This window comes from Mycoplasma corogypsi (assembly GCF_045276875.1).
GTDB classification, from domain to species: Bacteria; Bacillota_I; Bacilli_A; order Mycoplasmatales; family Metamycoplasmataceae; genus Mycoplasmopsis; species Mycoplasmopsis corogypsi.
This window is the reverse complement of sequence record NZ_CP174163.1, coordinates 1-57671: the sequence shown is the minus strand read 5'-3', so window position 1 is coordinate 57671 and position 57671 is coordinate 1. Positions and strand designations below refer to the sequence as shown.

At 28.8% G+C, this 57671-nt stretch carries 47 protein-coding genes and 1 rRNA gene (1 of these 48 running past the window's edge); 20 read left to right on the top strand and 28 right to left on the bottom strand.

All coding sequences use genetic code 4. The features are described 5' to 3' along the window. Positions 1-349, bottom strand: the 5' end (the start) of a protein-coding gene (locus ACJA23_RS00240; RefSeq protein WP_406614192.1) for a type III pantothenate kinase. The gene continues 377 nt to the left of window position 1, outside the view; 349 of the gene's 726 nt are visible here — the first part of the coding sequence; it begins with the start codon at positions 347-349; the stop codon falls past the left edge of the window. A gap of 87 nt (positions 350-436) precedes the next feature. On the opposite strand from ACJA23_RS00240, the gene ACJA23_RS00235 reads away from it, so the two are divergent. After that, positions 437-1180 carry a phosphotransferase gene (locus ACJA23_RS00235; RefSeq protein ID WP_406614190.1) on the top strand — a complete coding sequence of 248 codons (744 nt, stop codon included), beginning with the start codon at positions 437-439 and terminating at the stop codon, positions 1178-1180. A 144-nt stretch (positions 1181-1324) separates the two neighbouring features. Here ACJA23_RS00235 and rrf read toward each other — a convergent pair. After that, positions 1325-1430: ribosomal RNA gene (gene rrf / locus ACJA23_RS00230) — 5S ribosomal RNA — on the bottom strand. A 164-nt stretch (positions 1431-1594) separates the two neighbouring features. Here rrf and ACJA23_RS00225 point away from each other — a divergent pair. The 5 genes from ACJA23_RS00225 to rsmG all read left to right on the top strand — a co-directional run bounded on the left by ACJA23_RS00225 (position 1595) and on the right by rsmG (position 5999). Continuing rightward, a complete protein-coding gene (locus ACJA23_RS00225) occupies positions 1595-2002 on the top strand; it encodes a hypothetical protein (RefSeq protein ID WP_406614188.1) in 408 nt (135 codons plus the stop codon). A 42-nt stretch (positions 2003-2044) separates the two neighbouring features. Beyond that, positions 2045-2725, top strand: a complete 681-nt coding sequence (gene cmk / locus ACJA23_RS00220) for a (d)CMP kinase (protein WP_406614186.1) — start codon at positions 2045-2047, stop codon at positions 2723-2725. Then, on the top strand, positions 2718-4025 hold the full coding sequence (gene der, locus ACJA23_RS00215; RefSeq protein WP_406614184.1) for a ribosome biogenesis GTPase Der: 1308 nt from the start codon (positions 2718-2720) through the stop codon (positions 4023-4025). The genes cmk and der overlap by 8 nt, the downstream gene beginning before the upstream one ends. Before the next feature lie 264 nt (positions 4026-4289). Further along, positions 4290-5264 (top strand): ribose-phosphate pyrophosphokinase, encoded by a 975-nt coding sequence (locus ACJA23_RS00210; RefSeq protein ID WP_406614182.1) that lies wholly within the window; start codon positions 4290-4292, stop codon positions 5262-5264. A gap of 48 nt (positions 5265-5312) precedes the next feature. After that, positions 5313-5999: a 16S rRNA (guanine(527)-N(7))-methyltransferase RsmG gene (gene rsmG, locus ACJA23_RS00205; protein ID WP_406614180.1), complete on the top strand. Its 687-nt coding sequence runs from the start codon at positions 5313-5315 to the stop codon at positions 5997-5999. 24 nt (positions 6000-6023) lie between these two features. Here rsmG and lysS read toward each other — a convergent pair whose 3' ends face one another. Continuing rightward, the gene (lysS, locus tag ACJA23_RS00200; RefSeq protein ID WP_406614178.1) at positions 6024-7487 is read right to left on the bottom strand and encodes a lysine--tRNA ligase; all 1464 of its coding nucleotides are present in this window, start codon (positions 7485-7487) and stop codon (positions 6024-6026) included. A gap of 254 nt (positions 7488-7741) precedes the next feature. Between lysS and ACJA23_RS00195 the strand changes: the two genes are divergently transcribed. Then, entirely contained in the window at positions 7742-8161 is a 420-nt protein-coding gene (locus tag ACJA23_RS00195) for a hypothetical protein (RefSeq protein ID WP_406614176.1), read from the top strand. Positions 8162-8216: 55 nt separating this feature from the next. On the opposite strand, the gene eno is transcribed toward ACJA23_RS00195, so the two are convergent. Beyond that, entirely contained in the window at positions 8217-9578 is a 1362-nt protein-coding gene (eno, locus tag ACJA23_RS00190; protein WP_406614174.1) for a phosphopyruvate hydratase, read from the bottom strand. Between the two features lie 198 nt (positions 9579-9776). Between eno and ACJA23_RS00185 the strand changes: the two genes are divergently transcribed. Further along, positions 9777-14672 carry a DUF4011 domain-containing protein gene (locus ACJA23_RS00185; RefSeq protein WP_406614172.1) on the top strand — a complete coding sequence of 1632 codons (4896 nt, stop codon included), beginning with the start codon at positions 9777-9779 and terminating at the stop codon, positions 14670-14672. Between the two features lie 121 nt (positions 14673-14793). Here the strand turns inward: ACJA23_RS00185 and nrdE are convergent, their stop codons facing one another. From nrdE to nrdF, 3 genes are read right to left on the bottom strand one after another with little or no spacing between them, the layout of a single operon-like run. Beyond that, the gene (gene nrdE, locus ACJA23_RS00180) at positions 14794-16971 is read right to left on the bottom strand and encodes a class 1b ribonucleoside-diphosphate reductase subunit alpha (protein ID WP_406614170.1); all 2178 of its coding nucleotides are present in this window, start codon (positions 16969-16971) and stop codon (positions 14794-14796) included. A gap of 3 nt (positions 16972-16974) precedes the next feature. Next, positions 16975-17430: a class Ib ribonucleoside-diphosphate reductase assembly flavoprotein NrdI gene (gene nrdI / locus ACJA23_RS00175; protein ID WP_406614168.1), complete on the bottom strand. Its 456-nt coding sequence runs from the start codon at positions 17428-17430 to the stop codon at positions 16975-16977. Positions 17431-17432: 2 nt separating this feature from the next. Continuing rightward, the gene (nrdF, locus tag ACJA23_RS00170) at positions 17433-18452 is read right to left on the bottom strand and encodes a class 1b ribonucleoside-diphosphate reductase subunit beta (protein WP_406614167.1); all 1020 of its coding nucleotides are present in this window, start codon (positions 18450-18452) and stop codon (positions 17433-17435) included. A 612-nt stretch (positions 18453-19064) separates the two neighbouring features. Here nrdF and ACJA23_RS00165 point away from each other — a divergent pair. Together ACJA23_RS00165 and ACJA23_RS00160 are read left to right on the top strand one after the other, a co-directional pair. Then, entirely contained in the window at positions 19065-19934 is an 870-nt protein-coding gene (locus ACJA23_RS00165) for a thymidylate synthase (RefSeq protein WP_406614165.1), read from the top strand. Then, a complete protein-coding gene (locus ACJA23_RS00160) occupies positions 19934-20899 on the top strand; it encodes a dihydrofolate reductase (protein WP_406614163.1) in 966 nt (321 codons plus the stop codon). The genes ACJA23_RS00165 and ACJA23_RS00160 overlap by 1 nt, the downstream gene beginning before the upstream one ends. Before the next feature lie 150 nt (positions 20900-21049). On the opposite strand, the gene ACJA23_RS00155 is transcribed toward ACJA23_RS00160, so the two are convergent. The 7 genes from ACJA23_RS00155 to tapR form a co-directional block, all read right to left on the bottom strand. After that, complete coding sequence (locus ACJA23_RS00155) at positions 21050-21976, bottom strand: NAD(P)/FAD-dependent oxidoreductase (RefSeq protein ID WP_406614161.1); 927 nt, start codon at positions 21974-21976, stop codon at positions 21050-21052. Positions 21977-21984: 8 nt separating this feature from the next. Next, a complete protein-coding gene (gene lgt, locus ACJA23_RS00150; RefSeq protein ID WP_406614159.1) occupies positions 21985-22965 on the bottom strand; it encodes a prolipoprotein diacylglyceryl transferase in 981 nt (326 codons plus the stop codon). Between the two features lies 1 nt (position 22966). Then, positions 22967-23896, bottom strand: a complete 930-nt coding sequence (gene hprK, locus ACJA23_RS00145) for an HPr(Ser) kinase/phosphatase (RefSeq protein ID WP_406614157.1) — start codon at positions 23894-23896, stop codon at positions 22967-22969. Between the two features lie 86 nt (positions 23897-23982). Then, positions 23983-26832 carry an excinuclease ABC subunit UvrA gene (gene uvrA, locus ACJA23_RS00140; protein ID WP_406614155.1) on the bottom strand — a complete coding sequence of 950 codons (2850 nt, stop codon included), beginning with the start codon at positions 26830-26832 and terminating at the stop codon, positions 23983-23985. Positions 26833-26838: 6 nt separating this feature from the next. After that, a complete protein-coding gene (locus tag ACJA23_RS00135; RefSeq protein ID WP_406614153.1) occupies positions 26839-27348 on the bottom strand; it encodes a hypothetical protein in 510 nt (169 codons plus the stop codon). A 112-nt stretch (positions 27349-27460) separates the two neighbouring features. Continuing rightward, positions 27461-28696, bottom strand: coding sequence for a tyrosine--tRNA ligase (gene tyrS / locus ACJA23_RS00130; protein WP_406614151.1), 1236 nt, complete (start codon positions 28694-28696; stop codon positions 27461-27463). Positions 28697-28703: 7 nt separating this feature from the next. Then, complete coding sequence (tapR, locus tag ACJA23_RS00125; RefSeq protein WP_406614149.1) at positions 28704-29282, bottom strand: TyrS-associated PheT N-terminal domain-related protein TapR; 579 nt, start codon at positions 29280-29282, stop codon at positions 28704-28706. A 44-nt stretch (positions 29283-29326) separates the two neighbouring features. Here tapR and ACJA23_RS00120 point away from each other — a divergent pair, with 44 nt between their 5' ends. Genes ACJA23_RS00120 through tsaD form a run of 4 tightly spaced genes read left to right on the top strand, consistent with a single transcriptional unit; the run spans position 29327 to position 32117 of the window. Continuing rightward, complete coding sequence (locus tag ACJA23_RS00120) at positions 29327-30181, top strand: DegV family protein (protein ID WP_406614147.1); 855 nt, start codon at positions 29327-29329, stop codon at positions 30179-30181. A 24-nt stretch (positions 30182-30205) separates the two neighbouring features. After that, positions 30206-30601, top strand: a complete 396-nt coding sequence (gene tsaE, locus ACJA23_RS00115; RefSeq protein WP_406614145.1) for a tRNA (adenosine(37)-N6)-threonylcarbamoyltransferase complex ATPase subunit type 1 TsaE — start codon at positions 30206-30208, stop codon at positions 30599-30601. Then, positions 30601-31173, top strand: coding sequence for a tRNA (adenosine(37)-N6)-threonylcarbamoyltransferase complex dimerization subunit type 1 TsaB (locus ACJA23_RS00110; RefSeq protein WP_406614143.1), 573 nt, complete (start codon positions 30601-30603; stop codon positions 31171-31173). Before tsaE ends, ACJA23_RS00110 begins: the two co-directional genes overlap by 1 nt. Beyond that, positions 31173-32117 (top strand): tRNA (adenosine(37)-N6)-threonylcarbamoyltransferase complex transferase subunit TsaD, encoded by a 945-nt coding sequence (gene tsaD / locus ACJA23_RS00105; RefSeq protein ID WP_406614141.1) that lies wholly within the window; start codon positions 31173-31175, stop codon positions 32115-32117. The genes ACJA23_RS00110 and tsaD overlap by 1 nt, the downstream gene beginning before the upstream one ends. Positions 32118-32215: 98 nt before the next feature. Here tsaD and fusA read toward each other — a convergent pair whose 3' ends face one another. The 9 genes from fusA to ACJA23_RS00060 form a co-directional block, all read right to left on the bottom strand. Beyond that, positions 32216-34306 (bottom strand): elongation factor G, encoded by a 2091-nt coding sequence (gene fusA, locus ACJA23_RS00100; protein WP_406614139.1) that lies wholly within the window; start codon positions 34304-34306, stop codon positions 32216-32218. A gap of 31 nt (positions 34307-34337) precedes the next feature. After that, the gene (gene rpsG, locus ACJA23_RS00095) at positions 34338-34808 is read right to left on the bottom strand and encodes a 30S ribosomal protein S7 (protein ID WP_406614137.1); all 471 of its coding nucleotides are present in this window, start codon (positions 34806-34808) and stop codon (positions 34338-34340) included. A gap of 49 nt (positions 34809-34857) precedes the next feature. After that, positions 34858-35268 (bottom strand): 30S ribosomal protein S12, encoded by a 411-nt coding sequence (gene rpsL / locus ACJA23_RS00090; RefSeq protein WP_406614135.1) that lies wholly within the window; start codon positions 35266-35268, stop codon positions 34858-34860. Positions 35269-35432: 164 nt separating this feature from the next. Next, positions 35433-37958, bottom strand: coding sequence for a UU173 family protein (locus ACJA23_RS00085; protein WP_406614133.1), 2526 nt, complete (start codon positions 37956-37958; stop codon positions 35433-35435). A gap of 5 nt (positions 37959-37963) precedes the next feature. Continuing rightward, positions 37964-39490 carry a DUF2130 domain-containing protein gene (locus ACJA23_RS00080; protein WP_406614131.1) on the bottom strand — a complete coding sequence of 509 codons (1527 nt, stop codon included), beginning with the start codon at positions 39488-39490 and terminating at the stop codon, positions 37964-37966. 283 nt (positions 39491-39773) lie between these two features. Beyond that, positions 39774-40544 (bottom strand): 16S rRNA (adenine(1518)-N(6)/adenine(1519)-N(6))-dimethyltransferase RsmA, encoded by a 771-nt coding sequence (rsmA, locus tag ACJA23_RS00075; RefSeq protein ID WP_406614129.1) that lies wholly within the window; start codon positions 40542-40544, stop codon positions 39774-39776. Next, entirely contained in the window at positions 40544-41347 is an 804-nt protein-coding gene (locus tag ACJA23_RS00070; RefSeq protein WP_406614127.1) for a TatD family hydrolase, read from the bottom strand. The genes rsmA and ACJA23_RS00070 overlap by 1 nt, the downstream gene beginning before the upstream one ends. 4 nt (positions 41348-41351) lie before the next feature. Then, the gene (gene mnmE / locus ACJA23_RS00065; RefSeq protein ID WP_406614125.1) at positions 41352-42704 is read right to left on the bottom strand and encodes a tRNA uridine-5-carboxymethylaminomethyl(34) synthesis GTPase MnmE; all 1353 of its coding nucleotides are present in this window, start codon (positions 42702-42704) and stop codon (positions 41352-41354) included. A gap of 92 nt (positions 42705-42796) precedes the next feature. After that, positions 42797-43297, bottom strand: coding sequence for a redoxin family protein (locus ACJA23_RS00060; protein WP_406614123.1), 501 nt, complete (start codon positions 43295-43297; stop codon positions 42797-42799). 296 nt (positions 43298-43593) lie between these two features. Between ACJA23_RS00060 and ACJA23_RS00055 the strand changes: the two genes are divergently transcribed. Next, positions 43594-49692, top strand: coding sequence for an MGA_1079 family surface serine endopeptidase (locus ACJA23_RS00055; RefSeq protein WP_406614121.1), 6099 nt, complete (start codon positions 43594-43596; stop codon positions 49690-49692). A 51-nt stretch (positions 49693-49743) separates the two neighbouring features. Here the strand turns inward: ACJA23_RS00055 and frr are convergent, their stop codons facing one another. Both frr and pyrH read right to left on the bottom strand, forming a co-directional pair. Further along, on the bottom strand, positions 49744-50295 hold the full coding sequence (gene frr, locus ACJA23_RS00050) for a ribosome recycling factor (RefSeq protein WP_406614119.1): 552 nt from the start codon (positions 50293-50295) through the stop codon (positions 49744-49746). Then, entirely contained in the window at positions 50295-51011 is a 717-nt protein-coding gene (gene pyrH, locus ACJA23_RS00045) for a UMP kinase (protein ID WP_406614117.1), read from the bottom strand. Before pyrH ends, frr begins: the two co-directional genes overlap by 1 nt. 372 nt (positions 51012-51383) lie before the next feature. Between pyrH and ACJA23_RS00040 the strand changes: the two genes are divergently transcribed. The 5 genes from ACJA23_RS00040 to ACJA23_RS00020 all read left to right on the top strand — a co-directional run bounded on the left by ACJA23_RS00040 (position 51384) and on the right by ACJA23_RS00020 (position 54607). Continuing rightward, on the top strand, positions 51384-52301 hold the full coding sequence (locus tag ACJA23_RS00040; protein ID WP_406614115.1) for a Cof-type HAD-IIB family hydrolase: 918 nt from the start codon (positions 51384-51386) through the stop codon (positions 52299-52301). Positions 52302-52419: 118 nt separating this feature from the next. Then, positions 52420-53256, top strand: coding sequence for a ribonuclease HIII (locus ACJA23_RS00035; RefSeq protein WP_406614113.1), 837 nt, complete (start codon positions 52420-52422; stop codon positions 53254-53256). Positions 53257-53263: 7 nt separating this feature from the next. Next, the gene (locus tag ACJA23_RS00030) at positions 53264-53875 is read left to right on the top strand and encodes a ribonuclease HII (RefSeq protein ID WP_406614111.1); all 612 of its coding nucleotides are present in this window, start codon (positions 53264-53266) and stop codon (positions 53873-53875) included. 257 nt (positions 53876-54132) lie between these two features. Beyond that, positions 54133-54468 (top strand): hypothetical protein, encoded by a 336-nt coding sequence (locus tag ACJA23_RS00025; protein WP_406614109.1) that lies wholly within the window; start codon positions 54133-54135, stop codon positions 54466-54468. Positions 54469-54484: 16 nt separating this feature from the next. Beyond that, positions 54485-54607, top strand: a complete 123-nt coding sequence (locus tag ACJA23_RS00020) for a hypothetical protein (RefSeq protein ID WP_406614107.1) — start codon at positions 54485-54487, stop codon at positions 54605-54607. Between the two features lie 44 nt (positions 54608-54651). Here the strand turns inward: ACJA23_RS00020 and ACJA23_RS00015 are convergent, their stop codons facing one another. The 3 genes from ACJA23_RS00015 to ACJA23_RS00005 all read right to left on the bottom strand — a co-directional run bounded on the left by ACJA23_RS00015 (position 54652) and on the right by ACJA23_RS00005 (position 57604). Continuing rightward, complete coding sequence (locus ACJA23_RS00015; protein ID WP_406614105.1) at positions 54652-54873, bottom strand: RNA-binding S4 domain-containing protein; 222 nt, start codon at positions 54871-54873, stop codon at positions 54652-54654. Further along, complete coding sequence (locus ACJA23_RS00010) at positions 54873-55991, bottom strand: DNA polymerase III subunit beta (protein ID WP_406614103.1); 1119 nt, start codon at positions 55989-55991, stop codon at positions 54873-54875. Before ACJA23_RS00010 ends, ACJA23_RS00015 begins: the two co-directional genes overlap by 1 nt. A gap of 143 nt (positions 55992-56134) precedes the next feature. Continuing rightward, complete coding sequence (locus ACJA23_RS00005; RefSeq protein WP_406614101.1) at positions 56135-57604, bottom strand: helix-turn-helix domain-containing protein; 1470 nt, start codon at positions 57602-57604, stop codon at positions 56135-56137. Between the last annotated feature and the right edge of the window lie 67 nt (positions 57605-57671).

Genomic DNA, 57671 nt, shown 5'->3' with positions numbered 1-57671 from the left:
CAAATTTAAGTACTAAAGTTGCTCCTAAAATATCAAGTCCTACAATGTTAAAATCTATGTCGCTAACCACAAGTGATTTTGGGAAATTATTATGATTTAAGACAGTTATTTTGTTACTTAATTTACTTAAAAAATAACTTACTTTTTTATAATTTCTTTTGCTCACTGAACCTATAATTATTTCGGTGTTATCTGAAACCTTCATTTTTTTAATTATTGACTTAAAGTATAGTAAATTCAGGCTTTTGATACTTACTTTGATTGACTTTAAAAACTTATAATTTTCATTAAACACTACTAAATCTAAATTTGTATTACCTATATCTAAAACTAAATATTTTGCACTCATAATAAACCTAAAAAGAGCCTTTTTGTTTAAAATAAACTCGTAATTTTGTAAAATTATTATATTAAATATTTGCATCGAGGAGTGAAAATGGAGAGAATAAAAATTGGATTTACTAATTTATCGTACAAAAAAGAAAATTCTTTTTTTCAAACTAAAGTAATAAACAAATTCAATCACAAAATTGACTATAAAATTCTTTCAAAACTAGAATTTGTACCTAAACTATTAAACGATAATCAAGAAAATATCGAATGAGAGTGAATTGAAACTAAAGATTTAGTTTTAGATGAACAAACACTAAAAACTATAGCTGATAATTTCAAAAAACTTCATGATTCAAAACTAGAATTTCCTAAAACAAATATTGCAGCTAGAGTTAAAGAATATAGAAGAATTTTAGCTGAAAGAAATATTAAAATTCCAGTTGTTGATAAATATTTCAAGCGTATTAATAGTATTTTAAAAAATAGCGAAAATAATCGTCCATGTCACAACGACCTATATATAGCTAATGTTTTACAAGCTAAAGATGGTAAAGTATTTTTTATTGACTGAGAATACGCGACAATGGGTGATAAACACTTTGATTTAGCTTACTTTATTTGTGGTGCATATTTAAATGAAGAGCAAGAAAAAATATTTTTAGATCAATACGATAGCTATTGAGAAGAATACTTAATTCAACAAAAAATTTTAGTTTATTACATCACCATTTTATGATGCAACTCACAAGATGTAAAACCTTTTGACGATTCTCCTTTATATGTAGCACTTGAAAAAACTGTTGAATTGTATCAATACAAAAAAGAAAACAAGTTATTTAGAAACTAGTGATACAACCCAATTTATGGATTATTTTTAGAGTTAAATAAACCATAAAATAATATTTATGAAATCTAAAGTTCAAATTTAGGGAGCATATATGTCTTGTTATCAAGACATTTTTTTTATTGCTTTTTTTAAAATTTAAAATAAAAAAAGCAGCTCCCTATTTTCACCTTTCGGCTATCGTCGGCACTAAAAAGCTTAACTACTGAGTTCGGAATGGGATCAGGTGTACCTCTTTGCTATAACCACTTGTAATTAGTATATACAAAAAATTTTTTAAACAAAATATTTTTTTAATTTTTTTTAGTTATTTTTAACATCCGATATAAATTGTGGGTTTTATATCCAAATTACTACCTAACTATAAAATGAGATTTTTGCGTTTAAAAATAAATGGTTTTATATTAAAATTAATATATGAATAAAAAAGAGGGTTCTGAAGTTAAAAGATCTTATCTAGAAAAGTTGAGTTTATTAGCCAAAATGGAAAATAAACAACTTCTAGAAGACATGAAATGACTAGAGAATTTAACCAATGACACTCACGATATTTCTTTTAGGACTGAAATACCAACCATTCCTGTTAGATTAACATTATCAAAAAATACACAACCGGATTTAGACCTAAAAACACTTGTTAGTGAGTACAATAGTTATTGCAACTTTCTTCTTACTAAAGAGGGAACTTTTGCTAACCAATTACATTTTGACTTTTCAGACGCTAATACTCTTATTTCACTCATCGAACAAGATACTAGAAGTGATGAGGACATTTTTGTCCCAAATAAAGCAACTAAGATTGTGGTTAAAAAAGTGGAGCTATAATCTTTTGCTTTTTTATTTATAAAATTTTTTAGAAAGGGAAATATGAAAAAGAAGGTTAATATCGCCATCGATGGTCCATGTGGTGCAGGTAAATCAACTGTTGCTAAAAAAATAGCTGAAAAATTAGGCTACACATTTATTAACAGTGGTAGCGTTTATCGTGCAATCGCTTACAATGTCATTGAAAATAAAATTGATAGCACTAGTATTGATGAAATTATCGCTTCATTAGCAACTGCAAATATCGAACTTCATGCTGATGATATCGTATGCTTAAATGGAACTGATATTTCTAAAAACATTCGTGAAGATTATATTTCACAAATTACACCAAATATAGCGAAAATTCAGCAAGTTCGTGATTTTGTTGTCGAATTAATTCAACATATGACAAATAAATCAAAAGGATTTATCGTTGACGGAAGAGACACAACTTTTAAATTAATGCCACATGCTGAAGTTAAAATTTTCTTATGAGCCGAACCAGAAGAAAGAGCAAGAAGAAGATGAATGCAAAATAAAGAATTAGGTTTTGAATCTAATTATGATGAAGTTTTATATGACGTTAAAAAGCGTGATGCACAAGATATGAACCGTGAAATTGACCCACTTCATAAAACTGAAGATTCAGAATTAATTGACTGTACACATATGACACAATATGAAGTTATAGATGCAATTATAGATTTAGTTAATAAAAAATTGGAGGGATTAAATGCGTAATACAATTGCCATTATTGGTAAACCTAATGTTGGTAAAAGTACTTTTTTTAATAGATTAATAGGTAAAAAAGTTTCTATTGTACACGATGAACCAGGAGTTACTCGTGATCGTTTATACGAAAAAATCCAGTGAGCTGGACATGAAATGAAAATTATTGATACTGGTGGAATCGAAATTGAAAATAGACCTTTTCAAGAACAAATCCAAATCCAAACTAAAATAGCTATCGATGAAGCAGATGTAATTATCTTTTTATTCGATGGACATAATGAAATCACTAATGACGATTTATACATTATGAGTATTCTTCGTAAAAGTAACAAGCCAATTATTGCAGTAGCAAACAAACTTGAAAATAATCAGCAATTTGACTATGGTTGATATGCTTTGGGTGTTGAAAATATTTATCCAGTTAGTGCACTTCATGGAGAAGGAATTGGTGAAGTTTTAGACAAATGTGAAGGATACTTAGATTTTGAGGATGCTCAAGAACAAGATTTATTCAACCTTGCTATTATTGGTAAACCAAACGCTGGAAAAAGTTCACTTTTAAATAATTTAGCTAAAGAAGAGCGTTCTATAGTTTCAGAAATAGCTGGAACAACTCGTGATAGTGTTAAATCAGTCATTACTCTTGATGGCCGTGAGTACAATGTTATTGATACTGCAGGTATTACTAAAAAATCTAAACTAATTGAAAGTGTTGATCATTATGCTTTGATGCGTGCGATGAATTCACTTGAAGAAGCAGATTTATCTTTGATTGTGATTGATGCAACACAAGATGAATTTAGTCACTTTGATTCTCGTATCATTGGATATGCACTTGAAAAAGAAAAACCTATTATTATAGTAGTTAACAAATGAGATTTGGTTGAAAAAGAAACTAATACTATGGCGCAATTTGAAAAAAGAATGCGTAATAAATTTCACTTTGTACCTTGAGTACCATTTGTTTTTATTTCAGTTAAATTTAATCAAAGATTAAATAAACTTTTTGAAACAATTAATATGGTCAGAACTAATTTAGAAAGAGACATTAAACCTTCACTACTTTCTAATTTACTTCTTGAAACTCAAATCATTCAACCAGCACAACCTTATAATGGTGGAAGATTAAATATTTACTATGTTCGTCAAGAACAACACAAAATTCCTACTTTTACATTTTTTGTTAACAATAAAAAATACCTTCACTTCTCTTACGAAAGATTTTTAGAAAACCAATTAAGACAAAACTTTGATTTTAGAGGTTGTCCACTTAAACTTCAATTCAAAAATAAAAATGGTCTAGATTAATTCTCCTATTGGAGAATTTTTTTTCTTAAACTATTAGTTTTTATAGCTAAAAAGTTGAATAACTAGTGCTATTATTTATCATAAAAACAACTAAAAACAGCTTTTCATAAAGTTAATTATTCATAAAACAACTTTTTTGTTTAAACCTTGATTTTTAAGCCTTTTTGGGTCAAGAAATCTACCTTAATAAGATGAATTAGGTAAAAAATAAAACAAAAAATGTAAAATATACTTGTAAGAATAATTAAGTAGGAAGTTACAAATATGAATAAAAAAGATACAGTGCTATTTGGTCTTTATAATACAGAAAAATTAGCCTCAAAAATTTCAGAAATTACTGGAATTCCTTTATCAAAAGTAGAAAGAACTGTTTATGCCGATGGTGAAGTAATGCTAGTATCTGAACCAACAGTTAGAGATAAAGATGTTTATATTATTGCATCAACCTCTCGACCTGTTAACAACAACATTATGGAGTTATTGTTATTTATTGACTCCTTAAAAAGAGCTAGTGCTCGTTCAATCAACATTTGTTTAAGTTACTACGGATATGCTCGTCAAGACCGTAAAGCAAGCGGAAGACAACCAATTGGAGCAAAATTGGTTGCTGATTTACTTCAAACAGCTGGTGCTTCAAGAGTAATTTGCGTTGACTTACACAACCCATCAATTCAAGGTTTCTTCGATATTCCAGTTGATGATTTAAGAGGTCAGTTCCCATTAGCTAAAGAACTTAAAAAACTAGGTGAAAAATTCACAGTAGTTTCTCCAGATCACGGTGGAACTGTTAGAGCTAGAAAATTAGCTGAATTAATTGCTGATACAATTAAAATTTGTATCATTGACAAAAGAAGAACAGGTGTAAACCAAGCTGAAGTTTATGGTATTTTAGGAGAAATTGAAGGATATAATGCCGTAATTATTGATGATATTATCGATACTGGTGGAACAATTCTTAAAGCTGTGGATGCTTTAAAAGTACACGGAGCTAAAAAAGTTATTGTTTTAGCAACTCACGGAATTTTCACTAAAGGCTTTGAAATGTTCCAAGATAATCCAAATGTTGAAAAAGTTATTATTACAAACAGTATTGATAATAGTGAATTAGCTGCGAAATTTAGTAAATTACAAGTTGTTGATTTAGGTGAATTTATAGGGCGTGTAATCAACGCATCATTAAATGGCGGAAGTATTACAAACGTATATCAAGATTATAAAGACGAAATTAGAAGTATGTAATCTTTATAAGCAAGTGCAATCGCATTTGCTTTTCTTATGGAGTTATTAATGAATAAAGAAATAGTACAAAAAATGTGCCATGAAAATAATTGAGATTTTAACTTATTTGTTGAATATGTAGCTTTAATCGAAAAATACAATAAAGTTATGAACCTAACAGGTTTTAAAGATGACCGATTATGAGGTGAAGGGATTTTAGAATCATTAGTTTTTATGAACCAGATAACCAAAAATGCTGAAAATATAGATATTTTAGACATTGGTGCTGGTGCTGGTTTTCCTTCAATCCCTTATGCTTTGACAAAACCTAAAAACAAAATCACAATTTATGAACCACTACAAAAAAGAGTTAAATTCTTAAACATTGTAATTGAAAAACTTAACCTACAAAATTATGTGTCAGTCTACGCTATGCGTTCAGAAGAACAATTTGAAAAAAACTTATTTGATATAGTTACAGCTCGAGCAGTTGCTGATATAAGAGCTATGTTAATGTCTTCGTTTCATTTAGTAAAACTAAAAGGACATATGTCCTTAATTAAAGGTAAAAATTTTCAAGATGAAATTACAGCAGCTAACGATATAGCTAAACAACTAAAAATTGAGTTTCAAGTTGAAGATTTAGTTGTACCAAATTCAGATAAAAATAATAAAATAGTGCACATTAAAAAACTAAGATCAACACCTAAAGAATTCCCATATCCTTGAAAAGACATAGTAAAAGGTAAAAAATAAACTCAGTTTGCACTGAGTTTGTTTTTATTTTCTTCTTTTCATTGTTGGGAATAATAACACATCTCTAATTGAATCTTTTTCAGTCATTAACATTGTTAAACGGTCAATTCCGATACCGCATCCACCAGCTGGCGGCATTCCATATTCTAAAGCATCAACAAAATCTCAATCGATATCGCTAGCTTCATCATTACCATTGTTTTTTTCTTCTAATTGAGATTTAAATCTTTCTAACTGATCAATAGGGTCACTTAACTCAGTATACATATTTGCATACTCTTTTGTATTAATAAATAACTCTGCTCTTTCAGTAAATCTAGGATCTTCGGCTTTAGCTGTAAGAGGAGAAATTTCAATTGGGTGTCCATAAACAAAAGTAGGTTGAATTAGTGTATGTTCAATTAAAGCTTCAAATAATTCGTTAATTAGGTGACCTAATTGGAAGAATTTTTGAACTTTAATTCCGTGTTTTTGAGCAACTTCAACCGCTTTTTCAAAGCTAATTGTTCTAAAATCACAACCTGTAGCTTTTGAAACAGCATCAACCATGTCTATTCTTGCAAATGGTTTAGTTAAATCAATTTCTACACCTTTATTAAGAACTTTTTCTTTACCTAATTTAGCCGCAATTCTCTTAATTAAGGTTTCAGTTCTATTCATCATACCTTCTAAATCAGTGTATGCTTCATAAAACTCAATTGAAGTAAATTCAGGGTTGTGAGTTGTGTCAATTCCTTCATTTCTGAAAATTCTACCAATTTCATAAACTCTATCAATTCCACCAACTAATAGTTTTTTAAGCGGAATTTCAGTTGCAATTCTTAATACAAATTCTTGATCTAAAGCATTATGATGTGTTTTAAATGGACGAGCTGAAGCACCAGATAGATAATCATGTAAAAATGGTGTTTCAACTTCCATATATTCTAATTCATCAAAATAACTACGAATTTCAGTAATAATTTTTGTTCTATTTTTAAATACTTGCTTAGACTCTTCGTTAACGATTAAATCTACATATCTTCTTCTATAAGTTTCTTCAGTATCTACTAATCCGTGGTATTTATCAGGTAAAGGTTTAAGTGCTTTGGTTAAAAGCTTGATATTTTTAGCTTTAACAGTCACAGCTCCTGTATTAGTTTTCATTGCAACACCTTCAACATAAATAATGTCTCCAATATCAAAAGTATCAACTAATTCAGTTAATTTTTCATCCATTTTTTTGTTAAAGTAAACTTGAATTCTACCATGGTAATCTTGAATCAAAATAAACGGACCACGCATAGTCATAATTCTTCCAGCTACAGCAGTTTTGAATTCTTTTTCTTCTAATTCTTCTTTTGAATATGCTTCATATTTTTTAGCAACTTCATCTGAATAAAAAATTTCGCTTAATCCAGTAGCTTTTGCAAACCCTTCAACACCCATAGATTTATATTGCTCTAATTTTGAACGTCTAACTAGTTCTTGTTCTGTAAATTTTTCCATAATGCTCCAATGATTATTACAATAATCTAAATTTAACTTACTTATTTTAAGTTAAATTTAGCTAAAAACACTTCTTTGTGCATACTTTAAGTCCATTAGTATCTTAAATATAGTTTAAAAAGTACTAATATTTTGTTTTATTTTGTTAAAACAAAATTGCTTAAATTTCATATTTGAAATTATACAATAAATATAAAATTAATCTTATATAATTAAGTACGATAAACCCACCAATATAGTATAGGAGAGCTATAATGACATTCAAAGAATACAACTATCGCAGACTACTTAGAAATGCGAAACAATTAAAGCAAGAAGGTGATTATTTACTACCTCAGCTAAAAAATACTTATGCAATGCATTTTATTTTGTTCTCTAGTTCAAGACCAAAGCACGATTTAAAAAGAGTGCAAGAAAAATATTTAACTTTTTATTCAGACAAAGATTTTGCACGTATCAGAAACAAACTAAATATTGTTGATAAAAAACTTTCTGAAGACATCTGTGCTGACCACTGATTTAAGATTGTAAGTGAATACCGTGAAGAATTAATTAATGAGTACCTAAAACAATTTGGAAAAGATGCAAACTCAGTTATTCAAGAAAATGAATCACAACAAGCTGTAGTTAATTTAATTAACTTTTTAGAAAATAAATTAACTCAATTTAACTAAAAAAGAAAAATCACCACATTTGGTGATTTTTAATTTAACTTATGATGCAAATAATTTATTTTGTAATGTTGCAGAAAGCTTCTGCACCTTTAAAGTCAGCAGTTTCTCCAAGTTCTTCAGAAATTTGTAATAATCTGTTGTATTTTGCGATACGGTCTGTTCTTGACATTGAACCAGTTTTGATTTGTCCTGTATTCATTGCAACAGCAATGTCAGCGATTGTTGTATCTTCTGTTTCACCTGAACGGTGTGATACAACTGCTGTCATGTTAGCTTTTTGTGCCATTTGGATTGAGTCAAAAGTTTCTGTTAATGTACCAATTTGGTTAATTTTAATTAAAATTGAGTTCATTGCTTTTTCTTCAATAGCACGTTTTAAGATAGCTGGGTTTGTAACTGTTAAGTCATCACCAACGATTTGTAGTTCACTTCCCATTTCAGCTTGGAATTTTTTGAACCCTTCTCAGTCACCTTCTGCAAAACCATCTTCGATTGAAATGATTGGGTATTTAGCAACTAATGATTTTAAGTAAGCTCTCATTTCATCTGATGTGAATGATAATTTTACTTTTCCAAGGTTTTCAAATCCTGGACGTTTTTCTTCAATAGCACGTTTTAGTTTACCAAATGTGTAAACTCCATTTTCGTATAATTCTGATGAAGCACAGTCCATAGCGATAGCAACAGCTTTAGCACCTGATTTAGCTGGTACATATCCAGCAGCTTTAATAGCTTCAACTAAAAAGTCTAAAGCTTCTTCATGTGATTTAAAGTTTGGAGCAAATCCACCTTCATCACCAACAGCTGTTGAGTGTCCATGTTTTTTAAGTAATTTAGCTAAGTTATGGAATACAAAGTTAGCCATTTGTAAAGCTTCTCTAAATGATTTAGCTCCAACTGGCATAATCATAAATTCTTGGAAGTCGATAGTATTTGATGCGTGTTCACCACCATTAATAACATTTAACATAGGAACTGGTAATTGGTGAGCGTTAAATCCACCTAAATATTTGTATAATGGTAATTTTAATTCATCTGCAGCAGCTCTAGCAACAGCTAGTGAAACACCTAAAATAGCGTTAGCACCTAATTTTTCTTTGTTAGCTGTACCATCTAAAGCACACATTAACATATCAATTCTTCTTTGTTCTGTTACTTCTAAACCAACTACAGCTGGAGCTAAAACTTGGTTAATGTTATTAACAGCTGTCATAACACCTTTTCCACCAAATCAGTTAGCTTCGTAAACTGTACCTTTGTCTCTTAATTCAAGAGCTTCACGAGATCCTGTAGAAGCTCCTGATGGAACCATAGCTGATCCATATGCATCATATTCTGTTCAAACTTCAACTTGAACTGTTGGGTTACCACGTGAGTCTAAAACTTCACGTGCGTGAATTTTTTTAATTGCTGACATATTGTCTCCTCATTTATTGTTTCTTATAGTTTAAAACTATAAAATTTATTTATTAAAAAAATTATAACACTTTTAGATGCCTAAAACATCAGTTTTTTGGCTTATTTTTATAATTTTTAAATAATTTAAAACCCTAATTTTTCGCCAGCTTTTAGGCTTAATAAACTAAAAATGTTATAATAAATTTATAATTAAAATATGGAGTTTAATATGGAAAAAGAACTAAAAATTATCAATAGTTGAAAAGAAAAGTTACTTGATTTATCACTTAGAAATTTAGCATTAAACTTACGCTCATCAAAATCATCAGCCGTAAGTATTTTGTACCCAAATTTTCAGGACTTTTTATTAAATTGTAGTGAAGGTAACACTTATAAATTTGAACAACTATTTGGAAATTATTCAACTACAAAAAATGGTGAAATCAAGTTGAAGACAGAAATTAAAGTATTAAACCATATTTTACCTGTAAAAGATGTATATAGCATCAGTGAACTTCAGCCAGTTTTAGAAAGTTTTGCTAAAACAAAAGCCAAAAAAGCTTCACTAGTAACTAACTTAGGTGGAAAGCAACAAAAATACGCTTTAAATAATATTTTCAAAAAGTCACTAAAATTCCAGCAAGAAAGAGCAATTGACATCACATATTTATCAGTTGGAAATCTTTTATGACACGATAAAGACAATCCAATGAAAGATTTGTATGCTCCATTAGGTTTTATTGCTGTTCAAATTTTCCAAAAAAATATTGATAGTGATTATGAAATTAAAATTAAGGAAGGTTCATTTTTACCTAACTTAACTTTAATTAAAAAACTTCAAGTAGATTTTGGAATTGATATTTCATATAACTTTAATAAAGCTGGAGATGAAGAAGTTAGCCAGTTTGATAAAACTTTTTATCAACAATTTGTTGAATATCGTAATTTTGTTGAATCACAACTAATTCACAAAATGCATAATGCAAACGAATTAGAATGAAAAATTTTAGATACTTTGGATTTAGGTAATTTCTATTTCCAAAACGTTGAATTAATCAAAGATATCGAACTAAATACTGATCGTATTCTAAATAATTCATTTTTTAATGATGTGATTAAAAACGAAGGTAAAACTAGAACCGAATCTGGTAAAAAAATAGTTCAAGATGACCAAGTTGATGATTATATTAATCCAAATCAATATTTCCATATTTTAGATGCCGATTCATCACAAGAAGCAGCGATTCAATCTGCTATTAATGGTGCAAGTTTTGTTTTAGAAGGTCCACCAGGCACTGGTAAATCTCAAACTATTACCAACATTATCTCTGAATTAGTGGCTAGAGGCAAAAAAGTGTTGTTTGTTGCCGAGAAAAAAGCTGCTCTAGATGTTGTTTTTAGAAACCTTAAAAAGAAACAATTAGATTCATTAGCTTTAGCGATTCACGATGAAAAATTCTCATCAAAATCAATGATTGCAGAGCTATATGCACAATTAAATGCAGCTCAAACTACTAGAAAAATCAAAAAAGAATTTGAACAAGAGACAATCACCAAATTTAATCAATCTAAAAATAACTTAAATAAGTACTATGAAACTTTGACCAAACAAAGAAAACCGTTTAACTCAAGTATTTATGAACTTTATGGTTTACATACACTTTTAGAAAATCAACAAGTTCCAACTTATGCCTTTGAAATTCCTAATTTAATGGAAATGGATTTTGATAAGAAAAACAAAATCATTTTGGCACTTGATACTTTGGAGAAAAAATATCAATTAATTAACAAAGATATTAGTTCTAACGTTTGATATGGTTTAGTGGCTAATTTAGCTTCTGCTGTAGATTTTGAAGCATTTAGCAACAAATTCCATGAAGCTCAAGGTGCTTTATCAGACTTAATGGGATTTATAAATGAAGTTGTTAAAAAAGATTTAGAAATTGGTTTTGTAGATACTAGATCATTTACTGAAGCTTTAACTAATCTTCAAAAAATCATTAACTTATCACTTCAAATTAATACATATGACCCAAGAATAGCACTACACGAAAACCCTGAATATGAGTTAGAAAAACTAGAAGAGTTAAAAATAGCATTAGAAGCCAAAGAAAACGTTAAACTAGAAATTTGCAAGATTTATAATGCAACTATTTTTGATGACACAATCAACAAAGGCTTTAATGAATTAGTTTCAATGCTTGAAAATGGTGTAAATTCAGCTGGTAGTGGGTTTGGTACACTATTTTCTAGAAAATTCAAAAAAGCTAAAAAATATCTTCGTCAATTTAGATTTGACCCAAAAATCACATACGACAGAATGAGAAGTGATTACGCTTTATTTAAAAAGTTATCTAACCTAAATATTGAAATAGAAGATACTTTAAGAAAAGTTAAATTTAGAAACTTTTACAACTCACCAGAAAGCATAGATTCATATATTGAACAATTCACTTGATTAACTCAATTCCAAAATCTAAAAAGTTATGTTTTAACTTATAAATCAGACAGCCGTGAAATAACTCAAAAATGATTCAAAGAAGAAACATTTATTAAAAAAATAGCTACACAAGCAAACGATAAAATCAATCATGTGTTCGCTGTAATGGAAGATATTTACAAATATTTTGAACCAAAAATGGCTGATATCTTAAGTAAGCTAAAAATTGATTTAGCTTATAATCAAATCAAATTATGAGTTTTAAAATTAAATCAAGCTAGAGCTTATAGTGATTTTAACTATACATTTACTAAACTAGATTTTCCAGAATTAGAAGAGTACAAAAAAGTTATTGTTAAACACTCAATTAATACTGATATTGCTAATGTTTTCATGAAAAATGTGTATCTAAAACTTATTGATTTATACACTCGTGAAGACCAATTAAAAGAAAATGGTTTCCAGTATGATCCACATACATTAATGGATACATTCAGTAAAGTTGAGCGTACAATCAATGACTTAAGTGAAACTAAAGTTTTATATGAAATATTTAAAAAACTTCCATCAGTAGGTCCAACTGCACCATTTAGCAAAAGTGTGCAAATTCTTCAAAGAGAAGCAAACAAAAGCAAAAAAGTAATGCCTTTCAGGGAACTATTTAATACAATCCCTGACTTAATTACACAAATCAAACCTTGTTTGATGATGTCTCCTTGAACAATTAGTGCTTTCTTAAAAGATACAGATTTAGAATTTGATACAGTTATTTTTGACGAGGCTTCGCAAGTCTTTCCTGAATCAGCCATTTGTGCTTTATTCAGAGCAAAACAATACATTATAGTTGGTGATGACAAGCAACTTCCTCCAACCAACTTCTTCCATAAAGAGTTTGAAGATGATTTAGATGATGTTGAAGCTTCTACCGACGGTTATGAATCTATTCTAACTTTAGCTAGAATTTATCTACCTACTATAACTCTAAAATGACACTATAGAAGTAAATTTGAACAACTAATTGCTCCTTCAAATAGATTTGTTTACTCAAATAAATTAATCACCTTCCCAGATGTGAGAAAAAATAAAGAATATGAAGGAATTAAACTACAACGTGTAAATGGTGTTTTTAGTGCAAACACAAACCAAAGCGAAGCAATTGAAGTTATTAATCAAATTTTAAATATTTGAGAAAAATTTGGAACTTCAAAATCAGTTGGTGTAGTTACTTTCAACAACAAACAGCAAGACTTTATCGACCGTAAAATAGCTTCATTGCGTAGAAACAAACCAGAAATGGAAGCTTTCTTTAGTAGTGAACTTGCTGATCCATTCTTTATTAAAAACATCGAAAATGTTCAAGGTGATGAAAGAGATATTATAATTGTAAGCTCATGTTATGGTTTAAATGAAGCTGGACAATTTAGACAAAACTTTGGACCAATTAACCGTGAAGGTGGATACAAGAGACTAAATGTTGCCTTCTCACGTGCTAAAGAATGTTTAATTTTGGTTACATCATTTGATTCACAAATGATAACAAATGAAAATCAACTTCACAGTATTGAGTTCATGAAAAAATATTGAGAATTCGCTGAAAGTATTAATAAACTAGGTGCAGAAATCGAAAACAATGAATTTATTAATAGTTTCAAAAACTTTGAAAAAAGTAATTTTGAAGAGGCTGTAGTCCAAGAACTAGAAAAACATAACTATAAAATTAAGAGAAACATAGGTATTTCTTCTTACAAAATTAGCATAGGGGTTTTAAATCCACAAAATGAAGAAGAAATTATAATGGGTATTGACTGTGATGGTAGTTTATATGCAACATCTAAATCAGCTCGTGATCGTGAAAGACTAAGAAAACAAGTATTAAACCAAAGAGGGTGAAATATTTACCGTATTTGAAGTAAACCTTGATACGAAAATAATGAAGTGGAAGTAAAACAACTAATTGAAAAATTAGAACAACTTACATTAGGTGTCAAAAGAGCTACTTTAACTGGCGAAACTTTTGTTGAAGATGATCTAAATGCTTATTTAGATATTGACCAAAACACTGATGAATTCAACGAATCAGAACAAAATACTGATAGCGGTAATAATGAATCAGATATTGAGTATGAATACTACCGTAAAGCTGAAATGAAGGACTGGTTCCCTTATTATCCTGAATATAAAGATTATGATTTAGATAAAACACAGGAAATTATTCGTTATATTTTAACAGCAAGTCCAATACATTGAAAAACCATTAAAAAGCTCTCATTGCATATAGCGACTCAAAGAAATATCACAGATATTATTGCTTTTGCTAATAAATTTAAACTTTTACTACGTAAATTACAGGAAAATGGTCAAATCAAAGCAGATAATAATGATTGATATTATCATCCACAAATGATTCCAACACAAGTTCAATATAGACAACCAACTAGTGAAGAAAATATTCGTACAATTGATGAAATTAACCTTTATGAATATATTAATTTAATCACTACAATTATCAGTAAAGTCGAAGAAATTAGTAAGGAAGCATTATTCTCTGCTATTTCTAAATTCTTAAACACTAGACAAACTCCAAAATTTAAAGAAACTATGGAAAATACCTTAAGTCTACTACTTAACCAAGGTATCTTAAAAATTAGTGATGAAGATGTTTTATCATTCTAATAATCACTCTAGAATCAAAAAAACCTAGCTCATATCATCGGAGCTAGGTTTTTTATAAAGATAATTTAAGGTTGAGTTTGTAGAATAAAAAGGAGAAATAATTAAGTAGAATGAATAAACCTTAAATTACGCAAGTTTCACACTCAACTGTTTGTTTTGTGTCTTTTTCTCAGTCAATGTTTTCTGAATCTTCTAATACATCTTGACGAATTCTTACATAGTAAATTGAAGCACATTTTGCTTTAAATGCACGAATATAAGCTTTATTTAAATCACGTGTAGTAGCTGTATCGTTCATAAATAAAGTTAATGAAATAGCTTGATCAACGTGTTTTTGAGCTTCAGCGACAATATCAATGTAAGGATTTGGACCTAATTCATAAGCTCCATCTTTGTAGTATTTGTAGTTTTCTTCGTCAAGTTTGTAAGCTAATGAATAGATTCTACCTGTTTTAGCTTCTTTTCTAACTTCAACAGGTGAAACAACTGGTTGAAGTGAAGGAGTACATGAAGATAAATATGAAATAGAACCAGTAGGAGCAACAGCTAAAACGTGTGAGTTAGCTAAACCGTATTTTACGATGTTAGCTGTTAAAGTTTCTCAATCTTTTTGAGTTGGTACTTCAACACCAAATTTATTGAATAATTCAACAACTTTAGCATCTTTTGCTACATATGTATCAGGTTGGCATTTTGTATATTTATCAAAGTATGAACCATCTGCATATTTTGAAGTTACAAAGTTATCGTATGTAGCACCATATTCTTTTGCTAGCTCATTAGAAGCTTTGTATGAATGGTATGCTAAAGTATAGAAAAATAGATTTGTAAACTCTAACGCTGTAGGTGAATCGTAGTAAACATGGTTAGTAGCTAAAAATCCATGTAGGTTCATAGCCCCTAAACCTAAAGCGTGGTTTTTCTTGTTTCCGTTGTTAATTGATGGTGCACAAGTTAAATCACAACTTCTAGAAACATGGTCTAGTGATTTAATTGCATAGTAAACTGATTTACCAAAATCCTTACCAGCATGCATTAATTTATCAATGTTCATTGAACCTAAATTACATGCAATATCTTCACCTAATTTAGTTACATTTAAATCAACATTGTATTCTGTTTCACTTGAAGATTGTACAATTTCTGAACATAAGTTTGACATAACAATTCTTCCAGCATTTGGGTTTCTGTCATTAACTGTATCTTCAAATAATAAATATGGATAACCTGATTCAAAGTGTAATTCAGCAACATTTTGGAAAAACTTACGAGCTGATACATATGTCTTTTTAATTTTGTCATTATTTAACATATTGTAGTACTCGTCACTTACTTTAATGTCTGAAAGCGGTTTTCCGTAAACTTTTTCAACATCATAAGGTGAAAATAAAGCCATTTCTTTATTTTCTTTAGCTAGTTCAAAAGTAATGTTTGGAACAACGATTCCTAAAGATAAAGATTTAATACGGATTTTTTCATCAGCATTTTCACGTTTTGAGTCTAAAAAGGTCATAATATCAGGGTGATGAGCATGTAAATAAACAGCTCCAGCACCTTGACGTTGTCCTAATTGGTTAGCATATGAAAATGAGTCTTCTAAAATTTTCATAACTGGAATAACACCAGTTGCTTGGTTTTGAATCCCTTTAATTGGAGCACCAAATTCTCTTAAGTTAGTTAAACAAAGAGCAACCCCACCACCTCTTTTTGATAACTGTAAAGATGTAGTAACAGCACGTGCAATTGATTCCATATTATCTTCAACTCTTAGAAGATAACAAGAAACATATTCACCTCTTTGTTTTTTACCAGCGTTTAAAAATGTTGGAGTAGCTGGTTGGAAACGCCCTGATAAGATTTCAACTAAAATATTTTTAGTATCTTCAAAATTACCAGCACCTAAAAATAGAGCATTCATTAGTGCACGTTCTGAATAAGTTTCTAAATATTGTTTACCATCAAATGTTTTTAAACAATATGAACTATAAAACTTAACAATACCCATAAATGAAAGAAATTTATGGTCAAATTGTTTGATAACTTCGTACAATTCTTCTAATTGCTGTTTGTTAACTCTGCTTACAACTTCTACTTCATAATAGTCGTTATCGACTAGATATTTCATTCTATCGTGAATTGAAGCAAACTTCATTGTACGAGGTTCAATTTCAACTTCTCAGTATTTTTCGACTGCTAAAGCGTCGTTTTTTGCTGAATCTTTACCTAAATTTAGTTTACTTAGGGCGTTTAATGCTAGGTATTCATCGGCGTTTCTGAAGTCTTTGGTATTTTTTGACATCAGCTATCCCTCCATTTCTCAAAGTTTTTTCATTTTATCTTTTACAGCGATTTCATCTGCTTTTGTCCCTAATAATTCATATACATGTAATAATGGGACTTTTAATTTAGCTTGTAAAACATCACCAGCTAATCCATATGTATCACCAAAATTAGTATTTCCACTTGCCACAATTCCTACACAGTGCTTTCTATTTGTTTCATTGTTTAAGAATTTAATAACTTGTTTTGGAACACTTCCTTTTAATTCACCTAAACCACCTGAATAGGTTGGGCAAAATAAAACATAATCGAAATCTACATTAATTTCTTGTTCACTATCCATAGGAATTCTAGTTGCTTTAATTCCTAATTTGTCTACAAATCTACGAGTATTTTCAGTTTCTGAACTGAAAAATACAATGTGTTGGTCACCTTTTGGTTTTCTTACTGTTACTAATACTTTTTCTTCGTTATTCATGATTAAAACTCTCAATCTTCATCTTCTGTTTCTTCTGAAACACCCATAACATATGAGCTTCCGTTTCCTGAGAAGAAATCGTGGTTTTCGTCAGCTCTAGCTGATAACTGTGCAAATACTTCTGGAGAAATAGCTGTTTCTTCAGGAGTAAATGGTGACTCATATCCACAGTTTTGCAAGAATTTTCCTGCATTATATAAACTAAACGCAATAGCTTCGTCAGCTAGACCAAAATCTTGGTATAAATCACGTAAGAAATCTTTTTCTAATTCAATTAATTCGAAAAGAATTTTGAATACAAATTTTTTGTATTCTTCTTGTTTTTCTTTAGGTAATTTTTCAACCTTTTGACGATATTTGTATCCTGAATAGTAGTTATGTAACACTTTGTCTCTTAAAATAAGTCTAATAATGTCACTTGTGTTTGGTAATTCACCACGTGCTGATAAGTAAAATGGTAAATAGAAACCACCATATAGTAAGAAACCAGGCATTAATGCAGCTGCAATTTTTGATTTCAGTGGGTCTGTTGATGTGTAGTATGGAACTAGGAATTTAGCACGAGCTTGCAGTTTTTCATTAGAAATAACTCACTCATGAGCTTCTTCGATTTCGTCACTAGTGTTTAGTGTTGAGAAAATTGTCCCATAACTTCTAGCGTGCACTCCAACCATGAATGCAAAGTTAGCATAAATAACTTGTTCATGATCTGTTAATGAGTTAGGGATTTGTGCAATGTCCCCTAATGTTGCTTGAATTGTATCAAGCAGTGTTAAACCTGTGAAAGTTCTAGTGATTAATGTTTTTCACTTTTGATCTAACCCTTTTCATGATTTTAGGTCATTTGATACTGGAATTTTCTCTGGTAATCAAAAGTTCTGTGTTACTCTGTCTCAAACTTCTAAATCTTTTCTGTCATTTAAGACATTTCAATTCACAGCTCTCATCACACCTTTTAGATTATTTTTCACATAATCTAATGGGTTTAATGATTCATTGTAATATTTATTGTTATTGCTCATGAGTATAAACCAATCCTTTTTATTAATACATTATAAAGTTCTGTCAAAGTCTAATAAATTATCCACTAATTTTATAGCTTAGCATGTGCATAAAATTGTGAATAAAATAGTAAAACTCATTTATTAATATCAAATATTAATTGATAAAATGAATTTTACTTTTCGTATATTTTATAGTAATTTAGATGTGAAATAAAGCAAAAAGATTTAAAAATTTAAATAGGTCTATACAGTAGCTATTTTCGTATTTGTATATAAATTTCCATATTATTTTTACAAATATTTACATAAAATAACTATAATCTAAATAAGATAAAGTGTTAGTATTATCTATGATTTTAAATCTATTTAAATGTATTTAAATAATACTTTTAGTTCTATAAAATAGTGCTAAAAGTATATTTTATATAAAAAAATTATTTATAGAATAAGATATAAAATCCTATTTTTATTTTTTAAATCTCTTTATTTGTGTGAATTCATTAAAATAAATTGGTTAGCTATAAAAAATAGTATTAGTTACAGCTTTTTTTATATTAAATAGGTGAAATTAAGTTGTAACTAATAAAAGGATAATACTCAATGGAACACTACACTGATGAGGTATTTATAATGAGACAATACTTGGATTTATTAGAAAAAGTTAAAAGCTGTGGAAAACACAAAGATGACCGTACAAAAACAGGTACAATTTCATATTTTGGAACACAAACAAGATACGATTTAAGAGAAGGTTTTCCTTTGTTGACAACTAAAAAAATGGCTTGAAAAGCAATTTGTATCGAACTATTATGATTTTTAAAAGGCGATACAAACATTAAATTTTTAGTGGATAATGGTGTAAACATTTGAAATGAATGACCATATGAAATATTTAAAAAATCAAAAGATTATAATGGTGAAACACTTCTAGAATTTGTTGAAAAAATAAAAAATGATGATAAATTTGCTGAAGAGTATGGAAAACTTGGACCAGTTTATGGAAAACAATGAAGAGACTTTAATGGTGTTGATCAAATTTCTTGAGTAATTGAAGAAATTAAAAGAAACCCATTTTCAAGAAGATTGATTGTATCTGCTTGAAATCCAGTAGATGTTGAATTTATGGCTTTACCACCTTGTCATAGCTTCTTCCAATTTTTTGTGAATGAAAATATGGAGCTTTCTTTACAGCTTTATCAAAGAAGCGGTGATATGTTTTTAGGTGTTCCTTTTAACATCGCTTCTTATTCGCTTCTGTTATCAATGGTAGCGCAAGTCACTGGTTTAAAAGTAGGTGAGTTTGTTCACACAATTGGAGATACACATATTTATTCAAACCATGTTGATCAAGTTGATATTCAACTATCTAGAACTCCATATAAACTACCTAAATTAGTGTTAAATCCTAAAATCAAAAACATTTTTGATTTTACTTTTGATGATATTAAACTAGAAGACTACACTTGTCATGAAGCAATTAAAGGAAAGGTTGCGGTCTAATGATTAAATTAATTGTTGCAGTAGATCCTAATAACTTAATCGGCAATGGTAATGTAATGCCATGAAATATCAAACAAGAATTTAAACACTTCAGAGAAACAACCTTAAATCAAGCTCTGTTATTTGGTCGTAATACATTTTTAGGATTACCTAAAAAACTTGATAATAGAATTAATTATGTACTTTCTACTGATGAAGTGGAAAGTGCTGATCAAGTAATCCACAATGAAACTGAATTATTTGAGTTATTTGATAAATATAAACATAACACTGAGAAAACACTATTTATTTCTGGTGGAAAATCAATTTATGAAAAATATTACACCTATGCTGATGAGCTAATAATTTCAAGACTTAAAAAAGCATACGAAGGCAATGTTTACTTAAATTTAGATTTAAGCCAATATCAATTAACAAAAGTTGAAGAATTTGAAGAATTTAATGTTGAGTATTATGTAAAAAAGCAATTAACTAAGCAAAAAACTAATCAAGCTATTTCATGAGATGATTATTTTATGGGACTAGCAAAATTGTCCGCTTGTCGTAGCAAAGATCCTTCTACTCAAGTTGGAGCATGCATTATCGATCAACACAAACATGTAATTGGTTTAGGTTATAACGGTATGCCTAAAGGAAATGACGAATCATATCCATGAGTAGCACAAGCTGAAAGTGGAAGTGTTAAAGACACCAAATATCCATATGTTATGCACGCAGAAGTAAACGCAATTTTAAACACTAACACTTCAATCAGAGATACATATGCAACGCTTTATACTTCTCTATTCCCTTGTTCTAATTGTGCCAAAATCATTGTGCAAAGTGGTATTAAAGAAATAGTATACGAAAACAATAAATACCAACACACTGAAGATGCTGCCATTTCAAGATATATATTGGAAGTTTCAAATATTAAAGTTAGACAACACGATTCACAAATAAGTTTTTCAATCAATAGAAAATAAACTATTAAATAGTTAGCGAATTGCTAACTATTTTTTTAAACAAGTAAGAAACATTGAATAGTGAAACATAGTGTCTTATTTATCAAGTTTTATTAAGCGTAAAATAGTACAAAAAAATACCTAACTAAGTTAGGTATTTTGGGGATTATGTTATTTCATTGAATTAACTAAATCAGTAATTCTTTTCGCAGCAATAGCACCATCATTTGCTGCTGTAATAATTTGACGAATTTCTTTTTTTCTAATATCTCCACAGGCAAAAACACCAGGTATTTTTGTTTGCATAAATTCATCTGTAATGATGAATCCTTTGTCATCAAAAATGTCAAATCCTTGCATAAAGTTGGCATTTGGTTTCATACCGATATATGGGAAAAATGAAGATACTTCAATAATTTCTTCATTTCCGTTTTTATCTACAATAGCCACTCTTTCAAGTGCTGCTGTTCCTTCTAAACGGTCGATTTTTGATTCACGATAAACTTTAACATTAGGTAGTTTTAATAAGTCATCAACCAATCTTCTTTCAGCAGTAAAATCAGCATCTTTAATAACAATGTGTACTTGACTAGCAATACTTGATAAGTATACTGATTCTTCAACAGCAGAATTACCAGCTCCTAAAACAACTGTTGGAGCACCTTTATAAATAGGTCCATCACAAATAGCACAGTAGCTTAAACCTCTATTTTCAAATTGTTCTCAATTTTTTACAAATGTAGGTTTTCTATTTGACATACCTACTGAAATAATTAGCATTTTAGTAAATAAAACATTTCCATCAGCTAATTTAACTTCGAAGTTATATTCACCTAGTTGTTTAACAGCAACAACTTCACCATAAACGTATTTAGCACCATATAGTTGAGCGTGTTTGAAAAAATCAGAAGCTAATTTTCAACCTTCAACCATTTCAGTTCCTAATCAGTTTTCTATTTTAGATGTTGATGATAATTTTCCACCAGGAGCACCTTTTTCAACAAATGCTACTTTTAAGTTAGCTCTTGAAGAATATAAAGTCGCATTTAGTCCAGCTGGACCACCGCCAATAATTACTAAATCGAATTTATTTTCCATGATAATACCTATGCTTTCTTAATTAATAATTTTGAGTATAGTTTTTTGTATAAATATGTAATTGAAGTTACATTAACATGTGAAGCATATGCTTCTGGTTGTGCATATTTGTAAACATAGTAGTATTTTTCTTTGAAACGAATGTATTTAACCGCACCAAAGAATTGATAGTAAACAAACGCAATAAATCCAATAGCCACAAACATTGCTGAAAGCACTGTATAAAAGACATAGCTTTCTTCTCTAAGTGGTTCCATTGCTAACCGTACTGTTCCGTATCAAACTAAATACAATCCAGCTGTTGTTCCTGGTTTGGTTAAACCAAAGAAGTTTAATACTCAAACTATGATTAAATATCCAAGTAAGTTAGCTATTCCTTCGTATAAAAACAGAGGATATCTGTAAGCTCCAACTAATCCATATGCATTAGATGTAGCATCTGAAATGTACATTTGTGAAGCAAATGCTTTACCGAATATTAGTACAGATTGACCACTTCAATCAATTTTTCCATAAACCTCATGGTTAGCGAAGTTTCCTCAACGACCTGCTACTTGTCCAATTAAAACAGTTGGAATAATTAAGCTAGCCGCTAATCTCACATCAATTTCATTTCTTTTTACATATCCATAGATTAAGTCGCAAATGAGAGCTAGAAGCACCCCACCTTGGATACTTAATCCACCTTCTCAAATAGCTCACCACCTCGCAGGTAATGAACCATCAGCAATGATTCTTTCAGCGAGAAATCCAAGTCTAGCTCCCATAATTGAGCTAGGAATTGTGATAATAATTAAAGTTAATAATGTTTCAGTTTTATAACCGGCTCTATATCAAAAATAGAAAATAGTTAATATTGAGCATAAAAAACCAAGCATCATGGTAAATGAATAAACTCTAAATTCAAAATTACCAATTTTAAATAAATCAGTACCAAGACCAGCTGCTATTGCAGTTTCAGGTACTCATGCTGGTTGTGCGTTAATCATTTTAATACCTCCTATTTTCTATTTCTTTTAAAATGTTTTTACCATCTTTTTGAGCCATATAAAAGCTAACTGCAGCTTCAATAAGTGAAGCAGCTGACCCACCTTCTTTAATTGGTACTACCATTTTTCTAACTGTTCTACCTAAAATATTGTGGGTTAATAGTTCAGTTCCTAAACGGTCATAACTATTAGCTCGATTAAATTTAACAAGTTCAATAACTAAATCAATATTCGCGCTTTCAGACATACTTGAAACACCATATGTGTATTTAACATCAATAATTCCAATTCCACGAACTTCTAAAAAGTTTCTTGTAATTGATGGGCAACGACCAATAAAGTGTATACCAGCATCCTTAATTAAGACCGCATCATCAGAAATTAAAATATTTCCTCTTTGAACCAATTCTAAAGCAGCTTCAGATTTTCCAACACCACTTTGTCCAATAATTAAGACACCAATAGCGCCTACTAAAACTAATGTTCCGTGCACTTGTGTTTCTTCAGCAAAAAAATCATTTAGATAAGTTCCTACATTTGTAGTCATAATTGATGAACTTTTTCTAGATAGAGCAACAGGAATGTTATATTTATTAGCTATTTCATAAACCCAAGATAAAGCAGGTTTTTGAAAACCCTTAGATAATAATACAAGCGGTGGTAATTGTGAAAAAATGTGTTCAATAGCTTTTGTAGCCCTTTGTTTTCCAATGCTAAAAAATCACATTGATTCACTTGTTCCTCAAGCAACTACATTTTTGTAAATTCTTTCAGTAACAATTAATTCACTTAATTCCAAACCAACACGTTTAATAGTTGGTTGATAAATATCATTGTATTGAAGATTAGGGTTATCTTGATTGATTATTCTTAAATTAAAATAATCAATCACTTTAGTAACGTTTAGACTTTTTTCTTTCACTTCACTCATCAAACCACCTAATTAATCATTAAATACTGTAATTTTAATGATGTTATTATATTTAATTATATATATTTTGAATCTTTTTGTGTCTGTTATTTATGTTTTAACACTTTGCCTAAAAATTGACTTGTATAACCTTTGTTGCTATCAACTACGGCTTCTGGTGTTCCAGTAACCACAACTTTTCCACCATTAATTCCACCATCTGGACCTAAATCAATGATGTAATCAGCGTTTTTGATTACATCTAGGTTGTGTTCAATAACTACAACAGTGTCTCCACCATCAACAATTCTATTGATAATATCTAAAAGTTTTTTAACATCATGAATATGTAATCCAGTTGTTGGCTCATCTAATACATAAACTGTTCTACCTGTTGGTTTTTTCTGTAAATAAGTTGCTAGTTTAATTCTTTGCGCTTCTCCACCACTTAAAGTTGTAGACATTTGACCTAAATGAATGTAACCTAAACCTACATCGTTTAAAATTTGTAATTTTTCAACGATTTTGCTTTTGTTTTCAAAAAATTCTAGCGCTTCCTCACCAGTCATTTCTAAAACTTCAAATATATTTTTACCTTTAAACTTAATCTCAAGTGTTTCACGATTATATCTTTTTCCATCACACTGATCGCAAGCTACGTAAACATCAGGTAAAAAGTGCATTTCGATCTTAAAGTATCCATCACCATTACATTTTTCACAACGACCACCAGGAACATTAAAACTAAATCTACTTTTTGTATATCCTCTAGCTTTTGATTCAGAAATATTAGCAAAAATATCTCTAATATCATCAAAAACACCAATATAAGTTGCTGGGTTACTTCTTGGGGTTCTACCAATTGGGCTTTGACTAACAGGGACGATTTTATCGATAAAGTTCAAGTTAGCAATCGAGTGAAAATCAGCACGTTTTTTAGCATGATTTTCAACAATTCCAAGCATACTTTGAGTTCCATTTACGAAAATTTCGTTAATTAAAGTACTTTTTCCACTTCCAGAAACTCCAGTCACTGCAACAAACATCCCTAAAGGTATATCAACATTAATGTTTTTAAGATTGTTTTCTTTTGCACCCTTGATTGTAACTTTATTCCCATTACCTTTTCTTCTGTTAATAGGAGTAGGAATTTCCCATTCGCCTGATAAATACTTACCTGTAATAGAATTAGGTGCATTACAAATATCTTCTAAACTACCATTAGCTACAACTTCTCCACCATGAGCTCCTGCTTTTGGGCCAATATCAACAATATGATCAGCAGCATACATTGTGTCTTCATCATGTTCAACTACAATTAATGTATTTCCTAAATCAACCATTTTCCTTAAAGTTGCAATTAGTTTTTCATTATCCTTTTGATGTAAACCGATTGAAGGTTCATCTAAAACATATAAAACACCAGATAGATTTGATCCAATTTGTGTAGCCAATCTAATTCTTTGAGCTTCTCCACCACTTAAAGTTTCTGCAGTACGAGTTAAATTTAAGTACCCTAAACCAACATCTTGTAAAAATGAAAGTCTGTCTGATAGTTCTTTTAAAATCAGTCTTGAAATTTCTAGTTCAGTTTCTGATAGTGTTGAAATTATGGTATTTAAAGTTTCAATTTCATCATCAATTGATAACTTTGTGAAATCATAAATATTTAATCCATTGATTTTAACCGATAAAGCTTCCTTATTTAATCTTGAACCATTACACATTGAACAAGTAACAAAACCGATGTATTTTTTATAATAGTCTCTTCTTCTTTCGCTATCTGTTTCAAAATACATTCTTTCAATTCTAGTTACTATACCTTCAATATATTCGCTTTTTCGAATCATATGTGATGAGTCGTTTGATAGTAAAACATATTCAATAGGTTCATCAGAACCAAATTTAATGTAGTGTAATTCTTGTTCACTTAAATTTTCAATAGGAGTATCTTTATCAATCCCATAGTGAATTAATAATGCATTAAATTTTTGTCATTCAAGCGCATTACTTCCTACCATATTTTCAAAGTAAATAATTCCACCTTCATTAATTGAACGCCATTTTTCTGGTGCTAGTAAATCAAAATCCACCTTTGATTCGACTCCAATACCTTTACATTTTTCACAAACCCCTTGAGGTGAGTTAAATGAAAATAATCTAGTTTCAATTTTACCAAGGCTAAAATCTTTATAAATACAAGCATGTGATTTAGAAAACTTATAAAGTTTATCAGTATCTTTTTCTTCAATATAGACTAAGCCTTCTGCTTCTTTAGCTGCTACATCAACTGATTCAGCTATAGTATTGTAGCTTTCTTCATTTACTGTATATCTACCAATTACCAATCAAATATCGTGTTTGATGTTTTTATCTAATTCGACTATGTCATCAAGGGTGTAGATTTTACCATCAACCTTAACACGAATAAATCCTTCTTTTTGAAGCTTTTCGAATAAGTGTTTAAAAGTACCTTTTTGAGCTTCTACAATTGGTGCATAAACTGTTATTTTAGTTCCTTCACCTAGTTTGTAGATTGTGTTTAGAATGTCAGTGTTAGTTTGAGATGAAATCTCAATATTATGATTTGGACAAAAAGCATAACCAATTCTAGCGAAAAGTAGACGCAAGTAGTCATAAATTTCAGTAATAGTTCCAACTGTTGAACGTGGGTTATTATGAACAGTTTTTTGTTCAATTGAAATAGCAGGACTTAAACCATCAATTTTATCTACATCAGGTTTTTTAGAGTTTCCTAAAAACATTCTTGCGTATGAACTCAAGGAATTTACATATCTTCTGTTTCCTTCTTCATAGATAGTGTTGAAAGCAAGTGAACTTTTACCACTTCCAGAAACCCCTGTAAATACAACGAATTTATTTTTAGGTATAGTTAAAGACACATTTTTTAAGTTATTTTCTCTTGCACCTATAATTACTAATTCTTCTTTTTTCATATATTCCTAACTTGGTAAATCACAACCATCTACAGGTTCAATCTTAAAAGTCATTTTATTTATAGTTTCTAAATCAGTTGGATTATTAAATAAATCAAAATCTAAAACTAGTTTCAAAATATCCAACACAGATCCTTCGAGTCTAGTAAAACTAAAAAGATTTTTAACTAGTTTTACTACTTCTAATTGTTTATCTGTTTTATTAAAACTTAAATCAAAAATTTCAGATTTTAATTTATCAACAGTCAATTTAGCAGTTTCATCTGTTCCTAAATATTGTGTTTGAGACAATATAACACCTAAATAATAGGCATATTGGTTTAAAACTTCTGAATAACCACTATTTGATTTAAAGTGATTTATTGCTAGTTCTTCCAATAATTTTGGGTTATTTATAAGTTTGTTGGTTCTTTTAAAAATTGAAACAAAACTATTGTGAATAGCATAAACATCTATAGTTCAGTTCCATACTCCATCTTGGTTGTTTTTAAGCTCACTAAATGTGTAAAATTGCATAGCGTCCTCGTTTTCTAATTATACAATTTTAATGTTTTGATTGTCCTTAAAATGTTATTAATTTTAATCAAAAACATCATTTATTGTTATTTTTTATAGAAAAACGGCATTTTTACCGTTTTAGTTTAGCTAAAAATAATTTCTTTTTACCAATGTTTAAAAATAGGTATTTACCTTCGTATAATTCTGATTCAACCACTTGAGTTTCTTGAACTGGAATTCCGTTAACTTTAATTGAATTTGTTTCGATAAATTCACGTGCTTCACGTTTTGATTTTAAAATACCAAGTTCAATTAATGATTCAATTAAATTAGAGTTTTTCTTAAGTTCAATACTTTCTATTTCACCATAAATTGAAGCAACTTGAGTTTCATTTAAGTCATCAAAATTAAAATCTTTGTTGAATAAAATATTACTTAAAGTTTGAGCTTTCTCAGCTGCTTCAATTGAGTGAACTTGTGAAATAACTTGATATGCAAGTTTCTTTTGAGCATATCTTAATGAAGGATTTTGGTTGTGAACAGCCATAATTTTTAACACTTGTGGAATTGTTAAAAAAGTTAATCATCTTAATAGTTTCTCGATCTGAGAATCAGGTTGATTGATTAAAAATTGGTACATATTGTATGGTTTAGTTAGTTCAGGATCTAATCATAAACTTCCACCACCAGTTGATTTACCGAATTTAACATCATTTTCGTCAGTTAGTAAATTACTTGTTAAAACCACGGCTTTATGTTGATCACCATGTACTTTAGAAATCATATCAAGTCCAGTTGTTAAGTTTCCTCATTGGTCACTTCCACCTAGTTGCACGAATACATCTTTTGTATTGTATAAGTGTAAAAAGTCTCAACCTTGTATTAAGGTATAACTAAATTCTGTAAATGAAAGTCCTTTATCAATACGATTAGAAATTGAATCTTTGGTTAACATATATGAAACATTTACAAGTTTTCCTGCATCTCTTAAAAACTCTAAAATATTCATATTTTTGTAAAAATCATAATTATCTACAACTTCTAAACCATACTTTTCAAGCTGTTTTTTAATATTGTTCTTATTTTGAACAACTACACTATCGTCTAATAGTTGTCTTTCAGCCGATTTAAATGATGGATCACCTATCATTCCTGTTGCGCCACCAACAAGTGCATAAACTTTATAGCCAAATTCTTTAAATCTTAATAATGTAGTAATTTGAATGTAATTTCCTAGGTGTAATGAAGTAGCTGTAGGATCAAAACCTGCATAAATTGCAGTACCTTTAGGTAGGCTTAAAAATTTTTCTTCGTTACTTACTTGTTTAAGTACACCTCTTGTTCTTAATTCTACTAGTATGTTCATAAAATACCTAAAATTGGTAATCCTTTCCAATTAATTCGTTAGTTCCAAAAATTAAACCTTCTTTTTCAACACCTAAAGTTTTATATCCTGTCAGCATTCCAAAACTATCTACATCCATCACTTTGCCAGTTTTGATTTCTAAACCACTAAAAGTAGTTGAACCAGGTAGTGCCATAACAAGCACCTTACCTTGTTCTGAATCTAAAGTGTTTGTTACTAACTGTATTAGTTTTCCATCACCTTTATCCATTTGTAAAACAAATAACTTATCACTTTTTGGATGTACTTCTCTTGAAATTACTTTCGCATAGATAAATTTTGGTTCATTTTTTAACACTAAACCAAGGCTTTCCGCAAGTTTACTTAAAGTTTGTGTTTGTGTATGACTTAACCCATAAAACTTGTTATTTAAACTAAGTCCAAATGCATCATTATTTAACACATTAATTGAATGAACTTCGTTTTTATCATTAACTAAAAATATAGCATTTTCAGCGTTTACGGTTTTTGTAGGTGCTACTTTACAGTCTACAAATACAATTGAGTTATTTTTAAATTTTTTATCTAAATTGTTGGCTATTAACATATATAAATTTTAACAAAAAAACCATTTTACTATATAATTAAAATATGAATAAAATAGCTATAATCGTCGATTCATCAAGTGGTTGAACACAAAAAGAGGCCAGTGAATTAGGTCTTCATTTTTTACCACTAATTATCAATGTTGGTGACAAAAAATATCAAGATGGAATAGATTTAGATTCAGATAATTTATTCAAGCATTTTACATTAAATTCTGATAACGCTAAAACTGCTGCAACACCATTAGGTGTAGCTGAAGATGTTATAAAGAAAGCCTCAGAAGAAAACGATAAAGTATTGATTTTTCCAATCACTAAGCACTTATCAAGTCAGTGTGAAATGTTAAAAACTATTTCACAAAATTACCCAAATGTGCATGTTGTTGATTCAGTTTACATAGCCGCTTTAATCCCTTTAATGTTGTTTAAGTTTCAAGCAATGTTAAAACAAGGTGCAGCATTTGAAGATGGACTTGAAGTATTAAATCAATGAGATAAAGATTTTAGTGTTACTTTATTACCTAAATATAACGATTACTTAGTTAAAGGTGGACGTCTAAGTCCAGCTGCCGCAACTATTGCTCGTTTATTAAAAATAGTTCCACTTATTAAGTTCGAAGATGGTCAATTATTAAAAGAAGGAAAAGGACGTATTTTTTTAAAGTCCGTTTTTAATGTTATTGATCAAAAAACAGAAAATCATGAACAATATGACTACATTATTCTTCATTCAAATCCAGAAGAATTAAACCAAATCAATGATTATTTAGCATCTAAAATTAATAAACCGCATTTTACTACAAACTTACCTAATGTAATTTCTATTCATACAGGCCCTGAAGCTGTTGTGGTTATTCGTGCGCCAAAATTAACAGAGGAGCAAAAAGCATTGTTTAAATAAACATTGCTTTTCTTTTATATAAAAATGTCTTATAAAACAGTTCAATGTTTAACTTTAAGCGATTTAGATAAGTTTGTAAATGATTATTTCTATTTATTTAATGACAAAAAAATTATCTTATTAAACGGAGAACTAGGTGCAGGCAAAACAGCTTTTGTAAAAGCTTTAGCTAAAAAAATAGGTATTAAAGAAAATATAACATCTCCAACTTTCAATTATATGAAGCTATATGATGGATTAGCTCATGTAGATTTATATAATTATCGCGGATCGCTTGATGAATTTGAAGATTATTGAGACGATTTAATAGTAGCTATTGAATGATCGGACTTAATAGAACACCAATACCAAAGTTATGTGCGTGTAGATGTTAAGATGAATGGTGATTATCACGAATATACAATTACGGAGGTTAAATAATGAATGTGTATTTAGACACTTCAACTACAGATTTTGTTCTTATTTTGTTTGATAATCATTATCATGTAATAGACTATGTGTTATTAACTAATCAAAAGAAAAAAGTTCCGTTAATAACTACTAAATTTGAAGAAATTTTATATAAAAACAATCTTACCGTTCATTCAATAAGTAATTTTTTCACTAACATAGGTCCTGGTTATTTTACTGGAGTTAGATCATCTTTAGTTTATTTTAGAACTATAGCGTTAGCTTTAAATAAAGACCTTTATGTAACTTCTAGTTTCGATATACTAAAGATTCAATATCCTTGAGTTTCTCACTTATACCTTGATGCACAAGGATCAAAAGTTTATAAAGCACATAATCATTCATTTAAAAAACATCACTTATTTGTTAATCACCCAAATTTAATTAAGGTTGAACAACAAAAACAACATACTAATGTTTTAAATATTAATTTTCTGGATATGATCCGTAATTTATCAAAATACAAAAATATTTTTGTACCAAAAAAACCAATGAAAATAGAAGCAATGTATATCAAACCACCACAACTAGGAGGTAAATAATGAGAATATTAGGTATTGAAACCTCTCATGATGATACTTCAATAGCTGTACTTGAAAACGGTAAGGTGTTAGATATGTGATCTATTTCACAAATTGATATCTTTAAGGAATTTGGTGGTACAGTCCCAGAAATAGCTTCTCGTGAACATATTAAAAATATCGCTATTATCCAAAAAATATTAATTTCTAAATACAAAATGGATGAGTTTGATTACATAGCATACACAAAAGAACCTGGATTAATTGGTCCATTACATGTTGGTTATTTATTTGCAAGCGCTTTAGCACACACATTTAACATTCCTTTAATTCCAGTCAACCACTTAACAGGTCATTTTTTATCAACTACTTTGACAGATGAAGTAGAATTTCCTGCTCTATGTTTATTAGTTTCAGGTGGACATACACAACTTTTATACGCTAAAGATATAGATGATGTAGAAATTATCGGTGAAACACTAGATGATGCTGTTGGTGAAGTTTTCGATAAAGTTTCTGCCAAAATCGGTTTAGGCTTTCCTGGTGGTCCTTTAATTGATAAATTATCTCAAACTTACCAAGGACAATTTATTAAATTCACCAAACCACACACTGATAACCCTTTAGATTTTTCTTTTAGTGGTTTAAAAACACAAGTTATAAACTATATTCATACTAAAAAAATGAAAAATGAACCAATTGATACTACGCAAGTTGTTGTTAGTTTTCAAAAAACAGCAGTTGAATATTTAATCGAAAAAACCAAATTAGCATTAAAAACATATGATGTCAAAAGTATTATATTAGGTGGTGGTGTTTCAGCAAACTCACTGTTAAGATCTGAGTTCTTAAAAATACATCCAAACGCAATAGTTCCTTCATTAAAATATGCTACTGATAATGGAGCAATGATTGCACAAGCTGCATATCTACAAGTATTAAAAGAAAAAAACCTTAAAAAGTAAAATAAAGATATTTGCCCTTTGCGATTTGCAAAGGTTTTTTTAAAAAATAAAACTAGCGCCTAAACGCTAGTTTTATATTTGTGAAAATTGTTTAAATATTAATCTTCATCTTTAACTTGAATATTTCTACGTTTAATAATTTCATCAGCAATGCTGTTTGGACATTTTTCGTAGTGATTGAATTGCATTTGGTATGTACCACGTCCACTTGTCATAGATCTTAACTCTGTTGAGTATCCAAACATTTCTGATAATGGAACATGAGCTCTAACGATAACAGCTCCATCATTTCTTTGTTCTTGATCGTTAACTAAACCTCTACGACGTGATAAGTCACCGATTACATCCCCCATGTGGTCTGAAGGTACAACAACAGAAACATCCATAATTGGTTCTAATAATACTGTTCCAATTTGGTCTTTAGCTTTTGTAAGAGCTTTTGAAGCAGCGATTTTGTAAGCCATTTCAGATGAATCGACATCATGGTATGATCCATCAAATAATGTTGCTTTAACATCAATCATTTGGTATCCAGCTAAAATACCAGCAGCCATTTTTTCTTCAAGTCCTTTTTGAATTGACTTAATGTATTCTTTAGGAATTTTACCACCAACAATCTTGTCAACGAATTCAAAACCTTTGTCTTTGTTTGGTTCGAATTTAATTCAAACGTGTCCGTATTGACCTTTACCACCTGATTGTTTAATGTGTTTTCCTTCAACTTCAGCTTCTTTTGTAATTGTTTCACGGTATGAAACTTGTGGTGCACCAACTTTTGCTTGAACACCAAATTCTCTTCTTAAACGGTCAACAATAATATCTAAGTGTAACTCACCCATACCTGCGATAATTGTTTGTCCAGTTTCTTCATCTGTGTATGTTCTAAATGTTGGGTCTTCAGCTGCTAATTTTTGAAGTCCTAATGATAATTTTTCTGTAGCAGCTTTTGATTCTGGTTCTAAAGCTTGTGAAATAACTGGTTCAGGGAACACCATTTTTTCTAAAACAATGTGTTCTGATTTTTCACTAATTAATGTATCACCTGTTGTTGTGTATTTTAAACCAACAGCTGCAGCGATATCACCTGCACGACATTCATCGATTTCAACACGGTTATTTGCGTGCATTTGAAGAATACGACCAATTCTTTCTTTTTGTTCTTTTGTTGAATTGTATACGTAGCTTCCTTTTTCTAAAATTCCACGGTATACACGGAAAAATGTTAATGAACCAACATATGGGTCGTTCATAACTTTGAATGCTAGTGATGCAAAGTTTCCTTCGTCAGAAGCTTCAACAGAAACTTCTTTATCACCAATGTACCCTTTAATAGCTGGAACATCTACTGGTGAAGGTAAATAATCGATAACAGCATCAATCATTTTCTTAACACCTTTGTTTTTGAATGATGTACCACAAACTACTGGGAAGAATTCAGAAGTTAATGTTGCTTTTCTAATAGCAGCTTTAAATGTGTCAACATCAATGTCTCCACCTTCTAAAACTACCATCATTAATTCTTCATCAAAGTTAGCAACAGCTTCTAATAATTCTTGACGTTTAGTTTCAACGATATCTACTAAATGTGCAGGAATTTCAGTTGGAAACTCTTCTTCTTTAGCTTCACCATTGTATGTGAAAGCTTCTCTTGTAACAAGATCAATAATACCTGTAAAGTCTTGTTCGGCACCGATAGGTCATTGAATTGCAACTGCATTTCCACCTAAACGTTGTCTAACTGATGCAACTGAAGCAGCAAAATCAGCTCCAGCTTTATCCATTTTGTTTACGTACACAATACGTGGAACACGGTAGTTTGTAGCTTGTCTTCAAACTGTTTCAGTTTGAGGCTCAACACCTGATTGAGCATCTAGTACAGCTACAGCACCATCTAAAACACGTAATGAACGTTCAACCTCAACTGTAAAGTCAACGTGTCCTGGTGTATCGATGATGTTAATTCTTTTACCTTTTCAAAAAGCTGTTGTAGCAGCTGATGTAATTGTAATACCACGTTCTTGTTCTTGAGCCATTCAGTCCATTTGTGAAGCACCGTCGTGTGTTTCACCGATTTTGTGAATTTTACCTGTGTGGTATAAAATTCTTTCTGTTGTTGTTGTTTTTCCTGCATCAATGTGAGCCATAATACCGATGTTACGGTAATCTTTTAATAAATATTCTCTAGCCATAATAATTACTATCTATATAAATGTGAAAATATTATCATCTGAAATGAGCAAAAGCACGGTTTGATTCTGCCATTTTGTGTGTATCTTCACGTTTTTTGATAGCTCCACCTGTTTTATTTGATGCATCAATGATTTCGTTAGCTAATCTAACATCCATTGTTTTTTCGTTTCTTAAACGAGCATATTGCACTAATCATCTTAATGCTAGTGTTTGTTTTCTACGAGGTTGTACTTCTGTAGGAACTTGGTAGTTTGTTCCACCAATTCTTCTTGTACGAATTTCTAATTGTGGTGTGATGTTTTCAACAGCTGTTAAAAACACTTCCATAGCGTCTTTACCTGTTTTTTCTTTAACAATATCAAATGCTGAATATAAGATGTCTTGAGCAATTGATTTTTTACCATCAAGCATAATAGCGTTAATCAACTTAGTAACAACAACTGAGTTAAAAACTGGATCAGCTAAAACTTGATGAACAGGCGCTTGTTTTTTTCTTGACATATTGTCCTCCTATAATCTTTACTAAATTTTTACTATGTGAATTTAATTGCTATTTTGCTCTTTTAGCACCGTATAAACTACGGCCTTGTTTACGTTTTGAAACACCAGCAGCATCTTGTGTTCCACGAACGATATGGTATCTAACCCCAGGTAAGTCTTTAACACGACCACCACGAATTAAAACAACTGAGTGTTCTTGTAAGTTGTGCCCTTCACCTGGAATGTAAGCTGTAACTTCGATTCCGTTTGATAATTTAATACGAGCATATTTACGAACAGCTGAGTTAGGTTTTTTAGGTGTCATTGTAGCAACACGAGTACATACTCCACGTTTGAATGGAGATGCCATTTTTTTAGCTTTTTTAATTAGTGAGTTGTAGCTTACTGATAATGCAGGTGCATTTTGTTTTTTAACTTTTGAGCTACGACCATGTGTAACTAATTGGTTTGTTGTAGGCATTTTCTACATCCTTTCATTTTTTATTAATTAATATTTAAACTGAATGGCTAATTTTAATAGCTAGACTATTATACAACAACTTGGCCGTGTGTATCGCATTTTTTTTAAAATTTTTTCTAAAAAATTATGTGATACTTTTGTTTTGTGTTTTTTATATAAGAAAATTAACTTACAGTTTTTAATATTTCACTAATAAAATCTCAAACCATTAGCATTGCACGAACATCATTTTCACAATAGGCTTTTAGTCTCGGAACAATAACATTATTTCAAACGCTATCACTGATTGTCCCTAAATGTCTTTGAACAGCTTTTTCCATTGCTTGCATACCATTCTGAATCTGATCTAGCTCATGATATGGGATAATCATATTCTTAAGTTTTAATCCAGATTCGGTGATGAGTTTTTCAATTTTTTTGATTGAGTGAAACCCCATTAATTTAGGTATATTAATTAATTTTGTTGCTCTTAATAAAGGTAAATATTCATCTTGATTGAATTCATTATTTGTTAATAACTTGCCACTTTGAATTTGCTTATCTTTAATACTGAATGTGTAATATTCTGATGAAGCGTCTTGTAATTTATTCTTTAAGTTATCAAGTGTTTTAGAGAAGAAATCAGCCAAATCAATAGTGTGTGAATTTATATATTCAACAATATTGACAAAACCATTGATATTATTGAATTTTCCGTCTATATATTTTTTGAAATCGTTATCTTTTTTATATAAGGTTTGTGCATATCCTGCAATTTCGGAATTTCGTGTATTTTCGTATGTTTTATTGAAAACTACATAATAATCAGCTTTATCTGCATATACTTTTTCAATAAGATCACACATATCTTTTATAGTAATATTTAATGTATCTTTGACATAATTATTACAACTTTCTTCCACACCGTTTTTAGTCACAATAACACTTACTTGATTAACAATTTGACTATATGAGGATGTCCCATCGATAACTGGATATAAATCCATAAAACCTTCATAATCGTACCAACAAATTCTAGCTTCTTTATTTTCTAACGATTTTACATCATCAAAGTCTTTTGTAGATGTACTTATAGTGTTTGCACAATTATAATAAGCATCATATGCAACATCAATTTGTTTAAAAGTTTTATAAAAATTATTGAAAATGTAATGTTGATACGGAATGAATTTTGGCCCAAAAATAAATTTTAAGTATTCTAATTTAAGATTTTTATCTTCTTTTATTTGGGTTGTAAAATAAATTTTATTCTTCTTAGACTTTTCAGAATTTATAATTTTGTCAATATCTGCTGTTCTTTTTAAAAAATCACTATCTTGTCATCATTTGTTAAAAAAACTAGTACCGTTTTGTGATTTTTCAACATCATTTTCGTCATCAATTTCATCATCAATTTCAACATCAAATATAAAAGCCTTTAATGCAGTATGATTTAATTCTTTATCAGGCCCAAACTCATCATATGCACAAACTAGCTGAGAAATATAAAGTTTAAAGTCTACGTATTCAGTAGTATTTTTATCGTTAAAACTGTTGTAATCACGTAACTGAATTCAATGTAGGTGATTTGATTCGATAAAGTTAATCAATTCATCAGCGCTTTTGATATTTAGATTTTCTAGTTCTCTGTCAAACTCTTCATCTGTTATATCAACCATTTTCGGTGTCGTACCAGATGTTTTTTTGTTATTTAAAATTAAATTATAAAAAGTGAAGTCACTGTTGTAATCTAAGGTAGATAAAGTTGAATTGTACAATAATGGTAGACCTAATTTTTTGCATATTGTATTAAACATTGTTTTAGATGTTCTATTCTCTTTTTTTGGATAATCGATCTTAGATTTAAAACAAGTAAATATCTCAACAAAATTAACTTTATTTTTTGTCGTAAATAAATATTTATTAGCTCAACAATCTAACGCAATGGTTGACATACTTTTTACTGTGACAGGTTGATCTAATGATCGTAAAACATTGTAATCGTAGAAAAATTTGTCAAAATTTTTGTGTTTTACACTTGCTGAATAATCCAAATTAATAATCTTTTTAAGTTGCTTATCATAAATAAATAATGTTGAATATAAATTAACATCTGTTATATCAATATTTTTATTATTTATATTTAAATCTTTAGTTGTATAACTTTTCTTTCAAACTCCACCAACAATTAATTTAACATTTTCATCTTCCATTAATTTTTGTGTGTTTTTTAGTTTTTGATCCATTTTGTCTTTAATACTAATATAACTTACTTCATATGGTTTATAACCATATTTTGTCATATAGTATTGCACAGCATCAATTTTATATTTGGCAAAATTTGTCGCTTTAGCGATAATAGGTGCGTAATTTAAATATTCATAATTAGAAATATTATTTTCCATAGCAGGAAATAACTCTGTTATTCCTTCTATATATTCATGAGAATATGTATCAACTGGAATTTCCATATATTTAGAACTATATTCTTCTAATAATTCTAGTTCATCTGTTGTTATAGAGTCAGATTCTTCGTCTTCATCATCTTCGTTATCTAACTCGGTAACATCTTGGTTATTGTTTGAACCTCATTTTAATTGATATGCATTTTTTAATTTTTCGATCAATTCATGGGTATTGTAAAAAATAATTGCTGGATTTTGCTCCAGTAATTTTAAAAAATGTTTTTGTTTAATATCAATGGACTTCATATAACTTATTTTTCCTCTGATACAGATTCTAGTTGTAAAGCTTTGTCACGAACTTCATTATCGTATTTAGCAAGAGTTTTTGGTGAAGCAATTGTAGAAATTTTATTTATGTTACTTGTTATTCTGTCAGCTTCTAACCGTAATACACCTTTAATATTGTCTTCTATTTTAATTAAACTTTTTCTGATTGTATTTAAAGTTGTAAAATTTTCTGATAATTTTTCTTGCATTTTTTCTAAATATTTAAATACTTTTTCTCGAACTTCAGTTAATTCTTTGTCTAATTGTTGTGTTGTTAAATAATTTAATTTTAAGCTGTTTTCTTTTTCTCTTGACGCTAAAGTTCTTTGGCCAAAAGCTTTCAATATATTTAAAACAGAAATTAGTGCCTCAGGTCTAACTATAACTATGTTTTTGTAGTTCTTATCAATATCTATTAAGAAATTTTTATCATAATCTAACTCTGTTACTATAATACCTGAGTCAGCATTTGAAGCCATAATTTCTTTATTGAATTTTGACAAGTGACTTGCGGTTGATTTTTTTCCACCTTCTGTTAAATTATTTTGAGTTTTGGCTTCAATTAAAATTTTATATTCAAGTATATCACCAGTAACAGTTTTTCTAGAAACAACAACTTCAAAATCGGCTTTTGAGTTTGTTTCGAGATTATTTTTAGTTATTTTGCTATAAGTTGCAGTGTCAGACCCTAAAAGTAACTCACTGATCATACTTTCGACTTTATGTTCGAATTCTTCACCTAATTTTTTTGAATTATATGATACACGTGATGATAAGATATTTTGAACATTTGATAGAAGTTCACTTGCTGCCATTTCTTTTTGACCTTTAAGGACCTCAATTGTTTTTTCTTTTTCATATAAATTGTTCTTAAGTGTTTCAATTTGTGTTTCATATAATTTTGCTTCTTCTTGTTTAGCTTGAAATTTAGCATTTTCGATTTTTAACTCAACACTATTTTCTAATGAATTGATTTTTTGTTTTAACACTTCTGCAGAACCATCAGCTTTTTCTTTTTCTGCCAATAATTTACTAATTTTTTGATCATATTGATCTTTCATTTTATTAAGCTCATCATTAAGTTCGATTTTAGCGTTAGAAACCGCAAGATCAATTTCAGTTGATTTAGAATTCTTAATGCTTTTTATTTCTTCATCATACTTAGATTTTAAGTTATCAAGCGCTAGATTATTATTCTTTTTAATTTGATCGTATTCTATTTCTAATTTTGATTTTTCAGATTTTAATTTTTGAATTTCTTCGATGTATGAATCTTTTTTAGCTCTATATTCTTTATAATCATCTAAATTATTTAAGATATCAGATTGAACTTGAGATTTATATTTACGTTCTAATTCTTCTCTTAAACTTTCTAAAGCATTACTTATAGTGCTTTGTTCAGAATCTATAAAATCTTTGATAGAGAATACATCACCTTTTTGTGCATCCTCTAAAATTTCAAACTCTCATTTTTCTATGTTTTTAACTTGTATTTTTATATTTTTCGCCATTGTGTCCTCCATTTTTTGTTATAACCTAACTATAAACTAAATACAAAAAATGTGTTTAAATTTGAATAAAATAATCGCCCTTTAATTGTATTTAATTTAGATTTTAATTTTTTGCATCTCACTAAATATTTAAATTTAAATGCTATCACAAAAATTAAAAATTATGCGCGAATTCACATTAAAATATTGTTTATTTTTTTTATTCCAAAACCTTAAAATGTAAATATTTTATTCACATAATTATGTAAAAAATACCTAAAATTTTATTTTTAGGTATTTTTTGTTATTTTAATAATTTATATAATAAAACAATTTGATCAACTGTTAATTGTTGTATTCTGGTGTTATCATCTAAACCTAGCTCATTAAAAACTTGTAATACCAGATTAGGTGCGTATTTGGTTTTTAATGCATAGCTTAATTTTTTTCTTCTAGCTAAAAAGCACAACTTAAAAAACTCACTTAGTTCATTTCAGTTTAGCTCTTCTAAATTATTTTTAAAGCGAAGTGAAATAATAGCTGAATCAACTTTTGGCGCGGGTGTAAAACAAGATGCTGGAACAATAAATTCGATTTTACAATCAGCTAGATATTGCGAAGAAACTGAAAGTTTCGAATAATCGTAAGTATTAGGTTTAGCACAAATTCTTTGAGCTACTTCTTTTTGCACCATTAGTAAAACACCATTAAATTTATCTTTGTGGTCAAAGACTTTAAATAAAATGTCAGTAGTAATGTAATAAGGAATATTAGCGATTAAATAAGAATTGTCGATTTGATCTAAATTAGCTTCTAAAAAATCTTGATGTATTAATTTAAAGTTCTGATTGTCAATTAAGTTATTTAAAACATTAACCATATCTTGATCGATTTCATAACTAGTAACTTTTGCGCATTTTTCGAGCATTTTAGTAGTTAAAGCACCACGCCCAGGACCTATTTCTAATACATTTTGATTAAAAATATCAAAAATGGATACTATTTTATTAATAATGTTATTATCGTGTAAAAAATTCTGTCCAAATTTCTTTTTTGCAAAAACTTCTTTTTTCATTATTTTAAGTTGAATAACTTTCTTAAATTTCGATTAATTCTATCTACAAATTTATCCATACCAACACCTTTTAACCCTGCAATATAGTATGAAACAAATAATACAGTATTTGGTTCATTTTTTTCACCAGTATATGGGTGAACCCTTAAAAATGGAGCATCAGTTTCAGTTAAAATACGATCTAAAGGTAAAAATTTAATCACTTCTCTAGTTTTATCACTTGAACCAAATGTCACTACTCCACTAAAAGAAAAATATAAATTAGGAAATTCTAAAAACTTCTTAGCGTAGTCTAAATCACCAGCATATGTGTGTAACATTACTCTTAAATCCCTGTTTTCAAGCATTATTTGATAAAAATCTTCATATGCTAAATTACTATCTTCTTTATCTCTTAAATGCACTACAACAGGTAAATTATATTTTTTAGCTAATTTAATTTGTGCTTTAACACTTTTAATTTGTACTTCTCTGCTGCAGCCTCAATCATAAAAGTATTCTAAACCAATTTCACCTATACCAACAGTGTTTTCGTTAATGTAAGCTTCAACTCTTTCATAATCTTTTTCACCTAAAGGTTTGCCTTCTGGATGAATACCAACACAAGCTTTAATAACCTCATGTTTTTGAGCTAGTTCATTAACTTCTTCATTTTCTTTGTCATAGCCTCCATTTACAATCAAAAATTGAATTCTATTGGCATAAGTTTGTTCAATAATCATTTCAATAATGTCAGGGTTATTATAATTTTGACTACTTATATGACAATGAGCATCAACAAACATATTATACTTTTTACCCATTTTTCTACTTTCCAAGACAGAAGTTACCAAACATAATATCTAGCAAGTCTTCTCTGTTTACATTTCCTTTAATCATTTGAAGTGAATCTCAAGCTTTATATAAATCTATAATTACTACATCATAGGTATAATTGTTTTCTAAAGCAACTTTTGCATCTTCTAAAGATATATAAGCGTTTTTAATCAAAGACAATTGACGAGTGTTATTAAAAATTCTCTCATCCATAATATCTATATCTTTAAAATTAGCCACTAACGCTTGTTCAAGTTCTTTAATATCCTTGTTTAAGGCACTAATTACCACATTTTCGTTTTTGATATCGGTAATTAAATCTTTTTTGTTTAACACACGAATATAAAATTTACCTTGTTGTTTTACTTTTTGCTCTATTTCTAGGTCGAATTCATTTTCTTGTTGTGTGGGGTCGATAACATGAATAACTAAATCAGCTTTATCAATTTGTTCAAGTGATTTTTTGATACCAATTTGTTCTATTTTTTCTTCTGTTTTTCTAAGTCCAGCTGTATCAATTAACTTAAATAACATTCCATCAATTTGATAAGAAGCTTCAATTACATCTCTGGTAGTTCCAGCTATATCTGTAACAATAGCTTTTTCTTCTGATAAAAGTGCATTTAAAATGCTACTTTTACCTACATTTGGTTTACCTAAAATCGCTACATTAACACCTTCAAAAATATATCTAGAATCTTCTGAAACTTTGATAATTTTGGTTAACTCAGCTAATAATTCATTTAATTTTTCAATCATAATATGTGTATCAAGTTGCTCAATATCATCATATTCTGGATAATCTATATTAACTTCACAAGTTCCTATTAAAAGTGAGATTCTGTGTAATAAATTTTCGACTAAAACCGATGTTTTTCCATGGAATCTGTTAACAGATGCAGTTGCTTGTTTAAGTGTTTTCGCCATGATTAAATCATGAATTGCATCTGCTTCTATTAAATCTAATTTTCCGTTTAAAAAAGCTCTTCTAGTAAATTCACCAGGTTCAGCTAATCTAGCTCCATTAGCTAATAGTAGTTCCAAAATTTTATTTGTTACTACTATACCACCATGACAATCGATTTCCACAGTAGGCTCTCCTACATAATTGTTGTAAACCATTTTGCCATCAACTTCTTTTCCGATCAGTCATTTAGCATAAACTTTATCAATTAGTAAACCATTATCATGAATTTGACCAAATGTCATTTCGAGGTTATTTCCTACTTTTCCTTTAAAAATCTTTTTAACTATTTCTACAGCATCAGGACCACAAATTCTAACAATCGATATAGCTTGATTGATTCTAGAACCTGAACTAATTACAGCAATGTTATCATTCATAATTTTAATTTTATAGTATTTTCAATTTTAAAATCTAATTATTCAAAAGCAAAAGAAAAACCAAGATTCACTTGGGTTTAATCGCCAATTTACTATTTTGATAATTCTTGAAGTTTGCTTTCAAGTGCTTTAAAGTCCATTTGGTCTTTAACTTGTTCATTAATTTGTAGATAAACAATTTTGTTTTCTTTATTTACAATAAATACAGCACGTGCACTTAATCTGTTTTCTTCCATTAAAACACCTAATTCTTTAGATAGTTTTAAATCGTAATAATCTGAAAATAACTGAATTGATCCTGTTGGATGTGATGATTTGTAGCTATTTAAAGCTGTAGGTAAATCAACTGAAATTGATGCGTAATCAAAGTTTGGGTATTTTTCTGTTAATTGACTTAAAAATAATACTTGTAAGTCACAAACTGATGTATCAATTGAAGGGAAAGTGATTAAAACTAAATAATCATGTTTTCTTTCTAATTCAACTTGCTCAAAAGAACCAGCTAAAGCGCCTTTAACAATAACTTCTTGATTTAGTTCTGGTGCTTTTCCGTGTAAAGTAACAACTTTATCACCCATATAAGCTTTTCTCATATTAAACTCCTTGGTTAGATATTCTAATTTTGTATAACTAAATTATATGCCTATATTTGCATTTTTTGCTGGAAAAACTTAAAAATATGTATTTTTTACACTAAAAAATTACACTTTTGCAAATTGCTATAAAATTTGACTTTTTTTAATGCAATATGAACAGTCAAGAATATAATTTTTTGCTTAAAAATTCAGTGTTTTGGTCAAATATTAGGCATCTAAAATAATTAAAAAACATTATAATTAATTTAACCACTCTCTAAAGAGAGTGAAACATTAACGTGAAAGATTACTTTATGATAAAGAAAAAATTATTACTATTACCATTAGCAGTTACAGCTTCTACAGCAGCTAGTTTTTTAGTTGCTTGTGAAGATGTAAAAATCACAATTAATAAAAAAGATGAAAAAGGAAAGAATGAAGAAATTATCATCAAACCAAGTGATAAAGATGATAAATATTCTCAATATTTCAGTGGTGATGCTTTAGCTAAAATCAAAACTTGATTATCTAATTCAAACACTGAAGAATTAAGTAAACTAAATGAAGTTTTACCTAAACTTACAAATTTAAAAGCTACATTAGAATCACAAATTTCTTCATCTAACCAAGTAGCAAATAAATCAGAGAAATTAGTTGATTTATTAAAACAAGCTTCAAGTGTTTTAGCTGACGGAAAAATAGCTAAATTAGATTATGATACACCTCAAGAAAACCTTGAGTTTTTAAATATGCTTCTAAAACAACTTAAACAAAATAGCACTTCAAGTGGTTTAAGCGAAAATACAAATACTTCATTAGAATCAAGAATTAACGATTCTAGTGTTTTTAGTGATGCATTAAAATCAAAATTAGTTGAGTTATCTAAACAATTAAACTCAGAAGAAAAAATTTCTGCCTTTGATTTAGAATTAACCGCTATTGAGGTTTCTGCTAGAACATTTTTTGATACTTTTGAAAAAAACAAAGGAATTGCAAATTCAAGTTCAACAAGTGCATTTAAAAACCCAAATACACAATTAAACACCAGATTAGCAGCTAATGTTTCAAACAGCAAACTAAACTATCAATTTGCTACTAACGATTTAACAGCATTAAAATCATTTTTAGAAACATCAACAGAAGAGTTAAAAACAGCAATCTCTGACTTTGAAGAAGCTAACGCAGTTTTCATAATTATTACCAGAGCTATTGACAAAAATACTAATCTATTTGATGCTCCTTTAGTTTCTCAAATTAAAACTCAATTAAATTCATTAGATAACAAAACAAAACTAGACGCATTTAACACAAGTTTAGATACGTTAGTTGAAACTGTTTTAAAATCTAAAGCATTATTGACTCAAGGAAAAGAATTAAAAAATGTAGGTGAATTTACCGATGCACAAAAAAGTGGTATTAACGCTAAATTAACACCATTTAATACATATATTCCTGCAGATAAATTAATTACATTTGTCGAAAACTCTTTAGATAAAACTGATCAAAAACTAAAAACTCTAAACAATGAATTAAAATCTGTAATTGACTCTCTCCCTAAAAATCTAGCTGTTAAGCTGAGTAATTTAAAAGCAACTGTTAATAGTAATGCAAATAATTTATCAAACGAATTAAAAGCTAAATTAATTCAAAAAATTGATCAAATTACAAACGATAATATTGCTGATTCAACCAAAAACGAATTGAATGGTTTATTTGCTTCTTTAAATTCATATTTAGAAGCTAGAACATCAGCAAGAAATACAATTGAAGCACATAAAATAGAATATAAAGCACAATTAGCTTCATTAACTAATTCATTAGAAAGTTCAAACTCTGTTTTTACTAATGGAAAATTAAGTGGTTTAACTGGTGAATCATTAACCCAAACCAAAGCTACTTTAGATAACTTAAAATCACAATTAGAAACTACAGTTAGAAACTTTGAATCTCTTAAAACAACAATTGAAACAACAAACAATGAATTTAATTCAAGTTTAATTAGTGATTTTACAGCTGATGTAATCACTCAAATCAAGGCGACCGTTAGTGGTTCTACTAGAATTGATGATATTAATGGTCTGAAAAAATTAGTTTCTGATTTAAAAGTAATAATTCAAAAAGCAGCTGCAAAACTTACAGAAGCAGAAAATTACTTAAGTTCTCATTCAGCTGATTCTGATAAGAAAACCAAAGTAACCCAAACCAAAACAGCTCTAGAAGCATATGTTTCAGGTTCAAAATTAATTACTTTAGACGAAGGACCAGCTTCAATCTATAATTTAGTTTCACAAGCAAATAGCGAATTAGAAGCTGCATTAAATTTACAAGATGAAGCACCTAGAACGGAAGATAATAATTTCAAAAATATGGTTCAAGCACAATTAAGTGCGTCTTTAGATCAAAACATTAAAAATAACTATCCACATATTTGAAGTAAAATTAAACCTATTTCATTAAATAATTACAACTTCAACTTGTTTGTACAAACAAACAAAATTAGCGATGTTTCTTTATCATTAGAATCATTATCTCTTAAAGATCAAAACAAAAACGTTTTAGTTGCAACTTATAAAGCTTCAAAAACATCAGATCCATCTACAACAGCAACTGTTTCGACCGAAATCACATTCCCAAATTCAGCTGAATCTGATATTAATTCTGCTACATTGAGTGATTTAGATACTTACTTCAATTTTGATTATGATGTTTTAGCCACAAAATCAGCTTCTGATTTTACTGCTGAAAATGTAAAAGAATGATTTAAACCAAAAAATACTAAATTTGGTAAATTCTTCAATTATAAACTTTCTAACGAAGTCGGAACATTAGATCCATCAAATAAAGTTGAGTTAAAAGTTCAAATTAAATATCAAAATCAAGTAATTAAAACAATTTCTGTAAAGACTAAAAAAGCAATAAAAGATGTTGTTTTTAATAATTTAGTATTAACATTACAACCTAAATTTTTAGAATCACCAGAATATAATGCAGCGGTCAACTCAGATGGTGTTCCTGTAATTTCTTTAATTAAATATTTTGAAAGAGTTTATGCTGAAGAAAAAGCTAAAATCGATAAAGATCCTCAAGAAAAATCAAAACCTGCTACTGTTAGAGAAGTTTCCGCAAAAGTAAATACACTAAAAACAGTTGTTGATTCTACTTCTTCAATAGATTACTTTGCAATTGGGGGTAACAACGGAGATTGTGAAAACCTAAAAAGATGAGAATATCACGAAGAAGACAATACTGTTGAAGTGCATATCAAAAGACCAAATAATGGTGCAATTTTAAAATATATAGTTAAACCAAAAAACTATGATTTAATTGTCGGAAACCAAGCAAGAGCTAATGACAGAAAAAATTTAGCTCAAGTTAGAAAACTTATTGGTTTAGATGCAAACGATAGAGCAATTGGTAACGAGAAAAAATTTGATTGACTAGATTTGGTTGAAGTAAAATCACCAGGTGAAACTCACAATAAATACCCTGCTTATGATGTTCCTAACTTATTAAACAAACTATACAATTGACCAAAATACGGTAGATACGAAATTTTTGTTAAAGCTGCTAAAAACATCGATTTATTAAGCGGTATTGTAAGTATTGCTTTTGGGTACAAAATTGATGGTGTTGAACAAGCAGCTACTAGTCCTTATTTCAGTTTAGGTTACTTTAAACGTTTAGCATTCAGTGATGTAAAAAGAAAAGACCCTAATAGTAAATGATTTACTAGTTCTGATTTTACTGGAGATGGATATCAAAAACCAAACCAAAATATCATTGATCAATTCAATAAAATTAACTCTACCAACTTTGCACCTAGAACTATCCCAACAGCAGTCGCAAATGGTAAACCTATAAATAACTATCGTGTAATTGATGCTGCTGATATTGTAGAACAAGAGGCATTCGATAAATTAAACTATTTAATTGGTTTTAACGGAGTCGTAGCTGAAGAAGTGGATGAAAACGCTAAAAAATTCAATCAAGATTTCAATGAATCAAGCGATTCACCTGCACCTGCTGCTCCAACTAACATAGTGGTTGATGATGGTAGTTTTACAACTTCAGGTGATACTAATAATGGTGTTAATCTGAATCAGTTATCAAAAGATTGATTTATTTATTTCTATGATGTTTCAAACTCATCAAGTAACCGCCGTGTACCTGTTGTTAAGGATATGTTAACTTTTAAACTTGGATTTATTAACAAGAAAAATTTAAATATAAGATATACATCTGGTAAAACAGTGACTTTATCAAAAGTGGTTAATGACTATAAGAGAAATCTATACCCACATGTAATGATAAATATGATTGATTTCGATGATTTAAGTGGTGCTTCAGACATATTTGGAAATTTAACACCTAGAGAATTAGCTGAAAAAGTTTTTGGAAAACCTGGATTTTTACAACCAGAATTACGTGTAAACTTTAGTCCTACTAAGAGTAAGTATTCTACTCTTTGAACATATAATAATTTTAGTTTACGTAGTAATAATTTTGGAATATCTGATATTAGATGATTTGACCAAGATCCAAACGCTGTGTATATTCAACTTAAATATGAGGATAGTAATCAAAAAATAAACGTTGTCGGTAACAATTGATACAGAATTTCTAAAACAGGTGATAAAAGTACAATAGATATTAGTAAATATTTTAAAAGAGATAGTAAAATATCATTCAAAAATGATAATTTAAAAACTGTTTTACTATCATCTGATAGTGTAGTTAGAGAAAGGGTTTTAGAACCTAAATTAAGCGATTCACTTTGAACTTTTGATAATCAAAAACAAATTGCAAGTTGAACACTTAACAATAAATATTTAGAACCTAATATTTTAACTTCTGGTACACATAATCGAAGAATGCTATTGAAATTTTACGGTGGTCTATATTATAAGTCAGGTAGAATTCTAGATAGAATTACACGTGACGGAATAAAAGTAGATGATAAGAATAATAACGAAGATAACTTGTGATTTGATATAGATTTAGAAAAACTCTTATCAACAGGTTCAACCAGAATCACAGGTAAATTAGGTGGTTATAAAGTTACAAACACAAGCACATTGCCAACTGTAAATTACATTTTAACTTTAACAAGAACTATTGAAGGTATTAGATTTGATTTTGAGTTGGAAAATAAAAATTACAAAATTTTATTCGCTGAAGTAGATCGTAGCAGAATCAATCCACACGACCGTGATGCAGATAGTGGCGCATTTGATCCGAATAAAGCATTCTTGATGACAAGAAATCCAGCGTTCATTAAACTTAGATATCAAAATAGTATACAACACGAAAACTTCGGTTTAACAACTAATACCTTTACTTACCCTAAATTAGTTTATAATGGTCAAAGTGTTCCATGAGTTTTCTACAACAATTATCGTGACCCTAAATATAAACTTTACAACCCAAACCAAAATGTTGATTACGAATTACATAACGGATATAGATTAAACAATGAACCATTAACAAGTGGTGATAAAATCCCTGGTTATCGAGCTAACGCTTGAGAACGCGCTATCGCTATTTCTCAAGGTTCAGGATCTATTTTCGCTAAAGTTTCAAATAATCCAGACGATTCTAAATGACTATTAGTCACAAATAACCACGTTGAAACTGTTACCGGTGATGTTAATAACATTAGGAATTCAGAAGGAAAAATAGCAGCTACAGGTGGTAGATACATCGTTAGACCAGGTGATAATATTGAAAACAATGTAGCAAGTGGTGAAGGATATTGAACTGGTTTATATAATTTAGGTAATGTTTCAATTTATGGATATTGAACTGGTAGACAACAAAAAGATTTAAATGGTAATCCGGTTGGAAATGGATTAAATGTAGATATTTCGGTAATCGGAGTTGATCTTAACGAATTAATTAAGAAAGCTAAATATGAAGGTAAGTTCGAAACTGCTGAATTTTATAAAAACTTACGTAACAAATCAAATGTAGATTTAGAACCAGGTTTAGAACTTAGTTCATTATCAAGTGCTCCTACATTATTTGGTGGTGAAATTATTGGATACCCATACGGTGTTCAAACTCCTTTATTAATTCATAGAGCATCTTCGAGTTATAAAGGTTTTGGACTACATGTTCAAAACGGTTATATTCCAACCTACTTTAACCCAGGTAACTCAGGTACAGGACTATTCTATGGTGATAATGGTTTAGCAGCTATAATCAACTCTGGTGGGCCATTTAGTTTATTACAATCATGATATTATGCACCTGAAAAAGTTAACTACTTTGGAGCAAACAAAAAAGGAACTTCTCCTTTTGGACTAAAAAACAACAACTCTTTAGCAGGTATTTTGGCTTATAACTCAGTTACAAACCCTAATGAATATGGTGCTCCTTCATTCTTAAATTACGAAGGAAAAGAACAAAAATAATAAAAAATCCAAGTGGCTATCACTTGGTTTTTTTAATTTAAGTAGTATTAACTACTTATTCATAATTTCATCTTCTTTTTCTTTTGCTAGTTGTCCAATAATTTCAATTTGCTTATCAACAACTTTTTGCACACGATCTAAATAATTTTTTTGTAAATCTTCAGATAATTCTTCATCTGCTTTAATTTGTTTGTTTACATCTTGCCTAGCGTTTCTAACACCAACTTTAGCTGCTTCAGTTAGTTTAGTTAATGATTTAGCCATTTCTCTTCTACGTTCAGTAGTTAATTCAGGAAATTTCATACGAATTTGACTTCCTTCGTCAATAGGTAAAATTCCTAAATTAGCTTTATCAATAGCTTTACAAATTTCTTTTGTAGATGTAATATCATAAGGTTTGATTAATAATTGTTGTGGTTCAGGAACACTTATATTTGCTAATTCTTCTAAAGGAGTTAAAACGTCATAATAATTAACTTTAACACCTTTTACTAATTGTGGGTTAGCTCTACCTGTTGAAATTTTTGACATTTCAAAACGGTAGTGATTTATTGCCTTCTCACACTTTTCTTCTAATTCTAATAAATAAATATCTAATTCCATTATTTTATCACCTCTGTGTGTTTAATCGTTCCTTGTAATGCTCTAATAATTGAATCTGGTTCTAACAAGTTAAATACGATTAAATTAATATTATTATCTCTCGCCATACAAGTTGCTGTTAAATCCATAACTTGTAGTTTTTTCTCTAAAATTTCATCATAAGTAATTTGATCAAAATGTTTTGCTGCTGGGTTATTTCTTGGATTTGAATCATACACACCATCTGTTCCGTTTTTACCCATTAATATTGCTTCTGCACCAATTTCAGAAGCATATAATGTTGCAGCAGTATCGGTTGTAAAGTATGGTCTACCAGTTCCACCTACAAAAATTACAACTTCTCCGTTTTCTAAATACTTAATTGCTTTTTCATTTACATAATATTCTGCCACTCTTTTATCAATATTAAGTGAACTTTGAACTCTTGAAACTAAACCAGCTTGTTCGAAACCACTACTTAAAGCCAGTCCGTTCATAATTGTAGCTAACATACCGATGTAATCAGCTCTATTTCTTGGAATTCCATTTTTTTCTGCTGAAGCACCTCTTCAAAAGTTACCACCTCCAATAACTATTGAAACTTGTACACCCTCTGAAACAATTTGTTTTAATTGTTTCGCGATGTTTTGCACTAATGAAAAATCTATTACTAGATGTTTTTCTTTATTAGCAAACCCTTCACCAGAAAGTTTGATTAGAATTCGTTTATACTTCATAAATACTCCTGTGTTTTATAAGTTTATTAAATTATATAAAAATATGGAGTAAAACTTTACAAATCATCTATATTTTGGCTTTAGCAACCCAATTTTTACTACTTTTAAACTTTTACACTGGTTGTATGTAGTTTTTAGAATTTAAATTACATTTGCTTAATCACGTTGTTAATATTCATAAACCTTATTTTTGCAGTTAAAGTAACATTTTTGAACTTTTTATCTAGTAAAACCAGTGTTTTAGTAGATAAATAAAGTATTATTCAACTTAAAAATAGCGTGTAATACTAACAACTTTAACAGTCATTAATTTACCAAAAAATACAAAAAATGTATAATTTATAAACTAAAACACATAAAAAAGGAGTTTTTATGGCAGAAACAACAAATAAACAACGTTATTTATTCGCTATCGATTTAGACGGAACAACATTGTTATCTAGTGCTACAGGTAAAATTCATGATGAAACTATCGCGGCTATTAAAAGAGCTCAAGAAGAAGGTCATGTTGTATGTATTTTAACTGGTCGTCCTTGAAGAAGTACTAGAGCGATTTATGACGAATTAGGCTTAAATACAGTTGTTTCAAACTATAATGGAGCTCATATTCACCACCCAAAAGATGATGGATTTATCCCATACATTAAGTATTTAAACCTAAATGAAGCTTTATATATTTTAGGTGACCCAAAAGTTAAAGATGAAATTTCAAATATCGCTATCGAAGGTCCAGATTGAGTTCAACTTCAACATAGAGACCCAGATTTAGAAAACGTTTTCGGTTTTACAAACACAGCAAAACTGCAAATTGGTTTAGATTTTCACAAATTACCTTTAATGCCTACAGGAATTATTTTTGATGTTAAAACTACAACTGAAGTAGAAAAATTAAGAAGATATTTAAAGGTTCGTTATGGGGACTTAGCTGAATTTTCTTACTGATCAAAAGGTGAGGGTTTATCACCGGTTTTTGATATGACTAATATAACAGTTAACAAAGGTAAAGCTTTGAGTATGTTAATTAGATATTACAACATTCAAGTTGAAAACACTATTGCTATCGGTGACGGATTTAACGATGTTCCAATGTTTAAGGTAGCTAATGTTTCAGTAGCTATGGGTAACGCTACCAAAGATGTTAAAAAATATGCCACAATCAGAATTAGTAAAACTAACAAAGAAGGTGGAGTTGGTTGATATATTGCTAAATTCCTAGATAACCCAGAAGCTGAGATCGAAAAATCAACAAACAGAAGAAAGAAAATTGCTTCAGTTACAGAAAGTGAGTAAATTACAAAGCTAGTTTACCTAGCTTTTTTTAATTAACTTTTTAGTTAAAGAAATTGTAAATTTCTTTTTATTGCACTAATATTTATTAAAATTTAAATATAAGGTTTTTAAGGAATATATGAAATTACTAAACGAATGAGATAAAAGTTTTGATAACTTATATGTTATTGGTATAGATGAAACAGGTGTAGGTGATTATTTTTCACCTTTAATCTCCTGTGCTGTGTTAGTTGAACCAGAAAGTATTGAAAAATTAAGGCTTTTAGGTGTAAAAGACTCTAAAAAACTATCAGATTCAAAAATCCAGTTTTTAGCAAAAGAAATAAAAAAATATATAAAACATTATAAGTTTTATAAACTAACACCTAAAGGTTACAATAGCTTAAATTCCTTTGGTTTTAATGCTAATGAATTAAAATACATCTCTCATCGTAGCACTCTAAACAATTTAATTCAAGACTTAAACACAAAAAATATAAAACATGATTTAGTAATTATCGATCAATATTCCACATTTAACTCAATTACCAAATACCATATAAAAATCAGCGAATATATGCAAAAAAGAGATCAAAAATACATTGATCCAGATGTTGATGTTTTATATAAAACTGGTGCAGAATCAGTGCATATTGCTGTAGCTTGCGCTTCTATTCTAGCTCGTAATGAATTTTTAACCTTTATGCAAAATTTAAATGAACAATACGGTTTTGAATTCCCTTTAGGAGCTTCAAATACTTATAAAATAGCCGAAACTATTAAAAAAATAGGTTCATTAGTTAGAATGAAATCAGGTGTAGTGTTAAGTGAAATTTGTAAATTACATTTTTTAAGCGATGAAATGATAAAATCTTTTATTAGCGAGTTAAATATCAAAAACCATTTTGCTTCATTGGAACAAATAGACCCATTATTGAGTAAAGAAATTAAAAAACGAAAAAATATAAATTTGTAGGTAAGATATGTCAAAAATAGAAAAAGAATTATGAAAAGAATATGAATATATTGTAGGTTGTGATGAAGTTGGACGAGGTTGTTTTGCTGGCCCATTAGTTGCAGCGTGTGTTATGTTGCCTAAAGGTTATTTAAATCACGAAATTAACGATTCTAAAAAAGTAAAAGTTGATTTAAGAATTGTTTTAGACAAAATAATTAGAGAAAAAGCTATTGAATACCAAATCGTCACTTTAGATGCATATGAACCTGATTTTAATCCTAAAACAGCATCTAAAAAAGCTATGGAAATGGCAATTAATAACTTTAAGCACAAAATCGATTTAATTATTACCGACTATGAAAACATTGAAACTAATAAGGAACAAATTAATCTAATTAAAGGTGATAATTTATCATTCAACGTGGCTTCAGCAAGCATTATCGCAAAAGTTTTTCGTGATAACTTAATGGCTACATTTGATGATGTATATCCTGGATATGATTTTAAAAGCCATAAAGGTTATGGAACCAAATACCACAAAGAAGCTATTGAAAAACTAGGTATTTCACCTATTCATAGAATTGCGTATAGACCAATTAAAGCTTTACTGAAAAAAATGAATAGCGAGGAAAAATAATGTTATATTTTGCGATTTTTTTAACCTTCGCTGTTATTATTTGTTTATTCGTTTATTATTATAAAATTTGATCAGATTTTAACTTGGTTTTTCGTCAAAAAGTTTATTACAAATATATGTCAAAACAGTTTTTAATTTATTCATTAATATATTTTATATTTATACTTGTTTTGATTTATCCACTATACTTTTCAATAGATTACATTTTAAATAACAAAAATATATCAATTGATAATAAGAATCTAAACCATTATCTAATGATGTATATTTTAGCTGTTGTGATACCATTTGCGATGTTATTTTCATTACTATTTTGTTCAATATATTTATACATTTTGATTAATCACAAATCTAAAATAACTTATTTTACAAGTGTAGAAGTTGAAGAAGTTAATTTAGATACCTATGAGCAATTTCAAATCAAATCAGCAGTTTATTATCCAACCAAGCTAAAAAACAATTCTACACCTGTTGATATTAATTCTATTTTAGTTTTAGCTGGTGGAATTCATCACAAAAATAAATCAAATTTCTATACAAATGTAATCAAAAGGTTTGTAGATTTTTTAGGTAATAACCCAAGCGTTTTTTAGTGACCAAAACTTTCCAGTGAAAGAAAATGTTGATAAATTACAAATCTTATTAAAATACATTTTAGTTAATTATGAATTTACTCATAAAATAGATAAAAAAATGTTTTACCAACAAATTGATAAATTATTTTCTAAATAATTAAGAATAAAAAACCTCTAGATTTAACTTCTAGAGGTTTTGTTTTACTCTTCATCTTCAGATTCAATTTTATACACAGTATTATTTACCCACACTATATCACCTGGGTGAATTTTAGCACTTCTACCTTGTGGAATTTCATTATTTATTTTAATTTTGTTGTTACTTAAAAATCATTTAGCCGCTCCACCAGTCGGAGTTTCATTTACTTTCTTTAAAAATTGACCAAGTTTAATTTCTTTACCTTTTATAGTTACTTTAATCATTAATATCTCCTAATTGGTGTTAACAATTGAATATTATTTGGTTCTGTTTCAGACACGATACATACTCTTGAATAGTCTGAATTCATTTTTAAATAAATAATTTCACTATCAAATGTACTTAAAGCTTCTTTTAAGTATGCAAAATTCATATCAATTAGGAAAGGTTCTTGTTTATATTCAAATTTGTTAGTAACAGCTTCTCCACGCCCTATTTGAGGCACTTCAAACTGAACTTTCATTTCTGTGTTATTTATATCAAATTCAAGTTTTTTAACTTTATCTGATACGTAAAACACAACTTTATTAATTAGTTTTTCTAATTCTTTTTTCTCAATTTTGATCACATTAGTAAATTGAATGTTTTGGATAATTTCCTCAAGATTCATCGAATCACCAATTTTTACATTTGTTTGAATAATTGTGTTTTCGTACACAACACCAAAAACACTATTATCATGATAAACTTCTACAACTTCTGGAGCATCTTTTGTGATTAGTTTTTTGATATTTTTTACATCAACCATTATGTTAATGTTTTCTTGTGTTTTAATAGGTAATTTTTCGAATGATAATCTAAATGTATCAGTTGCTGAAAAGTTAATGTATCCGTTTTCGTCATTTTTAATTCTAATACATTTATATGAGTCATTTTTAGCATTTTCACCAACGCTTGTTGAAACAGCTACATTACTAATTATTCTTTCAAATACTTTTGATTTAATTTTGAATCTATTTTTTGTGTCAGCAAAAACAACATTAGAAATTAAATCAATTTCAACGGTTGATAACTCAAAAACATCATTATCTTCTTGAATTTCTAAAACCCCATCACTTCTTAGAGTGAATTGAATTTCAGTTTCCATTCCTTTTATAATATTTTTTAAATTTTGAGCATTAACATAAAAATGACCATTAATTTCATGTTTAATATTATCTTCATCAACTGTCAAAATTTTACGAGCTGACATTGTTGTAGAAGAACCAGTTAAAATTAATTCACTCTCATCTAATTCAAATTTAATAGATCTAAAAAAGATGTTTGTATCATTATTGTCAATATAATTAGAAATAAAATCTACAGCTTGTTGAATAACCTTTTTCTTAATGCTAAATTTCATAGTTTTCTCCTAGTAAAAACAAATAAATAATATAAGGTGTGGATATGTGGATAAATAATAAAAAACATCAAAAATAATAGTTTTTTAGTACAAAAATGCAATTTTTATTATTATACACATGTATATAATTTGTGTGTAAAACCTTAATTTATACCAAATAATTTTTTACGTAAAAATTCTACGGTTTTTATATTTTGACCGTCAGGATCATCAGTTTTAAATTTATTTAAAGCATTTAAAACTGTCGAATGATCTCTTTCAAAAAACTTACCAATTTCATTAGATGACATCTTTAAAACGTCACTGAGTAAGTACATAATAACATGTCTAGCGACAACAATGGGACCTTTTCTTGTTCTACTCATTATATCTTTAGTTGACACATTATAATATTTAGCAACTGTTTTAACAACCATATCTGGCTTAATATTTTGAGTATCTCTAACAAGTCCTTTAAAAATTTCTTTTATAGTTTCATTAATGTTTTCTGAATTTTTAATTCTACTTTCATAAATTTCTAAACGATTAACAGCACCGACCAAACTACCAACTGAATCAGAGTGATTTCTAACAATAAATTCTTTAATTTCATCGTCAAATAACTCTGGATAAAATTTATTAGATAATAAATAATCTAAAACACGATATAAATCATTTTCTTTTAAAAAGTGTATTTTTGAATTAAAACCAGCAGTAAAACGAGAAATAAAACGGTTATCAAATATAGTATTTAATGTTTGTGAATCGTAAACAGAAGCAACAACAGTTAATTTATTTTTTCTAATTCTTCCATCAATTATGTTAAAAATTAAACTCTTGGTTGCTTTTTTCTTACCATCACCATAAGTTTGAAAATCATCAAATAAAACAAAATCTAATTCTTGATAGTATTTTATAATATTAGAAATTTTTGTTTGATTGTTTTCTTTTAATAACGAAGCTATTTCTAAACTAAAACTGGCTGAATCAACAAAAATACCATTTTTACCATTTTGTGACAATGCATTTCCAACTGCATTTAATAAGTGAGTTTTACCGCAACCTGATTCACTTCAAAAATAAACTAAATTAATATTAGGGAATTCATTGTTACAAATCTTTTTAAATACACTGGTAATTTCGGTATTGAAATCACATTCAACAAAATTTTGGAATGTTTGATTTAAATTAAATTGGTTTGTTTTAGCATCTAAATTAAAATCGTCAGTAGGCCCAAGTGTTAAAGTTGCTAAATCTTTATTTTTTGGATTATTAACAGCAACTTTCATTTGAGGATCTGTTTTATTATAGTTATCGTAATTGTCTAGCGAGTAATCTGAAGAATATTTTGTTTTATCATTAATTATTTCAAATTTGTATTTACCATCAAATAATGATTTAATTACATTACCAATTTGGGTGCTATATTTTTGTTTAACTAATTTGAACAGTTTTATAATTTTTAAAGGTATATAAACATAAACTGTATTTTCTAAAATACATACAAGTTCAGAGTTTTTAAAATAGGTCTGAAAACTCATATTATCATCTAGTTCATCACTGATTTTTAGCTTAAAAATCTCAGTAAGTTTTTCTAGATCATAGTTTTTGATTTTGTTGTCACTATTTTTCATAACTAAATTTTAAATTATTAAAAATTTATACAAAATAATTAATGAATTATTTTGTATAAAAAATAGA